At 62.6% G+C, this 57,671-nt stretch carries 19 protein-coding genes and 4 pseudogenes (1 of these 23 running past the window's edge); 10 read left to right on the top strand and 13 right to left on the bottom strand.

What is annotated here, in order from left to right; genetic code table 11:
• The 4 genes from AVCA_RS11690 to AVCA_RS11675 all read left to right on the top strand — a co-directional run.
• A protein-coding gene (locus tag AVCA_RS11690) for a non-ribosomal peptide synthase/polyketide synthase (RefSeq protein ID WP_012701129.1) crosses the window boundary here: on the top strand, positions 1 to 7,619 show its 3' portion. Its footprint begins 6,625 nt before the window's first position; only the last 7,619 of its 14,244 coding nucleotides appear in the window; the start codon falls outside the window, past its left edge; the stop codon is at positions 7,617 to 7,619.
• A gap of 1 nt (position 7,620) precedes the next feature.
• On the top strand, positions 7,621 to 23,262 hold the full coding sequence (locus AVCA_RS11685) for a non-ribosomal peptide synthetase (RefSeq protein ID WP_012701128.1): 15,642 nt from the start codon (positions 7,621 to 7,623) through the stop codon (positions 23,260 to 23,262).
• 11 nt (positions 23,263 to 23,273) lie between these two features.
• A complete protein-coding gene (locus tag AVCA_RS11680) occupies positions 23,274 to 31,910 on the top strand; it encodes a non-ribosomal peptide synthetase (protein WP_012701127.1) in 8,637 nt (2,878 codons plus the stop codon).
• A 746-nt stretch (positions 31,911 to 32,656) separates the two neighbouring features.
• A complete protein-coding gene (locus AVCA_RS11675; RefSeq protein ID WP_012701126.1) occupies positions 32,657 to 35,080 on the top strand; it encodes a TonB-dependent siderophore receptor in 2,424 nt (807 codons plus the stop codon).
• 42 nt (positions 35,081 to 35,122) lie between these two features.
• Here AVCA_RS11675 and AVCA_RS26400 read toward each other — a convergent pair.
• Positions 35,123 to 35,412, bottom strand: a pseudogene (locus AVCA_RS26400) (integrase core domain-containing protein); the annotation flags it as partial.
• 124 nt (positions 35,413 to 35,536) lie between these two features.
• Between AVCA_RS26400 and AVCA_RS11665 the strand changes: the two are divergent.
• The gene (locus tag AVCA_RS11665; protein ID WP_012701124.1) at positions 35,537 to 36,334 is read left to right on the top strand and encodes an IS481 family transposase; all 798 of its coding nucleotides are present in this window, start codon (positions 35,537 to 35,539) and stop codon (positions 36,332 to 36,334) included.
• A gap of 15 nt (positions 36,335 to 36,349) precedes the next feature.
• Here AVCA_RS11665 and AVCA_RS11660 read toward each other — a convergent pair whose 3' ends face one another.
• The 8 genes and pseudogenes from AVCA_RS11660 to AVCA_RS11620 all read right to left on the bottom strand — a co-directional run bounded on the left by AVCA_RS11660 (position 36,350) and on the right by AVCA_RS11620 (position 44,817).
• A complete protein-coding gene (locus AVCA_RS11660; RefSeq protein WP_012701123.1) occupies positions 36,350 to 37,552 on the bottom strand; it encodes an IS4 family transposase in 1,203 nt (400 codons plus the stop codon).
• A 290-nt stretch (positions 37,553 to 37,842) separates the two neighbouring features.
• Positions 37,843 to 38,578 (bottom strand): annotated as a pseudogene (locus tag AVCA_RS24875) (IS5 family transposase).
• Between the two features lie 97 nt (positions 38,579 to 38,675).
• Positions 38,676 to 39,807 (bottom strand): annotated as a pseudogene (locus AVCA_RS26025) (IS630 family transposase).
• 44 nt (positions 39,808 to 39,851) lie between these two features.
• Positions 39,852 to 40,008, bottom strand: a pseudogene (locus tag AVCA_RS24870) (transposase); the annotation flags it as partial.
• A 214-nt stretch (positions 40,009 to 40,222) separates the two neighbouring features.
• Positions 40,223 to 41,179, bottom strand: coding sequence for a GNAT family N-acetyltransferase (locus tag AVCA_RS11635; protein WP_236616385.1), 957 nt, complete (start codon positions 41,177 to 41,179; stop codon positions 40,223 to 40,225).
• A gap of 403 nt (positions 41,180 to 41,582) precedes the next feature.
• Complete coding sequence (gene pvdO / locus AVCA_RS11630) at positions 41,583 to 42,533, bottom strand: dihydropyoverdine dehydrogenase (protein WP_175555992.1); 951 nt, start codon at positions 42,531 to 42,533, stop codon at positions 41,583 to 41,585.
• Positions 42,530 to 43,378 (bottom strand): formylglycine-generating enzyme family protein, encoded by an 849-nt coding sequence (locus tag AVCA_RS24865; RefSeq protein WP_236616394.1) that lies wholly within the window; start codon positions 43,376 to 43,378, stop codon positions 42,530 to 42,532. The genes pvdO and AVCA_RS24865 overlap by 4 nt, the downstream gene beginning before the upstream one ends.
• A 38-nt stretch (positions 43,379 to 43,416) precedes the next feature.
• The gene (locus AVCA_RS11620; protein ID WP_236616384.1) at positions 43,417 to 44,817 is read right to left on the bottom strand and encodes a dipeptidase; all 1,401 of its coding nucleotides are present in this window, start codon (positions 44,815 to 44,817) and stop codon (positions 43,417 to 43,419) included.
• Positions 44,818 to 45,019: 202 nt separating this feature from the next.
• On the opposite strand from AVCA_RS11620, the gene pvdP reads away from it, so the two are divergent.
• Positions 45,020 to 46,624, top strand: coding sequence for a pyoverdine maturation tyrosinase PvdP (pvdP, locus tag AVCA_RS11615; RefSeq protein WP_175555991.1), 1,605 nt, complete (start codon positions 45,020 to 45,022; stop codon positions 46,622 to 46,624).
• A gap of 73 nt (positions 46,625 to 46,697) precedes the next feature.
• Entirely contained in the window at positions 46,698 to 47,825 is a 1,128-nt protein-coding gene (locus tag AVCA_RS11610; protein WP_012701115.1) for a cupin-like domain-containing protein, read from the top strand.
• 70 nt (positions 47,826 to 47,895) lie between these two features.
• Here the strand turns inward: AVCA_RS11610 and AVCA_RS11605 are convergent, their stop codons facing one another.
• Positions 47,896 to 48,873, bottom strand: coding sequence for a FecR family protein (locus AVCA_RS11605; protein WP_041807192.1), 978 nt, complete (start codon positions 48,871 to 48,873; stop codon positions 47,896 to 47,898).
• Positions 48,874 to 48,988: 115 nt separating this feature from the next.
• Here AVCA_RS11605 and AVCA_RS11600 point away from each other — a divergent pair, with 115 nt between their 5' ends.
• Entirely contained in the window at positions 48,989 to 49,603 is a 615-nt protein-coding gene (locus AVCA_RS11600) for a sigma-70 family RNA polymerase sigma factor (protein ID WP_309299843.1), read from the top strand.
• A 157-nt stretch (positions 49,604 to 49,760) separates the two neighbouring features.
• Here the strand turns inward: AVCA_RS11600 and AVCA_RS11595 are convergent, their stop codons facing one another.
• Entirely contained in the window at positions 49,761 to 52,238 is a 2,478-nt protein-coding gene (locus tag AVCA_RS11595) for a patatin-like protein (RefSeq protein ID WP_012701112.1), read from the bottom strand.
• Positions 52,239 to 52,402: 164 nt separating this feature from the next.
• On the opposite strand from AVCA_RS11595, the gene acuR reads away from it, so the two are divergent.
• Positions 52,403 to 53,032, top strand: a complete 630-nt coding sequence (acuR, locus tag AVCA_RS11590; protein ID WP_012701111.1) for an acrylate utilization transcriptional regulator AcuR — start codon at positions 52,403 to 52,405, stop codon at positions 53,030 to 53,032.
• Here acuR and AVCA_RS11585 read toward each other — a convergent pair.
• Both AVCA_RS11585 and pvdQ read right to left on the bottom strand, forming a co-directional pair.
• Positions 53,026 to 53,712, bottom strand: a complete 687-nt coding sequence (locus tag AVCA_RS11585; RefSeq protein ID WP_175555990.1) for a response regulator transcription factor — start codon at positions 53,710 to 53,712, stop codon at positions 53,026 to 53,028. The genes acuR and AVCA_RS11585 overlap by 7 nt on opposite strands.
• 628 nt (positions 53,713 to 54,340) lie before the next feature.
• Entirely contained in the window at positions 54,341 to 56,629 is a 2,289-nt protein-coding gene (gene pvdQ, locus AVCA_RS11580) for a bifunctional acylase PvdQ (RefSeq protein WP_175555989.1), read from the bottom strand.
• A gap of 422 nt (positions 56,630 to 57,051) precedes the next feature.
• On the opposite strand from pvdQ, the gene AVCA_RS11575 reads away from it, so the two are divergent.
• Positions 57,052 to 57,555, top strand: coding sequence for an LEA/WHy family protein (locus AVCA_RS11575; protein WP_012701108.1), 504 nt, complete (start codon positions 57,052 to 57,054; stop codon positions 57,553 to 57,555).
• The last annotated feature ends 116 nt before the right edge of the window (positions 57,556 to 57,671 follow it).

Here is a 57,671-nt window from a genome sequence, read left to right as displayed (position 1 = left end):
ACGATGCACTGCGCTTGCGTTTCATCCAGCAAGAGGGGCGATGGAGCGCCGGTTTCCGGGATAGGGAGGAAGCGGAACTGCTGTGGCAGAGCCAGGTATCCGATATCGGTGAACTGGAGGCTGTCTGCAACGAGGCCCAGGCCAGCCTGGACCTGGAACATGGGCCGTTGTTGCGAGCGGTACTGGCCAGCCTGCCGGATGGCCGGCAGCGTTTGTTGCTGGTCATCCACCACTTGGTGGTGGACGGGATCTCATGGCGGGTGCTGCTGGAAGATCTGCAGACCGCCTACCGGCAAGCCGTCCAGAGCCAGCCACTGCACCTGCCGGCCAAGAGCAGTTCGTTCAAGGCCTGGTCCGAGCGCCTGGAGCAGTACGCGGCGGAAGCGACCCTCGCCGAGGAACTGGGCTACTGGCAACGGCAGTTGCAAGAGGCTACCGATGAACTGCCTTGCGACCATCCGCAAGGCGGTCATCAACGGAAACAGGCAGCCTTCGCGACCACCCATCTGGACCGTGACTGGACACGCCGCCTGCTGCAAGAGGCACCGGCCGCCTACCGCACCCAGGTCAACGACCTGCTGCTGGCCGCCCTGGCCCGGGTGATCTGCCGCTGGAGCGGTCAGGCCTCCACCCTGGTCAGGCTGGAAGGCCACGGCCGGGAGGACCTGTTCGACGACCTCGACATCACCCGGACGGTGGGCTGGTTCACCAGCCTGTTCCCGGTGAAGCTGACGCCCCGGAGCGAAATCGCCGACTCGATCAAGACCGTCAAGGAACAGTTGCGCGCCGTGCCGAACAAGGGCATCGGCTACGGCCTGCTGCGCTATCTAGGCTCGGAAACCGCCAGGCAAACACTGCAACGCCTGCCCCGCGGCGAAATCGTCTTCAACTACCTGGGCCAGTTCGACCAGAGCTTCGAGGCCGAGGCGGCCTTGTTCGCCCCTGCCGGGGAAAGCAGCGGCCAGGGACGAAGCGAAGCAGCACCACTGGACGCTCTCCTCAGCCTCGACGGCCAGGTCTACGGCGGTGAACTGAGGCTGACCTGGACCTTCAGCCGGGAACGCTTCGCCGAGGCGACGATCCAGCGCCTGGCCGACGCCTATGCCCGGGAACTCGAGGCCCTGGTCGGGCACTGTGCGGATGAGAACAATCGCGGCATGACCCCCTCGGACGTCCCGCTGGCCGGATTGAGCCAGGAGCAACTGGACGCACTGCCGGTCCCCGCAGGGGAAATCGAGGATATCTATCCGCTGTCGCCGATGCAGCAGGGCATGCTGTTCCACAGCCTACTGGAGGGGGAGGCGGGCCACTACATCAACCAGATGCGGGTGGACGTGGAAGGGCTGGACGTCGCACGCTTCAGGGCCGCCTGGCAGGCGGTGGTCGACCGGCACGAGGTGCTCAGGGCCAGCTTCGTCGAGGTGGACGGACGTCCGCTGCAGGTGATCCGCAGGCAGGTTTCCATGCCTTGTGTCGAACTGGACTGGCGCAGCCAGCCGCAACTGCAGGACAGCCTGGACACCTGGGCGCAGACGGACCGGCAACGGGGCTTCGACCTGGAGCGCGAGCCGCTGCTGCGGCTGGCGGTGATCCGCACCGGGGAGAACCGCCACCACCTGATCTACACCAACCACCACATCCTGCTGGACGGCTGGAGCGGCTCGCAACTGCAGGGCGAGGTGCTGCAGGCCTATACGGGCAAACCCATCGGGCACCCGGGCCTCCGCTACCGCGACTACATCGCCTGGCTGGGCCGGCAGGACCGGGCCGCCAGCGAAGCCTTCTGGCGGGAGCAACTCGGCGCCCTGGAGGAGCCGACCCGGCTGGCCCAGGCCATCAAGATCGACGAAGCGGAGAAACGAGCCGGTCATGGCGACCATCAGCAGGTGTTCGACCCGCAACAGACCCGTTGCCTGAGCGAGTTCGCCCGGGCCCAGCGGGTGACGGTCAACACCCTGGTGCAGGCGGCCTGGCTGCTGTTGCTACAGCGCTACAGTGGGCAGGCGACGGTGTGCTTCGGCGCCACCGTGGCGGGACGTCCGGCCGAGCTGCAGGGCGTGGAAGGGCAACTGGGCCTGTTCATCAACACCCTGCCGGTGATCGCCAGCCCCCGGGCGGAACAGCGCGTAGGCGAGTGGCTCGGCCAGGTCCAGGCGCAGAACCTGGGCCTGCGCGAACACGAACACACGCCGCTGTACGAGATCCAGCGCTGGGCCGGGCTGGGCGGCGAGGCGCTGTTCGACAGCCTGCTGGTGTTCGAGAACTACCCGATCGCCGAGGCATTGCAGCAGGGCGCGCCCGAGGGCCTGGTGTTCGAGCGGCTAGCCGTCCGGGAACAGACCAACTACCCGCTGACCCTGGCCATCGGCCTGGGCGAAACGCTGACGGTGCGCTACGGCTACGACCGCGGGCATTTCGACGCAGCAGGCATCGAGCGGATCGCGGGGCATTTCGCCCGGCTGCTGCAAGGCCTGACCAGCGACGCCCGGGCCGCTATCGGCGAACTGCCGCTGCTGGCCCCGGAGGAATACCGCCAGATCGTTCACGACTGGAACCGGACCGAGGCCAGCTACCCGAGCGAGCGCAGCGTGCACCAGTTGATCGAGGATCAGGTGGCGAGGACCCCGGAGGCGGTGGCCCTGGTGTTCGGCGAACAGGAAATGAGCTACGGAGAGCTGAACCGCAGGGCCAACCGGTTGGCGCACCGGCTGATCGAGCTGGGCGTGGGTCCGGATGTGCTGGTGGGTATCGCGGTGGAGCGGGGCGTCGAGATGGTGGTGGGGCTGCTGGCGATCCTCAAGGCCGGCGGGGCCTATGTACCGCTGGACCCGGAGTACCCGCGGGAGCGGCTGGCCTACATGATCGGGGACAGCGGCGTCGGCTTGCTGCTGACGCATGCGTCGCTGCTCGAGCACCTGCCCCGGGAGCACCACGACAAGGCCCTGCTGCTTGATCGGTTGTCCTTGGAAGGCTATCCGCCGGAAAACCCAGTCAACCGGACGATGCCGCAGAACCTGGCCTACGTGATCTATACCTCGGGCTCCACCGGGCAGCCCAAGGGTGCGGCGGTGCGAATCGGCAGCTTCGTCAACCTGCTGCACTGGTACCGGGCCGCCTGCGAACTGACCGCGGACGACCGGGTGCTGCTGCTCAGCTCCTACAGCTTCGACCTGACCCAGAAGAACCTGTACGGCGTGCTGTGCGCGGGAGGGCAGTTGCATATCGCCCCGGCGGGCTACGACCCGGACAGCCACCGCCGGCAGATCGGAAAACACCGGCTGAGCGTGCTCAACTGCGCCCCGAGCGCCTTCTACCCCCTGCTGCAGGGCGATCGCGCCGAACTGGCCAGCCTGAAACACGTCCTCTTGGGGGGCGAGGCCATCCAGCCGGGAGAACTGGCGGAGTGGCTGGAGTCGCCCCAGGCGGCGAACGTCTCGATCCACAACACCTACGGTCCGACCGAATGCACGGACGTGGTGATCGCCCGGGCGACGCCGGGAAGCGCGGTGCCGGGGCTGAGCGCCCTGCCGATCGGGCGGCCGCTGCCCGGGGTCAGCGCCTATGTCCTCGACGGCTCGGCCGGGCCGGTCGCCCTCGGGCAGGCGGGAGAACTGCATATCGGCGGGGACTGCGTGGGCGAGGGCTACTGGCATCGCCCCAGCCTGACCGCCGAACGCTTCGTCCCCGACCCGTTCGACGACAGCGCGCAGGGCGGCGGGCGCCTGTACCGCACCGGCGACCTGGCCCGCTATCGGGCCGACGGGGTGATCGAGTATCTGGGCCGTATCGACCACCAGGTGAAGATCCGCGGCTTCCGCATCGAGCTGGGCGAGATCGAGGCCCGGCTGCAGCAGCACGGAGCCGTGCGCGAAGCGGTGGTGATCGATATCGACGGGGCGGGCGGCAAGCAACTGGCCGCCTACCTGGTGCCCAACGACCTGGCGATACTGGACGGCGACGAACGCCAGGGCGCTCTGCGTATCGAGCTGAAGGACCATCTCCGGACAACGCTACCGGACTACATGGTGCCGGCGCACCTGGTGTTCCTCGCGCGGCTGCCGCTGACCCCCAACGGCAAGCTGGACCGCAAGGCGCTGCCCCGACCGGACGCCAGTCTGCTGCAGCGGGCCTACGTGGCCCCGGCGAGCGAACTGGAGCAACGGATCGCGGCGATCTGGGCCGAGGTGCTCAAGGTCGAGCGAGTGGGCCTGACCGACAACTTCTTCGAGCTGGGCGGACATTCCCTGCTGGCCACCCAAGTGATTTCCCGAGTACGCCAGAGCCTGGGCATCGAGTTGCCCCTGCGCGCCCTGTTCGAAGCGCAGGACCTGGCCGGTTTCGCCGGGCGGGTCGGCCTAGGCCAGGTCAGCCAGGCGCCCGCCCTCGAAAAGGCCGACCGCGACCAGCCCCTGGTCGCCTCCTACGCCCAGCAGCGCCAGTGGTTCCTCTGGCAACTGGAGCCCGGGAGCGCCGCCTACCACATCCCGGCGGCGCTACGCCTGAAAGGCGCCCTGGACATCGAGGCCCTGCGGCGCAGCTTCGAGGCCCTGATTCGGCGTCATGAGTCCCTGCGCACCATCTTCCGCCAGGACGGTGAGCGGACGATCCAGGTCATCCCTCCCAGCGGTAGCCTCTGGTTCGAGCAGGAGCCGCTGCCGGCGGATGCCGCCATCGGCCTGGACGAGCGGATCCGGGTTCAGGTCGAAGCCGAGGTCCAACGCCTGTTCGACCTGGAGCAGGGCCCGCTGCTGCGGGTGAAGCTGCTGCGCCTGGACGAGGACGACCACGTGCTCGTGCTGACCCTGCACCACATCGTCTCGGACGGCTGGTCCACCCCGCTCATGGTGGACGAACTGGTCCGCCTGTACGAGGGCTACAGCCAGGGGCACGAGGTGAGGCTGCCGGAGTTGCCGGTCCAGTACGCCGACTACGCCCTCTGGCAGCGCCAGTGGATGGAGGCCGGCGAACGGGACCGGCAACTGGCCTACTGGACCGCGCAACTGGGCGGCGAACAGCCGGTGCTGGAGTTGCCCGGCGACCGGCCGCGGCCGGCCGTGCAGACCTATGCCGGAGCCCGGCTGGCCGTCGAACTCGACGGCGAACTGGCCCGCTCCCTGCGGGAACTGGCCCGGCGGGAGGGGGTGACCCTGTTCATGCTGCTGCTGGCCAGCTTCCAGAGCCTGCTGCACCGCTACAGCGGACAGGACGACATCCGGGTGGGTGTGCCGATCGCCAACCGCACCCGGGCGGAAACGGAAGGGCTGATCGGCTTCTTCGTCAACACCCAGGTGCTGAAAGCCGAATTCGGGCTGCAGACCACCTTCGTCGAGCTGCTGCGCCAGGTGAAACGGACCGCCCTGGAGGCCCAGGCGCACCAGGATCTGCCGTTCGAGCAACTGGTGGAGGCCCTGCAGCCGGAGCGCAGCCTGAGCCACAGCCCGTTGTTCCAGGTGATGTACAACCACCAGACGGCGGTGAAAGGCGAGGCGCGGACCCTGCCCGGACTCCGCGTGGAAGGGCTGGCATGGGAGAACCGTACCACCCAGTTCGACCTGACGCTGGACAGCTACGAAAGCGCGGACAGCCTGGGCGCCTCGCTGACCTATGCCACCGACCTGTTCGATGAACGGACTATCGAACGGCTTGCCCGGCACTGGTTGAACCTGCTGGCCGGCATCGTCCGCCAGCCGGAACGGCGCATCAGCGAACTGGCGCTGCTGGACCCGGAGGAATACCGGCGGATCGTCCACGCGTGGAACCAGACCGAGGCCCGCTACCCGAGCGAGCGCGGCGTGCACCAGTTGATCGAGGAGCAGGTGGCGAGGACCCCGGAGGCGGTGGCCCTGGTGTTCGGCGACGAAGCACTGACCTACGGGGAACTGAACCGCAGGGCCAACCGGTTGGCGCACCGGCTGATCGAGTTGGGCGTGGGCCCGGACGTGCTGGTGGGCATCGCGGTGGAGCGAGGCTTCGAGATGGTGGTGGGCCTGCTGGCGATCCTCAAGGCCGGCGGAGCCTATGTGCCGCTGGACCCGGAGTACCCGCGGGAGCGGCTGGCGTACATGATCGAGGACAGCGGTATCGATCTGCTGCTGACCCAGGAACACCTGGCAGACCAGCTACCAGCGGCAAGTGTGAATATCTGGCGCCTGGACAGCGATTGGAGTGAGCTGAACGGATTTCCCGCATCCAACCCGGATCTTCCGCTCCATCCAGAGCATCTGGCGTATTGCATCTACACCTCGGGCTCGACCGGCAGACCCAAGGGGGTTGCCGTTCGTCACCAGGCACTGACCAACTTTATGGCCAGCATGGCCTCGCAGCCGGGGCTGGATGCCAACGACAGGATGTTGGTCCTGACCTCGCTGTCCTTCGACATTGCCGCTTTGGAGCTCTATCTGCCCCTGCTGGTCGGAGGAACCGTGGTGTTGCTGTTCAACCATCAGAACAGGGATGCCCAGGCCTTGCTGGAAGTCATCGACCGGCAGTCGGTCAGTGTCGTCCAGGCCACGCCTTCGACCTGGCGAATGCTGCTGGATACGGCATCGCCCGGAGCTTTGCGGGACTGTAAGTTGCTGAGCGGTGGTGAGGCGTTGTCGCCGGACTTGACGGAGCGGCTGCTCCGTCAGGCCGGCCATGTCTGGAATCTGTATGGTCCGACCGAGACGACCATCTGGTCGGGGCTGTACCACATCGATGCGGAACATCCGTCTCCATGGCTGGGCAGGCCGATTGCCAACACCACCTTGCACATTCTGGAAAAAAGCTTTGCTCCAGTGCCAGAAAGGGTTGCGGGTGAGCTATTGATAGGTGGCGATGGACTCGCCAGGGGGTATCTGCATCGCCCCGACCTGACTGCCGAACGCTTCATCCCCGACCCGTTCGACGACAGCGAGCAGGGCGGCGGGCGCCTGTACCGCACCGGCGACCTGGCCCGCTACCGGGCCGACGGGGTGATCGAGTACCTGGGCCGTATCGACCATCAGGTGAAGATCCGCGGCTTCCGTATCGAGCTGGGCGAGATCGAGGCCCGGCTGCAGCAGCACGGGGCCGTGCACGAGGCGGTGGTGATCGATATCGACGGGGCGGGCGGCAGGCAACTGGCCGCCTACCTGGTGCCCGACGACCTGGCGATGCTGGACGGCGACGAACGCCAAACCGGACTGCGCCGCGAGCTGAAGGCGCACCTCGGGGCGGCGCTGCCGGACTACATGGTGCCGGCGCACCTGGTGTTCCTCGAACGGCTGCCGCTGACGCCCAACGGCAAGCTGGACCGCAAGGCGCTGCCGCGGCCGGACGCCAGTCTGCTACAGCAGCAATACGTCGAACCGCAGACCGAACTGGAGCAACGGATCGCAGCGATCTGGGCCGAGGTGCTCAAGGTCGAGCGGGTAGGGCTCACCGACAACTTCTTCGAACTGGGCGGCCACTCCCTGCTGGCCACTCAGGCGATTTCCAGCATCAACGTGCAACTCGGCATCGACTTGCCGCTTCGCCTCATCTTCGAAAAACCCATATTGAACGAATTCTCCATGACATTGGAAAACCATGGCCTGTCTCTGAGCGAGGCCGACTTGAGCGATATCGAAAAATTGATGAATGAAATGGCAGAGGTTTGAAATGGACAGGACAACAGCGGAACGTATCGCCAAGCGCTTCATCAGCCTGCCGCTGGAGCAGCGTCGCCAGATTCTCGACAAGATGATCGAAACCGGGCAGAGCTTCAGGCTCCTGCCCATCGTGCCCATCCGGCATGAGATCGGGCGCCTTCCCCTTTCCTATGCCCAGCAGCGCCTGCTTTTCCTCTGGCAACTGGAGCCGGACAATTCCTTCTACAACGTGCCCATGGCTGTCCGTCTGCACGGCCGGTTGGATGAGCAGGCCTTGCATCGTGCCTTGACGCTTCTGGTTCAGCGACACGAGAGCCTGCGTACTCGCTTCGTCTCGGCGGATGGCGAGTTCCATCAGGAGATCCTTGAGGATTCGCTGGTCGCGCTGGAGATCGTTTCCGTGGCAGGGCAGGACGAGACCTCGTTGAAGGCCCGCATCCGGGACGAATTCGCCCAGCCCTTCGACCTGCTCAATGGTCCCATGTTACGGGTCAAGTTACTGCGCCTGAGCGATACCGACCAAGTACTGACCTTGTGTCTGCACCATATCGTTTCCGATGGCTGGTCGGGCGAATTGATGGTGAAAGAGTTCGTGCAGCTTTACGAGGGGTTGCTGGAAGAGCGCACTGTCGAGTTACCGGAACTGCCGATCCAGTATGCGGATTATGCGATCTGGCAACGGGCCTGGCTGGAGGCCGGGGAGGGCGAGCGGCAACTGGCCTACTGGAAGGCGCAACTGGGTGAGGAGCAACCGGTACTGGAGCTACCCTTGGATCGTGAGCGGCCGGCCAGCCCCAGTTATCGTGGCGCGCTCGTCCAGGTCGAGATCCCCAAAGGGCTGGCCCTGGAGTTGCGAATACTGGCCCGCAAGGGGGGCCACACGCTGTTCATGCTGGTTCTGGCGGCAGTAGCCGTGGTGCTGTCACGCTACAGCGGTCAGTCGGACATCCGTATCGGTGCGCCCAACGCCGGTCGTAACCGCAAGGAGTTGGAAGGGCTGATCGGCTTTTTCATCAACACCCAGGTATTGCGCGTCCAGGTAGATGAGCGCGCCACCTTCGCCGAAATGATCGATCAGGTGAAAGACGTGGTCGCCGGTGCCCAGTCGCATCAGGACCTGCCGTTCGAGCAACTGGTGGATGCCCTGGTGCCGGAGCGGAACCTGAGCCACAACCCCCTGTTCCAGTTCAAGCTCAATCAGAATGTCGCCGGCGAAGCCAGGAAGCGCAAGCAACTGGGCGGATTGGAGGTGGAGGACTTTCCATTCGACGATGGAAGCGCACATTTCGACCTCGCTCTCGACTTCACCGACACACCGACAGGAATCGATGCGTCTTTCACCTATGCGACGGACCTGTTCGACTCCGCCACTATCGAACGCATAGCAGCCTCCTTGCGCAGGACTCTGGAAGCCCTGGTCCGGATACCGCATGCCCGACTACTGGAATGCCCCGAAAGTACCGCTCTATCTCAGGAGCAAGACAACCGGGTTTTCCCGCACGCCGATATGCTCTCGCTCTGGCAGCACGGCCTGCAACTCGGCGGGGAAGGGGCCGCATTGCGCTGTGGCGAGCAGACCCTCGGCTATATGGATCTGGAGCGTGCCTCCAATCGCCTGGCGCGCCACCTCCAGGCTCTGGGAGTAGGTAGCGGAACGACCGTGGCGCTCTGCCAGGAGCGCTCCGCCGGCTGGGTGACCGCCGTGCTGGCAGTGCTCAAGGCCGGCGGCCTGTATCTGCCGCTGGACAGCCAGCAGCCGGCCGACCGCCTGCAACAATTACTGGACGACAGCAGGGCCGCCCTGCTGATCCATGATCGCCATGATGGACGTTTCACCGATCTCCCGGGCCTGGATGTTCTTGCCTACGACCCCACCCTCTGGAGCGGATACAGCGACGAGCCGCTGTCGACGTGCATCGTCCCCGAACAACCGGCCTATGTCATCTATACCTCTGGCTCCACTGGTCAGCCCAAGGGGGTGGTAATCAGCCACCGGGCCTTGGCCAACTACGTGCAGGCTGCGCTCGACCGGTTGCAACTCCCCCTTGGGGCCAGCATGGCCATGGTTTCCACCGTTGCCGCCGACCTGGGCCATACGATGTTGTTCGGCGCCCTGGCATCAGGCAGGCCACTTCATCTGCTGCCCCAGGAGCTCGCCTTCGATCCCGACGGTTTCGCCGCTTATATGGCCACGCATCGGGTTGGCGTACTCAAGCTGGTACCGAGCCATCTTCAAGGCCTGTTGCAGGCCGCCAGGCCTGCGGATGTACTGCCCGAGCAGGCCCTGATCCTGGGCGGCGAGGCCTGCCCATGGGCTCTGGTCGAGCGGGTCGAGCAGCTCAAGCCCACCTGTCGGATCATCAACCACTACGGCCCGACCGAAACCACGGTGGGCATCCTCACCCATGAGGCAAGGCAGCGGTCAGAGGGTGGCCGCAGCGTTCCGGTCGGTCGGCCACTGGCCAACGGCCGAGCCGAGATTCTGGATGCCTATCTCAACCCCGTTCCCTTGCAGATTTCCGGCGAACTCTACCTGGGTGGGCAAGGCTTGGCGCAGGGCTACCTGGGCCGACCGGCCCTGACGGCGGAACGTTTCGTGCCTGCGGAGCAGGGGGAACGACGTTATCGAACCGGCGATCGGGCACGCCAGGGAAGTGATGGCCTGGTTGAATTCGTCGGCCGTGCCGACGATCAGGTGAAGATTCGTGGCTACCGGGTCGAGCCGGGCGAGATAACACAAATCCTGCAGAACCTTGAGGGTGTGAAGGAGGCCGTGGTTCAGGCCCTGCCACTGGAAAGCGACGCCTCCCGGCTGCAACTGGTGGCCTATTGCGTGGCGGAGGCGGGCGTAACGGTGTCCGTGCTGCAACAGGGGCTGCAGGCGCGTCTGCCGGATTACATGGTCCCCGCCCATATCCTCTTGCTGGAGCGCCTACCGCTGACGGCCAACGGCAAGCTGGACAGGCGCGCCCTGCCCAAGCCCGGTATTGTGGCCCAGGGGTACGTAGCGCCGGTGGGCGAGATCGAGGAAAAGCTGGCAGCGATCTGGACCGAGGTGCTCAAGCTGGAGCGGGTTGGCAGCCATGACAATTTCTTCGAGCTGGGCGGCGACTCGATTCTCAGCCTGCAGATCATCGCCCGGGCCAAACGCCAGGGCATCAAGCTGACGCCCAAGCAACTGTTCGAGAAGCAGACCATCGGTCAACTGGCACAGGTGGCCAAGCGGGTCGAAGACAAGAAGCAGGCCGCTACCGAGTCGGCAGAAAGAGTCGCCGGGCAGATGCCGTTGTTGCCGATCCAGTCGCGTTTCTTCGAACTGGATATTCCGCAACGCCATCATTGGAACCAGTCGGTGCTGCTCAGGCCGAACGAGCCGCTCGATCCGGAGTGCCTGAAAGCAGCCTTGAAGGTTCTGGTCGAACACCACGATGCGCTACGCCTGCGTTTCACCGGACATGATGGGAAATGGAGTGCCCGATTCCAGGATAGGGAAGAAGCGGAACTGCTGTGGCAGAAGGACCTGCTGGATATCAGCGAACTGGAAGCATCGGGCAATGAAGCGCAAGCCAGTCTGAGCCTGGATCAAGGCCCCCTGCTGCGAGCGGTGCTGGTGAACCTGCCCGATAACCGACAGCGACTGTTGTTGGTCATCCATCACCTGGTGGTGGATGGCGTGTCCTGGCGAGTTCTGCTGGAAGACCTGCAAACCACTTATCGGCAAGCCGTTCAGGGTCAGCCGTTGCGACTGCCGGCCAGGACCAGCTCGCTGAAACACTGGGCCGAACGGTTACATGCCTATGCGTCGAGCGAGGCTCTGCAGGCCGAGCAGGAATATTGGCTGCGAAGCCTGGGCGAGGCGGCGCAGGAATTGCCACGGGACAATCCCGATGGCGATGAAAGCGGACGCCAATCCCGCTCGGCCAGTACCCGTCTCGATGCGGAACTGACGCAGAAACTACTGAGACTGGCCCCGGCCGCCTACCGTACCCAGGTCAACGACCTACTGCTGGCGGCCCTGGCACGAGTGCTCTGCCTGTGGAGCGGACAGGACTCCGTACTGATCCAGTTGGAGGGTCACGGCCGTGAAGACCTGTTCGAAGACATCGACCTTACCCGGACGGTGGGCTGGTTCACCAGCTTGTTCCCGGTCCGACTGACGCCCCGTGACGATTGGGGCACGTCGATCAAGGGCATCAAGGAACAACTGCGATCGGTGCCGAACAAAGGCATCGGCTATGGAATCCTGCGCTATCTGGGGAGCGAAGATATCCGGCAAAGGTTGAGCCTGCTACCCGAAGCACGGGTGACTTTCAACTACCTGGGCCAGTTCGATGGCAGCTTCGCCCAGGATGAGGGCGCCCTGTTCGAACCGGCCAGCGAAAGCGCCGGACAAGCCCGCAGCGAAGAAGCGCCGTTGGGTAACTGGTTGTCCATCAATGGTCAGGTCTACGATGGAGAACTGCATCTGGAATGGACCTTCAGCCAGGATGTCTATCGGCCGGATGGCATCGAACGATTGGCTCGCGCCTACGAACAGGCCCTGGCAGACATCGTCGCGTACTGTGCGGATGAGAACAATCGCAGCGTGACCCCCTCGGATGTCCCGCTGGCCGGATTGAGCCAGGAGCAACTGGATGCGCTGCCATTACCCGCAGGGGAAATCGAGGATATCTACCCGCTGTCGCCGATGCAGCAGGGCATGCTGTTCCACAGCCTGCTGGAGCACGAGGCGGGCCACTACATCAACCAGATGCGGGTGGACGTGCAAGGGCTGGACGTCGAACGCTTCAGGGCCGCCTGGCAGGCGGTGGTCGACCGGCACGAGGTGCTCAGGGCTGGCTTCGTCGAGGTGGACGGACGTCCGCTGCAAGTGATCCGCAGACGGATGTCGATGCCCTGCGTCGAACTGGACTGGCGTGGCCAGCCGCAACTGCAGGACAGCCTGGATACCTGGGCGCAGGCGGACCGGCAACGGGGCTTCGACCTGGAGCGCGAGCCGCTGCTGCGGCTGGCGGTGATCCGCACCGGGGAGAACCGCCACCACCTGATCTACACCAACCACCACATCCTGCTGGACGGCTGGAGCGGCTCGCAACTGCAGGGCGAGGTGCTGCAGGCCTATACGGGCAAACCCATCGGGCACCCGGGCCTCCGCTACCGCGACTACATCGCCTGGCTGGGCCGGCAGGACCGGGCCGCCAGCGAAGCCTTCTGGCGGGAGCAACTCGGCGCCCTGGAGGAGCCGACCCGGCTGGCGGATTCGATCAGGCGAGCCGATGGCCGAACGGGGGAAGGCTATGGGGATCACGTCCAGCTCCTCGACAGCCGGCAGACCGCGGCGCTGAGCGAGTTCGCCCGGGCCCAGCGGGTGACGGTCAATACCCTGGTGCAGGCGGCCTGGCTGCTGTTGCTGCAGCGCTACAGCGGGCAGGCGACGGTGTGCTTCGGTGCCACCGTGGCGGGACGTCCGGCCGAGCTGCAGGGCGTGGAAGGGCAACTGGGCCTGTTCATCAACACCCTGCCGGTGATCGCCAGCCCTAGGTCGGAACAGCACGTGGGCGAATGGCTCGACCAGGTCCAGGCGCAGAACCTGGGCCTGCGCGAACACGAACACACGCCGCTGTACGAGATCCAGCGCTGGGCCGGGCTGGGCGGCGAGGCGCTGTTCGACAGCCTGCTGGTGTTCGAGAACTACCCGATCGCCGAGGCGCTGCAGCAGGGCGCGCCGAAGGGGCTGGTGTTCGAACGGATAGCCGTCCAGGAACAGACCAACTACCCGCTGACCCTGGCCATCGGCCTGGGCGAGACGCTGACGGTGCGCTACGGCTACGACCGCGGGCATTTCGACGCGGCGGGCATCGAGCGGATCGCCGGGCATTTCGCCCGGCTGCTGCAAGGCCTGGCCAGCGATGCCCGGGCCGCCATCGGCGAACTGCCGCTGCTGGACCCGGAGGAATACCAGCGGATCGTCCGCGACTGGAACCGGACCGAGGCCCGCTACCCGAGCGAGCACGGCGTGCACCAGTTGATCGAGGAGCAGGTGGCGAGGACCCCGGAGGCGGTGGCCCTGGTGTTCGGCGAGCGGGAGATGTCCTACGGGGAGCTGAACCGCAAGGCCAACCGGCTGGCACACCGGCTGCGCGAACTGGGCGTGGGTCCGGACGTGCTGGTGGGCATCGCGGTGGAGCGGGGCTTCGAGATGGTGGTGGGGCTGCTGGCGATCCTCAAGGCCGGCGGGGCCTATGTGCCGCTGGACCCGGAGTACCCAGGGGAGCGGCTGGCGTACATGATCGGGGACAGCGGCATCGGCCTGCTGCTGACCCAGCGGCACCTGCAGGACCGACTGCCGCCAACCGGCGGGGTGCGAAACCTGCTCCTAGAGCCGGACGACGATTGGCTGGAGGACTATCCGCAAGAAAACCCGGCCAACCGGACGGCGCCGCAAAACCTGGCCTACGTAATCTACACCTCCGGATCGACCGGCAGGCCGAAAGGGGCGGGCAATACGCATACGGCCTTGATCAACCGCCTGCACTGGATGCAGAAAGCCTACCGGCTCGATACAACGGATACGGTCCTGCAAAAGACGCCGTTCAGCTTTGATGTTTCGGTATGGGAGTTGTTCTGGCCGCTATTGAATGGGGCGCGGTTGGCGATCGCACGGCCCGGCGAGCACCGCGATCCAGAGCGCCTGATCGACACGATCGAGCGTCATGGGGTAACGACCCTGCATTTCGTGCCCTCGATGCTCCAGGCTTTCATCTCCGTCGAACACATCGAAGGCTGCCGGAGCATCCGCCGGCTCGTGTGCAGTGGCGAGGCACTCCCAGCGGAGCTTGCTCGCAAGACCCTGGAAAGAATGCCCACGGTTGGCCTGTTCAATCTGTATGGTCCGACCGAAGCGGCTATCGATGTGACCCATTGGACTTGTGATCATGTCGATCCCGAGGGCGTGCCGATCGGCCAACCGATCGATAACCTGAAGACCCACATACTGGAGGAGAGCCTTCATCCAGTAGCACCGCGTTGTTGCGGCGAGCTGTATCTGGGGGGAGTGGGGCTTGCCCGTGGTTACCACAACCGCCCGGGCTTGACCGCCGAACGCTTCGTCCCCGACCCGTTCGATAGCAGCGAACAGGGCGGCGGTCGCCTGTACCGTACCGGCGACCTGGCCCGCTACCGGGCCGACGGGGTGATCGAGTACCAGGGCCGTATCGACCACCAGGTGAAGATCCGCGGCTTCCGCATCGAGCTGGGCGAGATCGAGGCCCGCCTGCAGCAACACGAGGCGGTACGCGAGGCGGTGGTGATCGACATCGACGGGCCGGGCGGCAGGCAACTGGCCGCCTACCTGGTGCCCGACGACCTGGCGATGCTGGACGGCGACGAACGCCAAACCGGACTGCGCGGCGAATTGAAGGCGTACCTCGGGGCAGCACTGCCGGACTACATGGTGCCGGCGCACCTGGTGTTCCTCGCGCGGCTGCCGCTGACCCCCAACGGCAAGCTGGACCGCAAGGCGCTGCCCCGGCCGGACGTCAGCCTGCTGCAGCGGGCCTACGTGGCCCCGGCGAGCGAACTGGAGCAGCGGATGGCGGCGATCTGGGCCGAGGTGCTCAAGGTCGAGCGGGTAGGGCTGACGGACAACTTCTTCGAACTGGGCGGCCACTCCCTGCTGGCCACCCAGGTGATTTCCCGTGTACGCCAGAGCCTGGGCATCGAGCTGCCCCTGCGCGCCCTGTTCGAAGCGCAGGATCTGGCCAGTTTCGCCGGGCGGGTCGGTCAGGGCCAGACCAGCCGGGCGCCCGCCCTTGAAAAGGCCGACCGCGGCCAGCCCCTGGTCGCCTCCTACGCTCAGCAACGCCAGTGGTTCCTCTGGCAACTGGAGCCCGGGAGCGCCGCCTACCACATCCCGGCGGCGCTACGCCTGAAAGGCGCCCTGGACATCGAGGCCCTGCGGCGCAGCTTCGAGGCCCTGATTCGGCGTCATGAGTCCCTGCGCACCATCTTCCGCCAGGACGGTGAGCGGACGATCCAGGTCATCCCTCCCAGCGGTAGCCTCTGGTTCGAGCAGGAGCCGCTGCCGGCGGATGCGGCCATCGGCCTGGACGAGCGGATCCGGGCCCGGGTGGAAGCCGAGGTCCAACGCCTGTTCGACCTGGAGCGGGGCCCGCTGCTGCGGGTGAAGCTGCTGCGCCTGGACGAGGACGACCACGTGCTCGTGCTGACCCTGCACCACATCGTCTCGGACGGCTGGTCCAGCCCACTCATGGTGGACGAGCTGGTCCACCTGTACGAGGGCTACAGCCAGGGCCGCGAGGTGACGTTGCCGGAGTTGCCGGTCCAGTACGCCGACTACGCCCTCTGGCAGCGCCAGTGGATGGAGACCGGCGAACGGGATCGGCAACTGGACTACTGGACCGCACAACTGGGCGGCGAACAGCCGGTGCTGGAGCTGCCCGGCGACCGGCCGCGGCCGGCCGTGCAGACCCATGCCGGAGCCCGGCTGGCCGTCGAACTCGACGGCGAACTGGCTCGCTCCCTGCGGGAACTGGCCCGGCGGGAGGGCGTGACCCTGTTCATGCTGCTGCTGGCCAGCTTCCAGAGCCTGCTGCACCGCTACAGCGGGCAGGACGACATCCGGGTGGGCGTGCCGATCGCCAACCGCACCCGGGCGGAAACGGAAGGGCTGATCGGCTTCTTCGTCAACACCCAGGTGCTGAAGGCCGAATTCGAGCTGCAGACCACCTTCGTCGAGCTGCTGCGCCAGGTGAAACGGACCGCCCTGGAGGCCCAGGCGCACCAGGACCTGCCGTTCGAGCAACTGGTGGAGGCCCTGCAGCCGGAGCGCAGCCTGAGCCACAGCCCGTTGTTCCAGGTGATGTACAACCACCAGACGGCGGCGAAGGGCGCGGCGCGGACCCTGCCCGGACTCCGCGTGGAAGGGCTGGCATGGGAGAATCGTACCACCCATTTCGACCTGACGCTGGACACCTATGAAAGTGCGAACAGCCTGAGCGCCTCGCTGACCTATGCCACCGACCTGTTCGATGAACGGACTATCGAACGGCTTGCCCGGCACTGGTTGAACCTGCTGGCCGGCATCGTCCGCCAGCCGGAACGGCGCATCGGCGAACTGGCGCTGCTGGACCCGGAGGAATACCGGCGGATCGTCCAGGCGTGGAACCGGACCGAGGCCCGCTACCCGAGCGAGCGCGGCGTGCACCAGTTGATCGAGGATCAGGTGGCGAGGACACCGGAGGCGGTGGCCCTGGTGTTCGGCGAACAGGAGATGTCCTACGGGGAGCTGAACGGGAGAGCCAACCGCCTGGCGCACCGGCTGATCGAACTGGGCGTGGGCCCGGACGTGCTGGTGGGCATCGCGGTGGAGCGGGGCTTCGAGATGGTGGTGGGGCTGCTGGCAATCCTCAAGGCCGGTGGGGCCTATGTGCCGCTGGACCCGGAGTACCCGCGGGAGCGGCTGGCGTACATGATCGGGGACAGCGGTATCGATCTGCTGCTGACCCAGGAACACCTGCAAGACCGGCTACCGTCAACCGACGGGGTGCAAAACCTGCTCCTGGAGCCGGGCGACGACTGGCTGGAGGGCTATGGCGAAGAGAACCCGGCCAGCCGGACGATGCCGCAGAACCTGGCCTACGTGATCTACACCTCAGGCTCCACCGGGCAGCCCAAGGGGGTCACCATTAGCCATGGAGCCTTCTCCATGCATAGCCAAGCTGTAGGCCAATGTTATGGGCTGACGGTAAATGATCGTTTGCTGCAATTTGCTTCGATCAGCTTCGATGCGGCTGCCGAGCAGTTGTTCACACCGCTTGCCAACGGGGCCGCAGTCGTACTGGGAGATGTCAGGCAATGGTCGGCTGTGCGTTTAGCCGAGGAGGTGGAGCGTAGTGGCATCACTGCTCTCAACGTGCCACCGGCTTACATAGATCAGATCTCGGATGCTTTAGAGGAGGCGCATCGTCATATCGATGTGCGAATCTGCATCCTTGGAGGAGAGGCCTGGAAGGCAGGATTGCTGGGGAAGGCCGTACGTGCCGGACAGGTTTTCAATGCCTATGGGCCGACCGAGACCGTTATCACGCCTCTGGTCTGGCAGGTTGAATCCGATGAGTTCGTCGGCTATGCGCCCATTGGCAAGCCGGTAGGGCAGCGCCAAGCCTATCTGCTCGATGACAGTCTGAATCCTGAACCTCAGGGCAATATCGCTGAGCTTTATCTGGGAGGAGAAGGGCTCGCGCGCGGGTATCTGAACCGTCCCAGCTTGACCGCCGAACGCTTCGTCCCCGACCCGTTCGACGACAGCGAGCAGGGTGGCGGGCGCCTGTACCGCACCGGCGACCTGGCCCGCTACCGGGCCGACGGGGTGATCGAGTACCTGGGCCGCCTCGACCACCAGGTGAAGATCCGCGGTTTCCGCATCGAGCTGGGCGAGATCGAGGCCCGGCTGCAGCAGCACGAGGCGGTGCGCGAGGCGGTGGTGATCGACGTCGAGGGGCCGGGCGGCAGGCAACTGGCCGCCTACCTGGTACCCGACGACTCGGCGATGCTGGAGGGCGACGAACGCCAAACCAAACTGCGCCGCGAATTGAAGGCACACCTCGGGGCGGCGCTGCCGGACTACATGGTGCCGGCGCACCTGGTGTTCCTCGAACGGCTGCCGCTGACGCCCAACGGCAAGCTGGACCGCAAGGCGCTGCCGCGGCCGGATGCCAGTCTGCTGCAGCAGGCCTACGTGGCCCCGGCAAGCGAACTGGAACAGCGGATCGCGGCGATCTGGGCCGAGGTGCTCAAGGTCGAGCGGGTGGGCCTGACCGACAACTTCTTCGAGCTCGGCGGCGACTCGATCATTTCCCTGCAGGTGGTCAGCCGGGCCCGGCAAGCCGGTATCCGCTTCACGCCCAAGGACCTGTTCCAGCACCAGACGGTGCAGGGACTGGCTACGGTGACCCGTCTAGGCGACGAAGGCGGTGTGCATGTTGACCAGGGTCCGCTCAGCGGAGAAACCGCGCTGCTGCCGATCCAGCAGTACTTCTTCGAAGAGGCCATCCCCGAGCGGCACCACTGGAACCAGTCGCTGCTACTCAAGCCAGGCAGGGTCCTGGACGGTGCCCGGCTCGAACAGGCCGTGCAGGCCCTGATCGACCATCACGATGCCTTGCGTCTGGCGTTCGTCGAAGACCCGGCGGGCCATTGGAGCGCCCGCTACCGTCCGGCCAGCGAACGGCAGTCCGTGCTCTGGCAGGCCGAACTGCGCTCCGCGGAGGAACTGGAACGGCTGGGCAACGAAGCCCAGCGCAGTCTGAACCTGCAGGAAGGTCCCCTGTTGCGGGGGGTACTGGCCGAACTCGCCGACGGCAGCCAACGCCTGTTGCTGGCGATCCATCACCTGGTGGTGGACGGCGTGTCCTGGCGGATCCTGCTGGAAGATCTGCAGACGGCCTACGGGCAATTGGAGCAGGGGCGGCCGGTCAGCCTGCCAGGCAAGACCAGCTCGACCAGGGCCTGGGTGGAGCACCTGCAAGGCTATGCGAACAGCGAAGCCGGGCAACGGGAACTGGCCCACTGGCGGGAGCAGCTCGAAGATGTCGCCGGCGAACTGCCCTGCGACAACCCCGCTGGCGGCCAGCAGAACCGACATGCGGCGCATGCGACCACCCATCTGGCGCGCGACTGGACACGCCGCCTGCTGCAGGAGGCGCCGGCCGCCTACCGCACCCAGGTCAACGACCTGCTGCTGACCGCCCTGGCCCGGGTACTCACCCGCTGGACGGGCCAGGCCGCCGCCCTGGTGCAACTGGAAGGCCACGGACGCGAGGATCTGTTCGACGATGTCGACCTGACCCGTACGGTGGGCTGGTTCACCAGTGTATATCCGGCGAAGCTGTGTCCGTCCGAAACGCTGGACGGCTCGATCAAGGCGATCAAGGAGCAGTTGCGGGCCATCCCGAACAAGGGCATCGGCTTCGGTATCCTGCGTTACCTGGGCGACGAGCCGACCCGGCAATACCTGGCCGGATTGCCGGTGCCGCGCATCACCTTCAACTACCTGGGCCAGTTCGACGGCAGCTTCGACCGAAGTGAGGAACATGCCCTGCTGGTCCCCGCGGGCGAAAGCGCCGGCGCCGAGCAAAGCCCGGATGCCCCGCTGGGCAACTGGTTGTCGATCAACGGGCAGGTCTATGGCGGCGAACTGAGGCTGACCTGGACCTTCAGCCGGGAACGCTTCGCCGAGGCGACGATCCAGCGCCTGGCCGACGCCTACGCCCGGGAACTCGAGGCCCTGGTCGAGCACTGCGGCCAAGCGGAACACCGCGGCGTGACGCCCTCGGACGTCCCGCTGGCCGGCTTGAGCCAGGAGCAACTGGATACTACGCTGCCGGTCCCCGCTGGGGAGATCGAGGATATCTACCCGCTGTCGCCGATGCAGCAGGGCATGCTGTTCCACAGCCTGCTGGAGCACGAGGCGGGCCACTACATCAACCAGATGCGGGTGGACGTGCAAGGGCTGGACGTCGAACGCTTCAGGGCCGCCTGGCAGGCGGTGGTCGACCGGCACGAGGTGCTCAGGGCTGGCTTCGTCGAGGTGGACGGACGTCCGCTGCAAGTGATCCGCAGACGGATGTCGATGCCCTGCGTCGAACTGGACTGGCGTGGCCAGCCGCAACTGCAGGACAGCCTGGATACCTGGGCGCAGGCGGACCGGCAGCGGGGCTTCGACCTGGAGCGCGAGCCGCTGCTGCGGCTGGCGGTGATCCGCACCGGGGAGAACCGCCACCACCTGATCTACACCAACCACCACATCCTGCTGGACGGCTGGAGCGGCTCGCAACTGCAGGGCGAGGTGCTGCAGGCCTATACGGGCAAACCCATCGGGCACCCGGGCCTCCGCTACCGCGACTACATCGCCTGGCTGGGCCGGCAGGACCGGGCCGCCAGCGAAGCCTTCTGGCGGGAGCAACTCGGCGCCCTGGAGGAGCCGACCCGGCTGGCGGACTCGATCAGACGAGCTGATGGTCGGACGGGGGAAGGATACGGGGATCACGTCCAGCTCCTTGACAGCCGGCAGACCGCGGCGCTGAGCGAGTTCGCCCGGACCCAGCGGGTGACGGTCAACACCCTGGTGCAGGCGGCCTGGCTGCTGCTGCTGCAGCGTTACACTGGGCAGACGACGGTGAGCTTCGGCGCCACCGTGGCGGGACGTCCGGCCGAGCTGCAGGGCGTGGAAGGGCAACTGGGCCTGTTCATCAACACCCTGCCGGTGATCGCCAGCCCCCGGGCGGAACAGCGCGTGGTCGAGTGGCTCGGCCAGGTCCAGGCGCAGAACCTGGGCCTGCGCGAACACGAGCACACGCCGCTGTACGAAATCCAGCGCTGGGCCGGGCTGGGCGGCGAGGCGCTGTTCGACAGCCTGCTGGTGTTCGAGAACTACCCGATCGCCGAGGCGCTGCAGCAAGGCGCTCCCGAGGGCCTGGTGTTCGACCGGGTGACCACTCAGGAACAGACCAACTACCCGCTGACCCTGGCCATCGGCCTGGGCGAGACGCTGACGGTGCGCTACGGCTACGACCGCGGGCATTTCGATGCGGCGGACATCGAACGGATCGCGGGGCATTTCGCCCGGCTGCTGCAAGGGCTGGCTAGCGATGCCCAGGCAGCCATCGGCGAACTACCGCTGCTGGACCCGGAGGAATACCAGCGGATCGTCCACGACTGGAACCGGACCGAGGCCCGCTACCCGAGCGAGTGCTGCGTGCACCAGTTGATCGAAGAGCAGGTGGCGAGGACGCCGGAGGCGGTGGCCCTGGTGTTCGGCGAGCGGGAGATGTCCTACGCAGAGCTGAATCGAAGAGCCAACCGCCTGGCACACCGACTGATCGAACTGGGCGTGGGTCCGGATGTGCCGGTGGGCATCGCGGTGGAGCGGGGTGTCGAGATGGTGGTGGGCCTGCTGGCGATCCTCAAGGCCGGCGGGGCCTATGTGCCGTTGGACCCGGAGTACCCGGGGGAGCGGCTGGCCTACATGATCGGGGACAGCGGCATCGGCTTGCTGCTAACCCAGCGGCACCTGCAGGACCGGCTGCCCTCAGCCGACGGGGCGCAGAGCCTGTTCCTGGAGCCAGACGACGACTGGCTGGAGGGCTATGGCGAAGAGAACCCAGCCAACCGGACGATGCCGCAGAACCTGGCCTACGTGATCTACACCTCGGGCTCCACCGGGCGCCCCAAGGGCGCGGCGGTGCGAATCGGCAGCTTCGTCAACCTGCTGCACTGGTACCGGGCCGCCTGCGAACTGACCGCGGACGACCGGGTGCTGCTGCTCAGCTCCTACAGCTTCGACCTGACCCAGAAGAACCTGTACGGCGTGCTGTGCGCGGGAGGGCAGTTGCACATCGCCCCGGCGGGCTACGACCCGGACAGCCACCGCCGGCAGATCGGAAAACACCGGCTGAGCGTGCTCAACTGCGCTCCGAGTGCCTTCTACCCCCTGCTGCAGGGGGATCGCGCCGAACTGGCCAGCCTGAAACACGTCCTCTTGGGGGGCGAGGCTATCCAGCCGGGAGAACTGGCGGAGTGGCTGGGCTCGCCCCAGGCGGCGAACGTCTCGATCCACAACACCTACGGTCCGACCGAATGCACGGACGTGGTGATCGCCCGGGCGACGCCGGGAAGCACGGTGCCGGGGCTGAGCGCCCTGCCGATCGGGCGGCCGCTGCCCGGGGTCAGCGCCTATGTCCTCGACGGCTCGGCCGGGCCGGTCGCCCTCGGGCAGGCGGGGGAACTGCATATCGGCGGGGACTGCGTGGGCGAGGGCTACTGGCATCGTCCGGGCCTGACCGCCGAACGCTTCGTCCCCGACCCGTTCGACGACAGCGCGCAGGGCGGCGGGCGCCTGTACCGTACCGGCGACCTGGCCCGCTACCGGGCCGACGGGGTGATCGAGTACCTCGGCCGTATCGACCACCAGGTGAAGATCCGCGGCTTCCGCATCGAGCTGGGCGAGATCGAGGCCCGGCTGCGGCAGCACGGGGCGGTACGCGAAGCGGTGGTGATCGACGTCGAGGGAGCGGGCGGCAAACAACTGGCCGCCTACCTGGTGCCCGACGACCCGGCGATGCTGGAGGACGACGAACGCCAAACCGGACTGCGCGGCGAACTGAAGGCGCACCTCGGGGCGGTGCTGCCGGACTACATGGTGCCAGTGCACCTGGTGTTCCTCGCGCGGCTGCCGCTGACGCCCAACGGCAAGCTGGACCGCAAGGCGCTGCCCCAGCTCGACGCCAGCCTGCTGCAGCGGACCTACGTGGCCCCGGTGAGCGAACTGGAGCAGCGGATCGCGGCGATCTGGGCCGAGGTGCTCAAGGTCGAGCGGGTGGGCCTGAGCGACAACTTCTTCGAGCTGGGCGGCCACTCCCTGCTGGCCACCCAGGTGATTGCCCGTATCCGCGAGCAGCTTGGTATCGATATGGCTCTAAGGGAGTTGTTCGAATTGCCCGTTTTAGCTGAGTTCAGCCAAGGTGCTCAGGAAAAATTCGGTCAGATCGAACCACTTCAGGGAGAGTTGGCTAAATCTCTGGAGACCCTCAAACGTCTTACAGCGGAGGAAATTGATGAGCTGATTTCTTAGGAGATATCCCGGTGCAAGAGCTGCTCGACTCCGTAAAGTCGTTGTCCCCCAAGGAACGCAAGGCACTGGCAGCCTTGCTCAAGCGACAAGGTGTGAATCTCTACGGAGTCACTCCCATTTTCAAGAGGGAGCCTGGAGAGCAGCCTGTTCTTTCCTACGCCCAGCAACGCCAGTGGTTCCTCTGGCAACTGGAGCCCGGGAGCGCCGCCTACCACATCCCGGCGGCGCTACGCTTGAAAGGCGCCCTGGACATCGAGGCCCTGCGACGCAGCTTCGAGGCCCTGATCCGGCGCCATGAGTCCCTGCGCACCACCTTCCGCCAAGACGGCGAGCGGACGCTCCAGGTCATCCACCCCAGCGGCAGCCTCTGGTTCGAGCAGGAGCCGCTGCCGGCGGATGCCGCCACCGGCCTGGACGAGCGGATCCGGGCCCGGGTGGAGGCCGAGGTCCAACGCCTGTTCGACCTGGAGCACGGCCCGCTGCTGAGGGTGAAGCTGCTGCATCTGGACGAGAACGACCACGTGCTCGTGCTGACCCTGCACCACATCGTCTCGGACGGCTGGTCCGGCCCGCTCATGGTGGACGAGCTGGTCCGGCTGTACGAAGGCTACAGCCAGGGGCACGAGGTGAGGCTGCCGGAGTTGCCGGTCCAGTACGCCGACTACGCCCTCTGGCAGCGCCAGTGGATGGAGGCCGGCGAACGGGACCGGCAACTGGATTACTGGATCGCGCAACTGGGCGGCGAACAGCCGGTGCTGGAGCTACTAGGCGACCGGCCGCGGCCGGCCGTGCAGACCTATGCCGGAGCCCGGCTGGCCGTCGAACTCGACGGCGAACTGGCCCGCTCCCTGCGGGAACTGGCCCGGCGGGAGGGCGTGACCCTGTTCATGCTGCTGCTGGCCAGCTTCCAGAGCCTGCTGTACCGCTACAGCGGGCAGGACGACATCCGGGTGGGCGTACCGATCGCCAACCGCACCCGGGCGGAAACGGAAGGACTGATCGGCTTCTTCGTCAACACCCAGGTGCTGAAGGCCGAATTCGAGCTGCAGACCACCTTCGTCGAGCTGCTGCGCCAGGTGAAACAGAGCGCCCTGGAGGCCCAGGCGCACCAGGACCTGCCGTTCGAGCAACTGGTGGAGGCCCTGCAGCCGGAGCGCAGCCTGAGCCACAGCCCGTTGTTCCAGGTGATGTACAACCACCAGACGGCGGTGAAAGGCGAGGCGCGGACCCTGCCCGGACTCAGCGTGGAAGGGCTGGCATGGGAGAGTCATGTCACCCATTTCGATCTGACCCTGAATACTTCCGAGTCCGAAACGGGCCTCTGGGCCTCGTTGACCTATGCCACCGATCTGTTCGACGAAACGACTATCGAACGCATGGTCGGGCACTGGCTCAACCTGTTGCACGGTATCGTGGAACAGCCACAACGACGGATCGGCGAGCTTCCCCTGCTGAGCGAGGCGGAACATCGATTCATCCTGGATCGATGGGACCAGACTCAGGCCGATTATCCAGCTACCCAGTGCGTACATTTGTTGATCGAGGATAGGGCTGGAAAAACACCGGAAGCACTGGCGGTGACTTGCGACGAGCAGCGACTCACTTATCGGCAACTCGACGCCCAGGCTAACCGGCTGGCCCACTACCTGATCGAGCTGGGTGTAAAGCCTGAAACTAGAGTGGCAATAGCCATGCGCCGCTCGCCTGAAATCATGGTGGCGTTCCTGGCCGTGCTGAAGGCCGGAGGCGCCTATGTCCCACTGGATCTGAAGTATCCACAGGATCGCCAGCTGTACATGATGAAGGACTGTGCCGCTGCGCTGGTGCTGACCCAGAGCGATGTGCTGGGCCAATTGCCGCTCCCCGATGGTCTGCCGGCCCTGGCAGTGGATCGGACCGACAACTGGCAGGGATATCCCGACTCGGCACCGCAGATGGCATTGACGGCGGAGAGCCTGGCCTACGTGATCTACACCTCGGGCTCTACCGGGCAGCCCAAGGGCGTGATGGTGTCCCATGGACCACTGGCAATGCATTGCCTGGCCGCCGGCGAACGCTACGAAATGAGCATGTCGGACTGCGAACTGCAGTTCATGTCCCTGGCGTTCGACGGGGCTCATGAACGCTGGCTCACGGCATTGAGCCATGGTGCCCATCTACTGATGTGCGGCGATGAGTTGTGGACCCCGGAACAAACCTATCGAGCCATGCATCGATATGGCGTCACGGTGACGGCCCTGCCACCGGTATACCTGCAGCAGTTGGCCGAATATGCCGAGCATGATGGCAATCCTCCACCGGTACGTGTCTATTGCTTCGGCGGCGATGCGGTACCGCAGGCAACCTACGATCTGGCCTGGCGAGCCTTGCGTCCGCAATACATCTTCAATGGCTACGGGCCGACCGAAACGGTAGTGACCCCTCTGCTATGGAAAGCCCGGCAGAGTGATGCCTGCGGTGCGGCTTACGCGCCTATTGGCACACTGCTGGGCCGGCGTTGCGCCTATGTGCTGGATACCAACCTGAACCTGTTGCCGATCGGCTTTGCCGGCGAGCTCCATCTGGGAGGCGAGGGCTTGGCACGCGGCTATCTGGACCGGCCCGGGCTGACGGCAGAACGCTTCGTGCCCGACCCGCTCGGAAGCGAAGGCGAGCGGCTCTACCGGAGCGGTGACCTGACGAGGGCACGTTCCGATGGCCTGATCGACTATCTTGGCCGCCTCGACTACCAGGTGAAGATCCGCGGCTTCCGCATCGAGCTGGGCGAGATCGAAGCCCGGCTGCAGCAGCACGAGGCGGTGCGCGAGGCGGTGGTGATCGACGTCGAGGGGCCGGGCGGCAGGCAACTGGCCGCCTACCTGGTGCCCGACGACTCGGCGATGCTGGAGGGCGACGAACGCCAAACCGAACTGCGCCGCGAATTGAAGGCACACCTCGGGGCGGCGCTGCCGGACTACATGGTGCCGGCGCACCTGCTGTTCCTCGCGCGGCTGCCGCTGACCCCCAACGGCAAGCTGGACCGCAAGGCGCTGCCCCGGCCGGACGCCAGTCTGCTGCAGCAGGCCTACGTGGCCCCGGCGAGCGAACTGGAGCAGCGGATCGCGGCGATCTGGGCCGAGGTGCTCAAGGTCGAGCGGGTGGGCCTGACCGACAACTTCTTCGAGCTGGGCGGCGACTCGATCATTTCTCTGCAGGTGGTCAGTCGGGCCCGGCAAACCGGTATCCGCTTCACGCCCAAGGACCTGTTCCAGCACCAGACAGTGCAGGGACTGGCTACGGTGGCCCGCCTGGGTGACGAAGGCGGTGTGCGCATCGACCAGGGCCCGCTCAGCGGAGAAACCGCGCTGCTGCCGATCCAGCAGTACTTCTTCGAAGAGGCCATCCCCGAGCGGCACCACTGGAACCAGTCGCTGCTGCTCCGGCCGAGCAGGCCCCTGGACGGTGCCCGGCTCGAACAGGCCGTGCAGGCCCTGATCGACCATCACGATGCCCTGCGCCTGGCGTTCGTCGAAGACCCGGCGGGCCACTGGAGCGCCCGCTACCGCCCGGCCAGCGAACGGCAGTCCGTGCTCTGGCAGGCCGAACTGCGCTCCGCGGAGGAACTGGAACGGCTGGGCAACGAAGCCCAGCGTAGTCTGAACCTGCAGGAAGGCCCCCTGTTGCGGGGGGTACTGGCCGAACTCGCCGATGGCAGCCAACGCCTGTTGCTGGCGATCCATCACCTGGTGGTGGACGGCGTGTCCTGGCGGATCCTGCTGGAAGACCTGCAGACGGCCTACGGGCAACTGGAGCAGGGACAGCCGGTCAGCCTGCCAGGCAAGACCAGCTCGACCAGAGCCTGGGTGGAGCACCTGCAAGGCTATGCGAACAGTGAAGCCGGGCAACGGGAACTGGCCCACTGGCGGGAGCAGCTCGAAGATGTCGCCGGCGAACTGCCCTGCGACAACCCCACCGGCGGCCAGCAGAACCGGCATGCGGCGCATGCGAGCACCCATCTGGCGCGCGACTGGACACGCCGCCTGCTGCAGGAGGCGCCGGCCGCCTACCGCACCCAGGTCAACGACCTGTTGCTGACCGCCCTGGCCCGGGTACTCACCCGCTGGACGGGCCAGGCCGCCACCCTGGTGCAACTGGAAGGCCACGGGCGGGAGGACCTGTTCGACGATATCGACCTGACCCGTACGGTGGGCTGGTTCACCAGTGCGTATCCGGTGAAGCTGAGTCCGGCCGAAACGCTGGACGGCTCGATCAAGGTGATCAAGGAGCAGTTGCGGGCCATTCCGAACAAGGGTATCGGTTTCGGTATCCTGCGTTACCTGGGCGACGACTCGACTCGGCGACGCCTGGCCGGACTGCCGGTGCCGCGTATCACCTTCAACTACCTGGGCCAGTTCGACGGCAGCTTCGATCGAAACGAAGGAGATATCCTGCTGGTCCCCGCGGGCGAAAGTGCCGGCGCCGAGCAAAGCCCGGACGCCCCGCTGGGCAACTGGCTGTCGATCAACGGCCAGGTCTATGGGGGCGAACTGAGTCTGACCTGGACCTTCAGCCGGGAACGCTTCGCCGAGGCGACGATCCAGCGCCTGGCCGACGCGTATGCTCGGGAACTCGAAGCCCTGGTCGCGCACTGTGCAGATGAGAATAATCGCGGCGTGACGCCCTCGGATGTCCCCCTGGCCGGATTGAGCCAGGAGCAACTGGACGCACTGCCGGTCCCCGCAGGGGAAATCGAGGATATCTATCCGCTGTCGCCGATGCAGCAGGGCATGCTGTTCCACAGCCTACTGGAGGGGGAGGCGGGCCACTACATCAACCAGATGCGGGTGGACGTGGAAGGGCTGGACGTCGCACGCTTCAGGGCCGCTTGGCAGGCGGTGGTCGACCGGCACGAGGTGCTCAGGGCCAGCTTCGTCGAGGTGGACGGACGTCCGCTGCAGGTGATCCGCAGGCAGGTTTCCATGCCTTGTGTCGAACTGGACTGGCGCAGCCAGCCGCAACTGCAGGACAGCCTGGACACCTGGGCGCAGACGGACCGGCAACGGGGCTTCGACCTGGAGCGCGAGCCGCTGCTGCGGCTGGCGGTGATCCGCACCGGGGAGAACCGCCACCACCTGATCTACACCAACCACCACATCCTGCTGGACGGCTGGAGCGGCTCGCAACTGCAGGGCGAGGTGCTGCAGGCCTATACGGGCAAACCCATCGGGCACCCGGGCCTCCGCTACCGCGACTACATCGCCTGGCTGGGCCGGCAGGACCGGGCCGCCAGCGAAGCCTTCTGGCGGGAGCAACTCGGCGCCCTGGAGGAGCCGACCCGGCTGGCCCAGGCCATCAAGATCGACGAAGCGGAGAAACGAGCCGGTCATGGCGACCATCAGCAGGTGTTCGACCCGCAACAGACCCGTTGCCTGAGCGAGTTCGCCCGGGCCCAGCGGGTGACGGTCAACACCCTGGTGCAGGCGGCCTGGCTGCTGTTGCTACAGCGCTACAGTGGGCAGGCGACGGTGTGCTTCGGCGCCACCGTGGCGGGACGTCCGGCCGAGCTGCAGGGCGTGGAAGGGCAACTGGGCCTGTTCATCAACACCCTGCCGGTGATCGCCAGCCCCCGGGCGGAACAGCGCGTAGGCGAGTGGCTCGGCCAGGTCCAGGCGCAGAACCTGGGCCTGCGCGAACACGAACACACGCCGCTGTACGAGATCCAGCGCTGGGCCGGGCTGGGCGGCGAGGCGCTGTTCGACAGCCTGCTGGTGTTCGAGAACTACCCGATCGCCGAGGCATTGCAGCAGGGCGCGCCCGAGGGCCTGGTGTTCGAGCGGCTAGCCGTCCGGGAACAGACCAACTACCCGCTGACCCTGGCCATCGGCCTGGGCGAAACGCTGACGGTGCGCTACGGCTACGACCGCGGGCATTTCGACGCAGCAGGCATCGAGCGGATCGCGGGGCATTTCGCCCGGCTGCTGCAAGGCCTGACCAGCGACGCCCGGGCCGCTATCGGCGAACTGCCGCTGCTGGCCCCGGAGGAATACCGCCAGATCGTTCACGACTGGAACCGGACCGAGGCCAGCTACCCGAGCGAGCGCAGCGTGCACCAGTTGATCGAGGATCAGGTGGCGAGGACCCCGGAGGCGGTGGCCCTGGTGTTCGGCGAACAGGAAATGAGCTACGGAGAGCTGAACCGCAGGGCCAACCGGTTGGCGCACCGGCTGCGCGAACTGGGCGTGGGTCCGGACGTGCTGGTGGGCATCGCGGTGGAGCGGGGCTTCGAGATGGTGGTGGGGCTGCTGGCGATCCTCAAGGCCGGCGGGGCCTATGTGCCGCTGGACCCGGAGTACCCAGGGGAGCGGCTGGCGTACATGATCGGGGACAGCGGTGTCGGCTTGCTGCTAACCCAGCGGCACCTGCAGGACCGGCTGCCCTCAGCCGACGGGGCGCAGAGCCTGTTCCTGGAGCCAGACGACGACTGGCTGGAGGGCTATGGCGAAGAGAACCCAGCCAACCGGACGATGCCGCAGAACCTGGCCTACGTGATCTACACCTCCGGCTCCACCGGGCAGCCCAAGGGTGCGGCGGTGCGAATCGGCAGCTTCGTCAACCTGTTGCACTGGTACCGGGCCGCCTGCGAACTGACCGCGGACGACCGGGTGCTGCTGCTCAGCTCCTACAGCTTCGACCTGACCCAGAAGAACCTGTACGGCGTGCTGTGCGCGGGAGGGCAACTGCACATCGCCCCGGCGGGCTACGACCCGGACAGCCATCGCCGGCAGATCGGAAAACACCGGCTGAGCGTGCTCAACTGCGCCCCGAGCGCCTTCTACCCCCTGCTGCAGGGCGATCGCGCCGAACTGGCCAGCCTGAAACACGTCCTCCTGGGGGGCGAGGCCATCCAGCCGGGAGAACTGGCGGAGTGGCTGGACTCGCCCCAGGCGGCGAACGTCTCGATCCACAACACCTATGGTCCGACCGAATGCACGGACGTGGTGATCGCCCGGGCGACGCCGGGAAGCGCGGTGCCGGGGCTGAGCACTTTGCCGATCGGGCGGCCGCTGCCCGGGGTCAGCGCCTATGTCCTCGACGGCTCGGCCGGGCCGGTCGCCCTCGGGCAGGCGGGGGAACTGCATGTCGGCGGGGACTGCGTGGGCGAGGGCTACTGGCATCGTCCGGGCCTGACCGCCGACCGCTTCGTCCCCGACCCGTTCGACGACAGCGAGCAGGGCGGCGGGCGCCTGTACCGCACCGGCGACCTGGCCCGTTACCGGACCGACGGGGTGATCGAGTACCTGGGCCGTATCGACCATCAGGTGAAGATCCGCGGCTTCCGCATCGAGCTGGGCGAGATCGAGGCCCGGCTGCAGCAGCACGGGGCCGTGCGCGAGGCGGTGGTGATCGACATCGACGGGCCGGGCAGCAAGCAACTGGCCGCCTACCTGGTGCCCGACGCCCCGGCGATGCTGGACGGCGACGAACGCCAAACCGGCCTGCGCGGCGAACTGAAGGCGCACCTCGGGGCGGTGCTGCCGGACTACATGGTACCAGTACACCTGGTGTTCCTCGAGCGGCTGCCGCTGACGCCCAACGGCAAGCTGGACCGCAAGGCGCTGCCTAGGCCGGACGTCAGCCTGCTGCAGCGGGCCTACGTGGCCCCGGCGAGCGAACTGGAGCAACGGATCGCGGCGATCTGGGCCGAGGTGCTCAAGGTCGAGCGGGTGGGCCTGACCGACAACTTCTTCGAGCTGGGCGGCGACTCTATTATCGCTGTTCAATTAGTGTCTAAATTGAAAGCGTTGAAAGAATACGGCTTCGACTCAACCCTGCAAGACTTGATGCAGAAGCCAACTATTTCAGACTTGCTTAACAATAACAGCAATCGCTTATTGGTATTGAACAAAAAAATCTATAGTGCTCCTCCTTTGTTTTGTGTTCATGGTGGATTTGGAACTGTTTTTGATTATAAATCATTGGCTCAACGATTAAACGGTCGCCGTACTGTGATAGGCATTCAATCACGTATGTTGCTTGACTCGAACTGGATAGATAAAACACCAGGCTCAATGGTCGAAAATTATACCTCGCTTATTCGAGAGCAACAAAAGGAAGGTCCATACCATCTGTTAGGTTGGTCTTTAGGGGGAGCCTTGAGTATTCTGATAGCTCGAGAGCTAGAGCATCAAGGGCAGCAGGTTAATTTTTTAGGATTGGTAGACAGTTTTGTAACAGCCGGCAAGAAAAGCAAGAATCGAGAGTGGCAAAAAGAGCTTTATGACTTTATAAAAGCTGTCGTCATAAACAATGCCAGTAATGCCAATAACTACAATTTACTGGATGGCTTGCCGGAAACTCCACAAAATATCCTTCAGACAATACGTTTTTTGACGGACCACCATAACATTCATCTTGAATTAAATATAAAAGAGCTGACTGATGCATTTCGCGTATATAGACAAATGAGCTTACTGATGCAAGACTTTGGGGAGCTTCCCAAGATAACCACTACCCCTCACTGTTGGTGGATTAAAGGCCGGGAATTTGAAAGTCAGCAACTATATAGGATGATTCAAAGAAAACCCAAGCTGGAGTTTTTTTTGAAAACCAATCACTATCAAATTCTGCAGGAATCAAGCTTTATTTCATCTCTGTGTGATCTGCTATAGCGAGGCTGATCTTGTAGGTGGTATGAGGATAACCTATTCCATGGTTTCAGTAGCACACTGAGCTCGGTAGAACTAATTCTTTCAAACAAGAAGCGGCGGTGAAAATTTTTACTGAAGGGTAGATTCATCTCAAACAAGCTGAAGTCGAGGGTCGATGAAGGAGCGGTTTCAGTGATGCTTCGTCCTACACTTGATGCCTCACGCTCAGTGACATGACGGTGCCGGCACCAAGCGGTCGAAGAGTTTCAAACTGGAGAGCAGTTGGCTAGAGAAGCTGTTGGCCGAAGCCCGACTTGATAATATCGAAGCGCCTAAGGGTGTTATCCAGGATGAAGAGGGTAAGCCAAGCGGTATCCAGCCTCGGTGCAGGTCAGCATAGGCCATCGAGCACCGGACAGTATAGCGCGCTCACTATTGGACAGAGTGATTGATACGGCACGAAGGTCGGCCATGGCAAGCTCCTGCAACTCGAATAACTCTCTCAGCAGGATTGCTTGCTCCTGATCGGCTAATACAAATTTCTGGCTCAGATTACCAGTAGGAGGCAAGGTAAGCCTCCTTAGCGATACTGCCACGATCCATGTGCCCATTATGTAGGGAGAGCGCTGACTTATCACGGAGTACTACGACCTTCCCAGAGGCAACCTTCTAGGCACCATGGTTTGCAAAGAAATTATTCCGGATTTTATTGGTGGATACGTCTAATGGATATCTGCCACATGTCATCCCTTAAATGAGCCCAAACAATGCCCTCACAAGCTGAATTGTCTCCCTTGGCCAAAGCACTGCTGATGCGTCATTTTTTTAGACCTAGAGTCGCCGCCACACTAATAGTAGCCATAGCACTTCCAGTCTCAGTGCAAATACAGGCCCAGGAAGTAATTTTTAATGTTCCTGCACAGCCTCTATCCTCTGCCCTTCAGGCGTTTGGTACTCAATCGAACATGCAGCTACTATATAGCTATGAAATGCTTAGAGGCCTGCACAGCAATGAGGTCAAGGGGCCATTCCCCCCCTTAAGTGCTTTGGAAGAACTATTGATGGGGACAGGTATTGGTTATACCTTGCAAGGCGATGTCATTACGCTTTTCAGAAATGGAGAGTCTGGCACTATGACCTTGAATGCCATGACCGTGGAAGACAATGCTCTCGGCACCATTACAGAAAATACTAAATCCTATACGCCCGGCACTATCGCTACTGCCACCAGACTGGTGCTGACTCCTCGCGAGACACCGCAGACCGTCACAGTCGTTACTCGCCAGCATATGGACGACTTCAATCTTACCAATATCAACAAGGTGATGGATCATACCCCAGGCGTCACGCGGCGTGGCACGGATAACTATCGATCCTATTACTATGCCCGTGGCTACGAGATTCGAAACTTCCAATACGATGGTATCCCCGTCTTGTCCGATGGCATCAATTTCATGGGCGAGACCACAAGCGATATGATCCAATACGACCGCGTGGAAGTCATCAAGGGGGCTAGTGGTTTGACCACAGGAGCGGGTAGTCCTGGTGCCACTATCAACCTTGTGCGCAAGAAACCTACCCATGAGTTTTCCGGACACGCCACGGCCGAGTATGGTCGCTGGGATAACTACCGTACCGAATGGGATGTAGGTGGTCCCTTGGACGAAAGTGGGAGTATTCGCGGTCGTTTTGCTACCGCCTTCCAAGATCAACAATCCTATATGGATCATTTCAAGGAGCAGAAACGAGCCCTATATGGCATATTGGAAGTAGATCTTTCCCCCAAGACGATGCTGACATTCGGTGGTAACTACGACAAGACAATACCGACTGGTAGTAGTTCGGGAGGAACACCTTTCTTCGATAGCCATAATAATGAAGTTAATATATCCAGATCTTTCAACCCTGCTGCGAGTTGGAGTCGAGTGGAGCAATTCAGCCATGCTTTTTTTACCCAACTTGACCATGAGTTCGACAATGGCTGGAGCAGTCGAGTCTATTACACCTTCCAGAGAAACGCATACGATGCAAACTTGGGAAGTATTAAATACACTCCAAACGGTGATACTGGCAGCTCCGAATTGCTTACTAGCCAAAATAGGTACAAAACGAGAAGTCAGGCATTGGAGGCTTATGCCCGTGGTCCTTTCGAATTATTCGGCCGTACCCACGAACTGGCCGTGGGGGTCAGCGGCTATCATAACCATCTCAAGGGATCAGGGCACAATGTTATTAGAGTGCCTATTGATAATATCGGGGAATGGGATGGACGTGCAGAGCGACCGGACTGGGGCGGCATCCTCTATCGTGCCGAAGACCGTATCAACCAGCGTGCTGTATATGCCAGTGGCCGTTTTAGTCTAAGCGATGATCTTGCCGTGATTTTAGGAGGACGAGTAACTAATTATCGCCGGGGTGGCGATAGCAATATGCGTGAAACGGGTGAGGTGATTCCTTTCGCGGGCGTCACCTACGACTTGAACAACAATTTTTCGCTGTATGCCAGCTACACCAAGATCTTCCGGCCGCAAAGTGTCCGGGATGAAAGTTATGCCGTACTCGATCCGGACGAAGGCGATAGCTATGAAGGTGGACTCAAGGGCGAGTGGTTCAATGGCCGGTTGAATGCCAGCCTGGCCTATTTTGAAATCCGCCAGGATAATCGCGCTGAATCTATCGGAGGCCTAACTAATAGTAATGGAATAACCTACACTGCTTATAGAGGGACAAAGGCCAAGACCAAGGGTATTGAACTGGAGGTTAGCGGCGAATTGATGCCCGGCTGGAATATCCAGGCAGGGTTTACTCATCAGGTCATCCGAGAGGATGAAACCAACGAGAAACTGACGACCCAGGCACCGGAGAACCAGTTCAAACTCTATACGACCTACCGGCTACCTGGCAGATTGAGTAAAATAACCATCGGTGGTGGCGGCAGTTACCAAGGCACGACCTGGCGGGATGGTACGGATGCTTTAGGTAATGAGCATCAATTCAAGAATGAAGCCTTCTGGCTAGTCAATCTGATGGGTAGGTATCAAATCACTAATAATCTCTCGGCCACACTCAATGTTAATAATTTATTTGACAAGTATTACTACTCTAACTATGGAGATCGGTGGACTGGTATAGCCACCAAGATGTATGGAGAGCCTCGTAATATGATGTTGACAACACGTTGGGATTTTTAAATAAGTGGACTTGCCCCTATCAAACCGTACATCGCAACCCCGTTAAGTTGATGTTGTGGTCATCCGCCTAAACTCTCGAAGCAAGTGGTAGTTTAAGGCGCTGTGCGGATGCTCCTCGTTATAATGCTGGAAGGCAATCTCCAGGTTGCACAGCGCCCTCAGGCGAGGCAGTCCTGCTTGGCTTGGCATGTGGGCGATGTAATCGTGCCTCATCGTTTTCACGAAGCTTTCGGCCATGCCGTTGCTCTGTGGGCTGCAAACCGGCGTGGTCAACAGCAGCAAGCCAATCTCCCACGGGTCTGCTCGGCGGTGTACGCCGAGCCGTTGTCGGCATCGGCCAGTTCCGAGGTGGGCACCACGGCTTCGCCGGCACTGACCGCCGACGGGCTGCCGTCCTAGGTGTTTGGTCCCGAGAAGTACTGGTCTATGGTATAAGCCTCTATCGGAGGATGATCCATGGCTCAGATTCTTCACAAACGCGCCACGACCACGCACGCCATCCGAGCAGAAATACAGCGATCGCAAGATTCGATCGCGGCGCTGAGCAGGCGCTACCACCTCAACCCCAAGACCGTTCGCAAATGGCGTAGTCGCGACACGGTCGAGGATGCACCCATGGGGCCCAGCGCCCCGCGCTCGACCTCCCTGACACTGCTGCAGGAAGCCGCCGCACTGGTGTTCCGGCAGAAGACGCTGCTGCCGCTGGATGACTGCCTGCATGCGCTGCAACGGACTATCCCCACGCTGACCCGCTCGAGCCTGCACCGCCTTTTCCAGCGCCACGGCGTCAGCCAGTTGCCTCGTGCGAGCGAGCCGGGCCGTGAGAAAAAACCCTTCAAGCGCTATCCACTCGGCTATCTGCACATCGACATCACCGAGACTCGAACCACCGAGGGCAAGGCCTGTCTCTTCGTCGCGATCGACCGAACCAGCAAATTTGTCCATGCCGGGTTGTACGCGCAGGCCACCCGCAAGAGCGCCGTCGACTTCCTGCACGCCACCCTGAAGGCCTTGCCGTATCGCGTCCACACGGTCCTGACCGACAACGGCATCCAGTTCGCCAAAAAGGCCGAAACCGAGGCTTATCGGACGCATCCGTTCGATGCGCTCTGCCAGCGGCACGGCATCGAACACCGCCTGACCAAACCCTTCCATCCCTGGACCAACGGCCAGGTCGAGCGGATGAACCGGACGATCAAGGACGCCACGACCAAAGCGTTTCACTACACCTCGCTCGAGGAGCTCCGGTCCTGAGTGATCCCCACAAAATCACCCCAGTTCCTGCGCTTGCCGATGGACCTCCCGCCGCAGGGCCAGCTCCAGGTTGCGCAGCGTCTCCCGGGAAATGGCTCCCACCCCGGTGCGTGCATACTCCAGTCCCAGCCGCCACAGCGACAGCACGCGCTTGCACTTGAGACTGTTGCTCTGGAATCGCCGCTCGTGCCCCGCCTCCCGCGCCTGCAGGCCCAGCAGGCCCAGCAGGCACAGCGCATAGTTGGCCAGCACGGCAATCAGCAGCAGGATCTCGATGCGGCGCGGACAGCGGCTTCGATGCAGTCCCAGGCCGATCCCCAACCGATGGCTCTTCAGGTCGCGGAAGCCTTCCTCGATCTGCGTGCGCCGCCGGTAGATCGCCACGACCTGCGCGGCATTCCACTGCGCCTCGGGCAGATTGCTGGCCAGCAGCCAGGGCTCGCTTTCGCGCTGCGCGCTTTGCCGGCTGCGTTTGTCCCGGGCCAGGGTTCCGGTGATGCGCCGGTGCTGGCGTCCCCGCGGCGCATGCTTCACCACGCAGAGCTGAGTGGACCAGGGCGCCGAGCGAGTCATCTCGACGCAACCGAGCCGTTTCGGCGAAGCCGAGGCCAGGGCATACAGGCTTTTCACCGGTCCCCAAGGCTGCTCGCCGAGCCGGCACAGGTCGCGATTGCGCACGCGGCCGACGTAATGCCAGCCCCGGATTTCGACGGCTTGGAACCAGGGCCGCTGGAAGCCGGCATCGGTGACCAGGACGGGCCGGCAGTCGGCCGGCAACATCGCCGCGAGCGCCTCGAGCAGCCGCTTCTGGCAACGCGGGCAGCCCTCGCGCGGGTGGACGACTTCGCACACCGGTAGCGAGCGTCCGGCCAGCGGGAGCGCGGCCCGCAGCAGGAACAGCTTGCCGGCGGCATCGATCGGCGACCAGTCCACCAGGATCAGGGGATGCCTGAACGAGCCCAGCAGGGCGCGGAGCATGACCCAGTAGAACAACCCCCGCTCGGCCTGCAACTGCCGGTTGCCGAGCAGGCGGTCGATCCGCTTGATCGCATGCCTGGGCCAGGCCGAGCCGGGCAGGGAACGCCCCAGTGCGGTCAGGGTCAGGCAGCGGCCCTGCAGCAGGGCGGCCACCGCCGCCATCAGGGCTTCGAGACGGCGGGCATGGATCGTGGGGAGTGCCTTGGCGAAGGCGGCGTGCAAGAATTGGACGGTCTGCATGGGGCTGGGGACGCTGTTTTTGTTTGGTGACAACCAACGTGCCCGTCCATGCAGGCCTATTCAAGCCTTATCTAACTGATTTTCCGGGAAAATTTCTGGGGATTACTCAGGCTCCGGTCGCATCTCAGGGACTACCTCTGGGCCTATAACAGCGCTCGTTCGTTACGCGCGCTGAAAGGGCGTACGCCGATTGGCTTTATCCTGGAACAGTGGCATAAGGATCCGCGGTCTTTCAAAGGCGATCCTAGCCATTACTTCCCGGGACTAAACACCTAGGGCCTGTTCCCGTTTCACATGGGGAGCCATAGGAAGGCACAGGCCATGGCAACGACGCTTTCGTAATGTCTCTTGAGTTTGTCGAACCGTGATGCCACCGCCCGGTAATGCTTCAGCCGGGCAAAGGTGTTTTCCACCCGGTGCCGGTTGCGGTAAAGCCCTCTATCCAGATCCGCATTTCCTTTCACAGAGGTGCGCTTTCTTAGAATCACTGCCTGGCCGCCCTGTTGGACGATTTGCTCTCGGATCGCTTCGCTGTCATAGCCTCTGTCAGCAATGATGCTTTCGGCGTCGGGCACCTTGGCGATCAACGAGGATGCCTGAGTACAGTCGTTGATTTGACCTCCGGTAATTTCGAAGGCAATCGGCAGCCCGCAAGCATCCACGGCCAAGCGAATCTTGCTGGTGTTGCCTGCCCGGCTTTTCCCTATCGCTTCGTCCTTTCCACTGGCGGCACCTGCGCTGTGCTGGTGGGCTTTGGCATAGCTACCATCGATGGAAAACCCACTCCATATCGGGATCCGCGTCACAAGGATCCGAAGCACCTTGAGCCACTTGCCAGACGCGGACCATGCATTGAAACGCTCCCAGCTGCCGAAGGCAGAGGCAGGTCGCGCGGCACCCCACGCGCATGCGATACAGCATGCCTTCGACTGTCATGCGTAAATCACGCTTGTTGTAGATGGCCTCGCGCAACAGAATTTGCCGTAGCTTCGGCCAATGCTCATCGCTGAGCATTATTCGGGGCATTGCACGCTCGTATTGGTGTTGTGTGAGAGCTACAACGATACTAACTTGTTATTATAGATCAATGAGTTAGCGCAAAACGGGAACAGGCCCTAGTATCTCAACACACTTCAATCTGCGGATATAGGCTGCGTAGCTTGACCCTCGCATCCTGGGTGGTGAACTGCCAGTTGATCTTGGCATCGAGCTGGTTGCGGCATTGCTGCCATGCGGCGACCTCCTGGCGCATCCGCTCGAGGGAGTCGATGCGCCTGTCCAGGCACTGGCCGGCGAGTACGTTGATCTCGATTTCGGCCATGTTCAGCCAACTGCCATGCTTGGGGGTGTAGACGAACTCGAAGCGATCTCTCAGGGCCTTGGCCTGCTCGGGCATAAAGGTCTCGTACAGCGAGGCGGCACTGTGGGTGTTGAGGTTGTCCATCACCAGCGTGATGCGCTCGGCCCCGGACCAGGCTTGGGCGATGTCCTGCAGGAACAGCGCCCAGTCCTGCCTTTTCTTGTACTCGGTGACCTTGGCGATGCGCCGCCCGGCCAGCGGCTCACAGGCTACGAAGACGTTGCAGGTGCCAGCGCGCTCGTACTCGTATCGCGCCCGGGATGCCCCGGTACCGCCTCGAGGGGCTCGCGCACCTGGCGGATCAGTTGCCGCGGCGTTTCGTCCATGCAGACCACCGGATGGCCTTCGTCATAGGGTCGACTGTAGACATCCAGCACCTGCTCCATGGCCGCCACGAATTCCCCGCTGGCCTTCGGCGGGATCACCCAGCCAACCTTGCGCCACGGCTTGAGTTCGTTTTTTTTAGGGCACGTCGCACCGTCTCCGACGACAGCGAGTCTACATATTCCAACTCCACCGCACGCTCGGCCAGCAGTTTGAGCGTCCAGCGCGCATGACCTTCGGGAGCAGGTCCGCAGCTCAGGGCGATCAGGCGTGCCTCGAGTTCGCCGTCGATCTTGCGGGCGTATTCGCGCCGGGGTTTCTTTCTCACCAGCACCGACTCCAGACCTTCCTGCACGCAACGCCGCTTGAGGTTGTCGATCTTGCGTTGGCTCACGCCCAGCATCTGGGCGATCTGTGCACTGGTCTTGCGCGGCCCCTGGTCTTGCGAGCGGTCGCAGGCCAGCAGGATCAGGGCGTTGATGACTTGGCTTGCCGCGGTCCTGCCTTTGCTTGTCAGCTCTTGCAACCGCGCTCTTTCTTGAGGACTGAGGATGATTCTGTAATGTTCCATGCCGACATTATGCATGACGCAGATTTAGCTGTGTCATAACACTAGTAGAGCTTGCGCCAATGGAACAACTGGTTGGGATTGATGCCCGTTGCGCCTGGCCACCACCGAGACGCTTTGTCCAGACGCCAGGCTCTCGCGCACCATGGCAAGCTTCTCCTCGACACTCCAGCGGCGACGCCGCTCCTGGCCGAGCACTTCGATGTGTCTGTCTTTGCTGGTAGTCATAAACACGACCGTTTGCCTATCCCTTATGGTAAGAGGGAAACGGTGTCCGGTGTTTCTGGGGGGCTCGTTCACAAATATGCAACTGTAGTGCTAATGGGGACAGGTTATTCTGACGCGATCTACGGCATCTGGAGGCGGAGACAGGCCAAGCCTCTCCCGGAGCAGTAGGACTAAAAATTATTTTCTGTAACTACAAGGGCCGATAAAGACGCTCGGAAAAGAAACGTTCGCGCCAGAGCATCACCAGTAGCGCACGTTTATGGGGAAAGTCGAAATGCTTGATCTTGGCGAAGCCGCCGCGATCGAAGTTGGCGATTTGCCGGTGGTTATCGTGGCGAGGCTCGCAGACAATGCGCCGGGTACGTGGGTCGTCGAGAAACATGTAATGACAGATGGATGAGAACCAGGCTGTGTAGAAAGCCTTTCCACGGAATGCTTCTTCGCCGACAAGCAAGTGCAATCCTCTGTCGTAGTTATCTACGTCATAAAAGGGTGCGATGCGGTCCTCCTTGGCCCAGTAGATTTCGAAATAGCCAAATGAAGTACCGTCGAAACAGCCGATCACCGGCAGAGTGTGGGGATCGACCAGTTGCCGTTCCAGATAGGCGCGATGCTGTTCGAGATTTCCTTGCTCTTCCCAAAATAGGGCAACCCGTGGGTTATTCATCCAGCGGTTGAAGGAGTACAGGTCTTCGTTTATCTCGGCAATCCTGAAGCTCAGGGTCTGGCCCAGCCAAGGGATGAAACGGCGGTAGAGCTCTCTCTGATTTCTTTCAGGACGCAAGGGATGGCGTATCCCGTTGGTCATGACCAATTTGGAGGGATACGCTCCATGGGATTTTCTGGTCAACCAGAGAGGCGCGTACTGCCAGAACTGCTCGGCTTCGCAAAGCAGTGTTCCGTCGCTTTTTCTCCTGAATACACCGTCATTTAGCAGAGACTCGAGCCCTGTCAGGCTCTCTTCTTCGATTACCAGTTGCTCCAGTGCAGGGTGCTGAACGAACAGTGCTTCGCATGATGCCAGGAGCGTTTCGCCTACCCAGCCTTGATCGACCGAAAACAGTCTGCAACGAACCGACGTAGGGCTCTCACAAGAAAGGATGGTCATTTCCATCCGGAGTTGCCCATCGAGCAAGACACTGAGCATGTTGCCCTTCAGACGGACCCGCAGTTCTCCATTCCGATAAGTTCCGGCGAAAACAGGTATCTCGGTGTAGCAACTCTGATCACTCTTGGATGGGCACGGCATATTTGTATCCCAGTATGGATCCGTCTGACCTATAGAGTCGAAACGAAAAGAAGGGTGGCGGATTTACTCAAAATAAAATAAGCCATTGGCAATTCACCCAAACAGCCTTTTAAGCTACCCATTTCGAGGGGGATGATAGAATGCTGACTAGCTGCCTGTCGGAAAAGTGTTAGGGCACGAGCTATCGGTCGCAAAAACGAAGTACTTATAGTAGCAGATCGACCTGAGCTGAAGGTTATCGAACACTACAGCCCCATCAGGCGATCAAGAATCGCTTCAACCTCTGCTTCCAGGTCGTGATTTAGAGATCCCGGACTACCCTGAACCCCAAAAAGTCTCCACGTGTAGTTTTCAGTCTGTCATTTCTATTGCCCGAACGAGAAAAGATCGGTGATTCACCCCAGTCGTTGCCACGCATGTGAGCCCGCTCACAGTTTTTGTCGTCTATCCAGGCGCTACCGTCGGTTGGTGCACCGACATAATCGGGATGCTTGCAGTCGGCGACCCATTCGTAGACGTTGCCGTGCATGTCGTACACGCCGAAGGCATTGGGTGGGTAGCTGCCGACCGGGGAGCTGTAGCTGTAGCCATCCTTGGGGCCATAAGTATTAGCGTGTTTGTCGATCTGATATTCCCCTTCCTTGTCGAACGGGAACGGGAAGGGGCCCGTGGAACCGGCACGGGCAGCGTATTCGCGTTCCGCTTCGCTGACCATGCGGTAGCGCTTGCCGGTTTTCTTCGATAGCCACTCGGTATAGGTTTGGACTTCGTGGTAGTCGATGCAGACCGCCGGTTGACGGGGACCTTGCGGATAGCTGGGCTTGCTCGCCTCGCACCAGCGACCGGGGCGCTCGTCGCCACTCTTGATGACCACGCCGGTTTGCTTGATGTAGGCGTTCAGCTCTTTCGCCGTGACGTGAAAGCGGCTGATGGCGAAGGGCTTGGCGAAGGTCACCTTGTGCTGCGGGCCCTCGTCCGGTTGCCTGCCCAGTTCGTCCTCCAGGGTGCCCATGATGAAGCTGCCGGCAGGTAGCACTACCATTTCCGGGCATTCCGGACAGTCTTTGAATACGGTACCGGGCGCTGGTGCCGCAATTGCCTGGGAAGCCGTCAAGAGTGCAGTAACGCAGTAAAGGACTGGAAGTATCCTGACCGCCACTATCGATCCTGACTCAATAGACCGTGCGAGGCGTTTCGTGGTTTTGGAAATATTCTTCTCGCTTGATTCGTCTTTGGATCTGTGAATGCTCATTCCTTTCTCTCCGCCTGTTTCGCAGTGGAAAGAGGCTTGGCCACTCGAAAACCTATCCAGTCGCCTCGAGCTTCGGAGGGACGTGAATTGCGATTGGCTGAGCGGGAAAAAACAGGAATGGAAATCCAGTCATTACCCCGGATGATGTGCCTGAGGCAATCCCCCTGCATCCAAGCGCTGCCGTCTGTCGGAGCCCCCTGATAATCCGGGTTCAGGCAATCGGCGACCCATTCCCAGACATTGCCGTGGGTGTCATAAACCCCGAAGGCATTGGGTGGGAAACTGTCGACGGGAGAGGTGAACTCGAAACCGTCCGCAGAACCGATGGTGTTCGCATGACGGCTGATGTTGAAAGTTGTCTCGTCGACCGGATATGGGAATGGGCCGGTGCTACCCGCTCGGGCTGCATATTCGCGCTCGGCCTCGCTGATCATCCGGTAGGGCTGGCCTGTTTTGCGCGCCAGCCAGTCGATATAGCCTTTCGTGTCGTTGTAATCGACACAGACAGCGGGTTGTCGCAGACCTTGAGGATAGCGGGGTTTGCCCGCGAGGCATTCTCTTCCGGGGCGAGTGTCGCCATCTTTCAGCTTCACATCGGTTTCTTGGGCATAGGCGTCCCATTCGGCTGCGGTGACGTAAAAACGGCTGATGGCGAACGGGTGTTCGAATGTCACCTTGTGCTGGGGGCTTTCATCCGGTTGGTGGCCAGCCTCCACGCCGGAGGAGCCCATGATGAACTCGCCAGCGGGTAAAACGACCATTTCAGGGCAGCGCTCACAGTCTTTGAAAACCGTGCCTGCCAAGTATTCCGTTTCACTTGCGTTTGCCCCGCCCACGAAGTACAGGAAAACGGATGAGCAGGCGATCGACAGAAATGAACGACTCACTGCGTTGTACTCCTTTGAGTGGGCGTTTCTTGAGATGGAGATGTTGTGATGTCGTCGTGGCTCTGCCTGCTGGCGTTCTGCACTTGCTCCCATACCCGCAGGAAGTTGCCACCCCACAGCTTGGCGATGTCCTCGTCCGAGTAGCCACGCTGAATGAGTTCGGCGGTGACGTTACGGGCGTCGCCGACGTTCTCCCAGCCGATCACACCGCCGCCATCGTTGAAGTCGGAACTGATGCCGACGTGGTCGATGCCTATCTTCTTCACGGCATAGTCGATGGCATCGCCGAATTCCTTCAGGCCCGCCCGTGGATCGGTTTCGAGGATGGCATAGAGCTGGCTGGCGTACTCGCCGAAGCGCTTCTCAGGCCAGATCGAGAACACCGGATCGGCCGGCATGCTGGCCTGGGAGAGGTTCTCGACATCCAGCAGGCCGAAGCCTGTGCGCATGGCGTTGACCTTGGCGAGGGTTTCCTTGGAGAAGGGACGCAGGTAGGAAGAGAAGCCGGCGATATGAACCACACCGCCGGTCTTCTGGATCAGGCGCAGCTCCCGGTCGGTCAGATTGCGCTGTATGTCCACCAGACCGCGTATGCCTGAGTGCGAAGCGATGATCGGGGCGCGGCTGAGATCGGTGACCTGTTCGAGGGCGCTGCTGGACATCTGTGAGACATCGATGACCACGCCCAGGTCGTTCAGGCGTCTCACGGCCTGTCGTCCCAACTCGGAGAGGCCGCCATGCTCGTCGGGCGAGTCGCCGTAGAAGGGCATGGGGCGGGAGGAGTCCGACCAGGTGTTGTTGGCCACATAGTTGAAGCCGAAGATGCGCATGCCACGTGCGGCCCAGTCGTCCAGCCGCGAGACCTCGTCGCCCAGCGGATAGGCATTGAGCATGCTGATGACGATGGCGAACTTGCCCTCGTGGGCCAGACGGCGGAAATCGGCAGGGCTATAAGCGATGCCGGCCCGTTCAGGATAGTCGCGGGCGATGCCGGTGATGATCCGGTAGCGGGCCTCTTGTTCATGTCGCGCCGCCTCGACGAAACCGGGTGTCGGCCGGTGCGGAGCATTGGGGCCGATCCAGAACTCCGGCCAGGCCCAGATGGTGAGCGCCGCTCCGCTCAGGCGGCCACGAGCGGCCTTGACCAGATCGAACTGCGTGCGACCGTCGCGGTCGGCTTCCATACCCCCGCTTCCGTATTCCAGGGGAAGATCGATATGGGCGTCGAAGGACAGGATCCTTTCCTGCAAGTCATTGGCCTTGCGCATGACATCGCGCGAGTAGGGCAAGGACTGACGAATGAAAAGCCACCAGACCAGCGAGGCGACCGCCGCCACGGCGATCAGCGACAGGATGCTCAGGAGTAGCCATTTCCGAACGGTACGACGAGTGCTCATGGGGCTCCCAGAATTGATGGTGTTGGCCGGCCGGATACCCGGCCGATTTCGTTGGGAAGACGAGCAGGCGAGGGGAGGATTTAGCGTTGAGGGGGCGCAGCTCCGAGCTGGTCTGGTTAGAGGGCTGCGCAGAGTGGGGCATGCATAAATTCGGGTCCCCGGCATTCGTTCTCGCAGGAATAGCTGGTATAGCGAGCGAAGAATGAAGTTTTCTCGTAGGGGATTCGTGGCGGGGTTGGCAGCGGCAGCGACCTTGTCGGCAGGGGTGTACACCCATCGTAAATGGAAAGAGTCGGAAGCTGCCGAGCTGTCGTCCGACGAGCCGGATACACCCGTACCCGTGTTGCAGGACGCTTTGCTGGCCAATCGGCTGGTGGGTGTATGGGACATGCGTTTCATCGCCGGGCGCCAGGACTTTCCTGAGATCCCGGCCGGGGAGTTGCAACTGCTTCTGGATATCGGTCCTGGTGGGCGGGCGTTGCGCGGTTACCTGGGAGCACCGCCCTATGCCGGAGACATCCTGCAGGTCTTTGGACGCCTCAGTGGCGACAAGGCGCCATTCCTGAATTTGCGGATGCTGGACAACCAGGGACGCTCGCTGGAGTGCAGGGCGATCTTCGACGAGATCTGGGGCGCATGGAGTACCGGCGGCGGCAAGGCGACACTGAGCGGCCGCCTGCACAGGTCGGGCGTCCAGGCTGGGCTTTCGACGCAGGAAGCCTCGTTCGTCGCCGTTCGACGACCATTCACGGCATCCCGCGAACGGCTGTCCTATGTCCCGGAGCTGAAAGCCTGGCTGGTATCGCCCGGGCATCGCCTGTTCCATCAGGTGTGGCACGCCTGCCGCGATCGCTGGCATCGACTCGAATCGACGCAACGCCAGGGGTTGCGGGCGCTCGGTTGGCAGGCCGGTCCGCTCGGCAAGGAGCGCGATGCGCGGGGCAAGCATCGGCACCGTAACGGCTCGGGAGAGGATTTCCTGTTCATGCACCGGGACATGCTGATACGTGCGCGCGCCATGCAGGATCTGCGCTCCTGGACAAGCCTGCCGCCCCCCAGGCCCTACATCGGCCACGGGATCCAGGCCTTCGTGGATTACATGGCCAACCTCGATGGTTTTTCCGTGCCGCCGGCGTGGGAAGTCCAGGGAGACGAGAGCTTCAACCGGTGGCTGTACTACATCAAGAGCAGCGAAGGCTATTACGGTGACTTCCAGGCCTGGGAGGCACAATACCGGGATCCGGAGTACCTCAGCACCCTGTGTCTGGGCGAACTGGGATCGCGCATCGAACTGGGCATCCACGACTGGCTGCACATGCGTTGGGCATCGATACCACGCGATCCCAACAGCGGGTTGCCGATGCCCTTTGGACGTGGTTCGGCGGATTTCGCCGAGCATTGGTACCGTCCTGGCAACGATTACCTGGGCGATCCGTTCTCTTCCCATGTCGATCCGGTGTTCTGGTCCTTCCATGGCTGGATCGACGATCGCATCGAGGACTGGTTCCTGGCCCACGAACAGACACATCCCGGCCAGGTGGTTCGCAAGACGATCGATGGCGTGCCCTGGTTCGCGCCGGGCCCCTGGGTGCGCGTCGCCGAGCCCTGGCTGGGACCGGCGCGGGCCGGCTGTGGTGCCTGGGGACGCAGCAACCGGGGCGATGGCGGCGAGTTGGACATGGAAACCATGAAGCTCGCCTTGCGCATCGTGTTCGCCGACGAAGAGGAGGCCGAACGCCTTGAGGACCGGGTGCCGCGCCGGCCCTGGTATGGGCGACACCTGACCCGGGGCGATCCGCATGATTGACGTAAATAATTCCGGCCCCGTGCCGTTCGTTCATGAATCACTGTCCACGACCCAGACTTAGGGGAGCCCGATCATGGATTTATCCGCTGTATTGTCTAGTTTGTTCACCGGCGCGCAGGCGGTGGGAGTCAATGGGGTCTTCCAGTTCGTCTTCCCTCCGGAAAAGGCGGTCTGGGCGGAGGTAGGCGAACAGGTGACCATTCGTTCCGGACACCATCCGACCGCCGACGTGACCATCGAACTTGACGAACGGGACTTCACCGGCATTCTCCAGGGTACTCAGGATGTCGAGGAACTGTTCGCCAACGGCCGGCTCAGGATCGGTGGGCAGATGGGGCTCGCTACCCTGTTGCCACAGATCATCGGCGCGGCTCGCCGAGGTGTCGCACCGCCCGAGCAGGTACGCGGTATGAACCAGCGTTATCCCGCACCGGAGCGCGCCAGCGACAAGGTCTCGGCAGGCCAGCCGCCACTGAAGGCGGTGGAGCGACGGCCGCGTAGTGGCCTGTCGGTGGAGGAATTTCGCCAGCATTACGTTCCGCAAGGTTTGCCGGTAATCATCAGCGATGCCCTGCAGGATTGGCCGCTGTTCAACATGAGTCGCGAGGAGTCGTTGGTGCATTTCGCCAAGCTGCAGGGCATCACTCGGCATGGTGACTATGCACAGAAGACTTTTTCCACCGAGCGCGATTTCCGTTCCACCTCGATGGCCGAGTTCATCGCCGGGCTGGACCAGGAGCTGGAGGAGGGTGTCCCGTCACCTTATATGGGCAACAATGTAGTACCCGAACAGTTGTTGGAACTGATCCGCTTTCCGGATTACTTCGACCGATCCCTGTTCATAAAGCCGCGCATCTGGATCGGCCCCAAGGGAACGCTCACTCCTCTGCATAGGGACGACTCGGACAACTTGTACGCCCAGGTCTGGGGGCGCAAGTCCTTCATCCTGGCGGCGCCACATCATTGCGAGGCGCTGAGCACTTGGTCGACCTCACCGCAAGGCGGGCTGGAAGGCTGCGAGGTAAATCCGAAAGCTCCCGACTACGCACGCTTTCCCCGCGCCCGCGAGGTAGATTTCTTACACATCGTGCTGGAAGCGGGCGATCTGTTCTTCCTGCCGGATGGCTGGTTCCACCAGGTGGAATCCGTCTCCACTTCACTGTCCGTCAATTTCTGGGTCAATTCCGGACGGGGTTGGTAAGTCACGTCGGGGCGCTATGTACGCCCCATGGCCGGTTGATAAAGCCCATGCGGAACGGCTTATTTAGAGGTTAACGCGGCCGGCTACCGATGACCGTGGCATCGTCACTGTTCCGGCTCAGGTAGATCGGTAGAACCTTGGGCAGGACCTGGACCAGTTGTCCGATGTTGCGGGTGTCATAGATGCCGCCGATGCGCAGGTCAGCGGTGGCCTGATCGGCAAGCAGAATGGGCTTGTCCAGGTAACGATTGATATAGGGGAGGGCCTCGGCGAGCGTAAGGTCGTCGAGGACCAGCTTGCCTTCACGCCAAGCCAGGGCCTCGGCTTTGGCGGTCGATATCTGCGGCAGTTCGCCATCGTTTCCGTAACGAGCCTGCAAGCCAGGAGATAGGTAAGTCACCTGGTCGGGCTGTTCCGTATCGCCATGTACCTTGACCGAACCTTCGGTCAGGGTGACGACCACCTGGTCCGCATATTTCCATACGTTGAAGCGGGTGCCGGTGACGGTAACGCTGCCCTTGCCGGCATACACCACGAATGGGTGGCGGGCATCGTGCTGAACCTCGAAGAAGGCTTCGCCCTCACTGAGTTTCACACTGCGGCGATCACGGAAATTGACGAACCATAGCGTGGTATCCAGATTCAAGTGCACGCGCGATCCATCCGCCAGGATCACTTCGCGAGTACTGTCCTCGGCATGGAAGCGCTGAATGTGGTTGGGAAGCCATCCTTGCTGCCAGCCCAGCAGACTACCCAGCGAAAGAAGCAACAAAGCCGCGGCCGCCAAGGCAGGCCTGCGCGAGCGCCGCCGAGGCGAGGTCCGAACCGAATCTCCAGCTATCGCCTGGACAGGCAGGTGCTCGCTGACCAGCCATATGTCGAGCATTGCCTGGTACTCGCGCATGTGGGCCGGGCTGATTTTCAGCCAGCGTTCGAACGCCGTGCGTTCCTCATTCGTGCAGTCTTCCGCATGCATTCGCATGCACCAGTAGGCCGCCTCATCGAGGAGGTTATCGCTTGCAAGAGGGGAGGAGGCATGGTCGGTCATCAGGCGCTACCGGTTCGGCTCAACGTTGGATTGGAAAGGAGCAAGACGCCCGAAGAAGCTTCCATTAAAAATGAGAATAATTATAATTTGGCCGTTCGCCAGTATAAAATGCGACATGTGCCGGCTCAAGGCGGTAGACGATAGCCTCCCGACCGACGTGTTCACCGGCAAAACGGTCGCATGCTTCAAGCTCGGGGGGATCATGGAAAAATATTACCAGCAGTTGGTCCGTTACTTGACGACCCGGTTGAGGGATCGCCATCTGGCGGCGGACGTTGTCCATGATGCCTATGTACGGATCCTCGAAGGCGGCCATGGAAGCCTCGTGAAGTATCCACAAGCCTACCTATATCGCACAGCGATCAATATTGCCATCGATACCCACCGGCGTGAAACCGTACGGCGCAGCGAATCGCTCGAGGATATCGAACCGCATGCGGCGGAACAGTTCCTGAGCCCGCAGGACTCCCTATACCTTCGGCAACGCGCCACACTGGTGGAGCGCGCTCTGAACGAATTGTCCGAAAATTGCCGGAAAGCATTCCTGATGCGCAAGCTGGACGGCCTGGGACACACGGAGATCGCGGCCCGCATGGGCATTTCCAAGGATATGGTGGAAAAGCACATCGTCAATGCCATGCGACATTGCCGCATCCGAGTCAGGGAAATGGAGTATTCCAAGGTTGATTTCAACAACGCAACGCGCCGCCATTCCACGATTACAAGATAAGCAAAGCGGGGTTCAGCGTGGAGCTCTAGCTGTGATCTCTTGGCAAAAAGGAGTTCACAGCGCCATACCAATACTTCGCATAATGTATATTATGTTAAATTACGTATTGTGCAGCGAACCACATCTCGACCATCCCTCCCACCCGAGAGCCAGCTCGCTAAAGACGCCCAACAGCCTCCCTGAGCTGGGCGATCAGCGTGGGAATCGCATGCAACTGCTGCTCCTCTTCGGCAAGCACTCGCTCGAAGGCGCACTTCTTCAACGCCACGATATCGAAATTGCCGCGTACGCTCGCCGGAGCTGTGCTGAGGAGGATGTCGAAGAGCCGGTCCACGGCGTGCAAACGCCCCCACAGATAGTCGTTCTCGCGGATCGAGCGACCGAGAAAGCCGCCGAAGCTGGCGAACGACCGCCCGAGCAGCACGCTCTTCCGGCCGTCGAGCCGGAGGCTGGTCGCATCCTCGGGACTGATGCGATCGACCAGAATCTCCTCGATGGGACCCGCATCGGTATCCAGCGACAGTGCACTCACGGTCGGACGCAGGATGATGTCCCAGAAGAAATACCCCAGGTAGCCGATGAGGATGGCGTCGCGGCTCGCCGGCTCCAGGCCCAGCACCAGGGGCGAAGCCAGTACCGCATCGGCGTTATCCGTGGTCCTGGCAAGATCGCACTCCTGCGCCAGTCGTTCGACCAGCCGGGATATCTCCTCGAAGGAGGCCGGCTCGGGCGGAAGCGCGGTGCCGCAAACACCGGCCTTGGCGCCCTCCTCCAGAAAGATATCCCGGCAGGCGGCGATGGCCTGCCGGCTGAGAAAATCGATGTCGTCGTAGATCGACAGCTCGTCGATGCACTTGTGGATCTTGATTTTCAGCAGATCGAGGGATTCCGGATCGACGACGCCGGGCGGATTGTCGGAAACCTCGGGATAGCGATCATTGATTTCATGCAAAACGAAATTTAACCGTCGTCTTTTGTAGATCACGCCGAAATCCAGAATCATCTTCCCATAAGGCGGCAAATCGACATTCTGGTAAAGGTTGTCCGGCATGACATAGGAATCGGCGATGATTCCCTGCCGTCTGGCCCAGATTTCGATGATTTCCTGGACCCAGCACGCCTCCGGCGAATTGGCGGCGTACTGGCAGGCACTGGCGACGATCTGCACGATGAAGTCCAGGGCTTCGAGAACCAGCGAACGCATCCACACGTCATAGACGACTGTGGTGCCGGCCAGCAGGCTGATCGACGAAAGCCTCCAGTGCCGTAGATCGTCGGCTGTGAAGCGCCCTCGCAGTCCGCCCGCCGTCGCCTGCTCGATCAGGTTCGCGACCAGGGGCCTGGCGCTGGAAATCGATGCCTTCAGACGCCTGGCCTGTACGTTGTAGCGGCTGATGGCCGCCAGTTCGTTATACACCGGGTCGTGCCGCGGAAGGTCCGAGAGTGCTCCCCGCAGGGTGGCGAAAAAGCCGGGCACGCCGGCTCCGGGCGCCGCCTTGCCAATCCCGGGATGGGGATCGACGAAGACTAGGCGCCGGTCCACTTCCCGGAACGCGGAGTGCGTACGGATAGCTTCGACGCAGGCCGTGATCGGTTTGTTGTCGAGCACGCTGCCGTCGAGCAGGATCGCCTCCTCGGGGTTCTCGCCCCGCTCGCGATAATGACGGAAATTCCGCTCCAGAAAGTGCGCCCGGGCCGGCCACGGCATATGGCGCTCGGCCAGGACCTCGTCGATCTCTCGGATCCGCACGGGCGGAAACGCCCCGGGATAGGAGGCCGTGGCCCGTCCGGCATAGGCCAGGGAAGGAAAATTGTCGATGTCGAAATCGCTGAGCAGATGTCCGGTTCGCCGATGATCGAGACTGAAGCGCAAGAGATGACGATGTTCCCGCTCGTAGGCAACCGGTGGGTCATGGATGAAGATCGGCCGCTCGATCCCGCGGAAATCCGTGACCGTCACCAGTAAATCCAGCCTGGCCCCCTGGGGCAGCAACGACTCCCACGGCGAGCTGGAGGTTTTCATCGCCGTCAGCGCATCGAGGATGAGCATGGTCAGGCGCCGGCCATCCAGGGGCGGCTTGAACCAGCGAGAGCGCAGGAAAACCGAAACCCGCTTTTCGATTTCGGTATCAGTCTCCCGCGGCAGCAGGCCCTCACGATCGAGCCGGGCGAGCAAGGGGCGCACCAGCGGCCAGAAATACCACTTGCTCCAGAGGCGCGCTCTGGCTTCGGGGGCCAGCAGGCTCAGCATGTCGGCCTCCTCGAGCCACATGCGGGTGACCGGTATCAGGCTGCGGTCGTGAGCCAGGGCTGTGGCCAGGGTCACGCCGTTGATGCCTCCAGCCGAAGAGCCGGCGATGACATCGACGATCACCCGCAGGTACATGTCCTTTCCCAAAATCTCCAGGAATTCGCGATAGATGTCGCCGGTGGAGTGTTCCGGCTCGTCCGGGTAATTGTCGTGAAGGCTGCGCAGAGGCTTTTCAGGCCTCTCAGCGCCGCCCGTTCTGTCACTGTGGTAGAGCTTCGAGGCACGAACCAGATTGAGAATTTCCCGATTGATACCGTGCTGATAGATTGCCAGTGACACGCCGCCGAACAGGACGACCGCCAGCCGAAGTTCTTTTTCTTTCATCTCAGTCTGCAATAGCCCATCGGAACCGATGAGCCCGCCGTCCTCCCATGACTCGCCCCCATGAGTATGGCGCGTCGGCGAGCACGGGAAGATAAAAGCGGTGCCGCCCCCTTCTCATGCGACCAGATGGTTGACTTGGCCGGCTATCCCTCCAGAATCGCCCCATGACTATCACGACGCCTAAACCTCGCCGCGGCCGCCCCCCCAGAATTTCTCGGGATTTCCCCGACACCCGCGAGGCGCTGAGTGGAATGGAAATCCTCACCGAACAGGGCTTCATGTCCACTGGCATCGAGGCGGTGCTCAAGCGCATAGGCGTGCCCAAGGGCTCCTTCTATCACTACTTCGACAGCAAGGAGGCCTTCGGCCAGGCGGTGTTGGAAAACTATGGCGCCTACTTCGCCCGCAAGCTGGACCGCTGGCTGCTGCAAGATGACGTGCCACCGCTGCAGCGTCTGCGCGATTTCGTCGAGGATTCCAAGGTCGGCATGGCGAAATACGAATTCCGGCGCGGCTGCCTGGTAGGCAACCTCGGCCAGGAGGTGGCCATCCTGCCGGAAAGCTTCCGCACACTGCTGGAAGCCACCCTGTGCGACTGGCAGCGACGCCTGGCTGCCTGCCTGCGGCTCGCCCGGGAGCATGGCCAACTGGCTGCCGACGCAGCCTGCGAGGAACTTGCCGCCTTCTTCTGGATCGGCTGGGAAGGTGCCGTGCAACGCGCTCGGATGGTCCGTAACTCGACGCCGCTGGACATCTTTCTCGAAGGCTTTCTCGCCGGATTACCGCGTCAGTGACCGGCCTCGTCGAGCGAGAGCCGCGCCCTCCCCGGCTGGCAGCTCACGGTCGCCGATGCTCGCAGGTTCAACGGATCGACCAGTCCAGCGGCGATGGCCATGCCGACCAGATCGGCATGGCGCTCAGCCTGCATGCGCTTCATCACCCGCATCCGGTACAGATCGACCGTCTTTACGCTGATTTCCAGTTGCTCGGCGATCTCTCGGTTGGTGTAACCCTGCACCAGCGGTAGCAGCACATCGCGTTCGCGCGGGGTCAGCGCATCCAGCCGCGCCTGTACCGCCTCCTGCCCTCTACTGCCGGAGCGGCGCTCACCATGGCGGCCGAGCGCCTGTTGCACGCTGTCGAGGAGCATCTGTTCGTTGTAGGGTTTCTCTATGAAGTCGCAGGCGCCGGCCTTGAAAGCCCGCACCACGATGGGCACGTCGGCATGTCCGCTGACGAAGATCACCGGCAGGTCGATGCCCCGAGCGCGCATCGCCTCCTGCACGTTCAGGCCGCCCATGCCCGGCATCCGCACATCCAGCAGCACGCAGGCGTTGAGGTTGGGGTCGCAGGCATCGAGAAACGCCCGACCACTGATGAACGGCAGGGCCTTGAGCCCTACCGATTCGAGCAGCCAGACAGTCGAGTCCAGCATGCCTTGGTCGTCGTCCACGACGTACACCACCTGCTCCATCGAGATTCTCCTGTTGTTGTCGTTGCACGCCGACTTTCCGGGAAATCCAGGCATCGCCCAGTCTCGGAAAGTCGGCCACAAGCATGGAGAAGAGTTCGCCCCTGAGCAATCCGTACTGTGATTTCCATCGTCCTCGGCATCCGTCATGGGCGATCTCTCAGTTGTTAACTGAATGTTTTCGTACTGTGAGGGTTATTTGGTGGATATTTTTCTTAATCTTGATTTCCGATTACAGGAAAATAAAGCCCTCTGTCGTTTTCCTTTCATCAGGAGGCCACTTGCATGATGGTGGATCGATAATTAACTTCCGATTTCAGGAATAAATCACATCAACAGGCGGATTCGATCACCGCGTAGATGTATTACTCGCGGTGATGGTCAGATTTGGAATCTGCTCTCTGGCTACTTCGGAAGAAGGTGAGGACCGGGGCCCCTTTCACGCCGGGCACGGCTGTCGTGCTCGAGGCCTGACCGCCAATGCCGGCTGAGGAAAACGGTGGATTCAGAAGGCTACCTCTTCCACCTCCTTCCCGGCTCTGCGGTGCCGGAATGGACAACCGACGGCGTCAACGAAACGGCTCGTCAAAGCCGGTCAAAAGCAAAGGAAGCAAGGGCTGCCTTGCTGTACTCACTCGACCAATCGGAGCACCTCGGATGGCGAGCTGGCTTCTATCTGCGCCTCGCTGAATGGAATCGTTTGCCATGTCTGACGGGAAAACAGCCGAGTCTGGTCCCGGTAATGCGGCGAAGCCGGATCGGTGGACTGGGAAAATGCCAGGAGCCCGCGAGCCTGGGGGCCCTCTTCCGTGAAACGCACCAACTGTATGTAGCTACTGCCTCCTACCACTTCCAAGCCGCGGCCAACCGAGGCCGGTCGCGCCTGGATCGCGTTGTAGATTCCAAGCCGACCATCACCGCCGGGAATGGGTATCCGCTCGGCACCACAACTCGTCTTCTGGAGTTCCCCCCAGACTGTCTTCGCACCGACCCCATCCGCAGCCACTTCGTCGCGGGCAACCAGCAAGGCCTTGACGACCTTTTCCCTGACCTGTGGATCGTCCAGAGCGATGCCGCGCGGGGTGTGCACAGGGTCCTGCGGATCGAAGGGTATGCGCCAGGCATCCGGAATCGCTCTGAAATGCTCGGCGAAGCGCTGGAAATACAGGAGACCTGGGCCATCCTCCAAACCTGCCCGGCGGCTCCAGAGACGCAGCCCCGTACAGACTTCCACCAGTTCCCGGCTTTCGGGACACAGAGTCAGCAGATCGTCCACCAACAGATCGGCCAGGTAGACCTGGTTGTCCGTCACCAGGCGCTCTAGCCGCTGTGCGTCCAGATGCTCCCGGCCGGTCCGGGTCAACTGGTCGAGGGCGAAACGGGCCCGGGGACTCAGGAGCTGGCCGTCGCGGCTGACCAGCGGCGAGAAGCCCGTCAGACGCGCAGCCGGATTGGTCATCCAGGCACTGTCATTGGAGTTCTGCACGAAGTCCTCGCGCTCGAGCACAGGCAATTTGCCCGGAGGCACTATCCCGGGCTGAGCGGCGCCTTCGTCGTGGCGCCAGTCGCAGGTGCTGCGCGAACCATCGAGCACCGGCAACCCTTTTCCGGCCAGCGACGCATCGAGGCAATTCGCCAATTGATCGGCTTCCAGGTTCGGAATGACCGAAGCGTTCATGTAGAGTACCCTGCCCTGTTCGTCGCTGGCCAGGGTATTGACCCAGGGAATGCCCTGGGTCCGTTCGATCGATGCGCGGAACTCGGCAAGGCTGGTGGCCCGGTTCATTTCGGTCCACTGCTGGAGAGCACGCGTGTTCTCCAGGTTGGCGTCGTGCAACGCATAGGCCGTTCCATCGGTCCAGTCGAGCAGACCTGGCCACTTCACCAGCGGTCCGTACTTCGACAGATAGAGACTGTGTTCCAGCGTCGACAGATTGCCTTGCGCATCGCGCACCTCGACGCTCAACGTCCGCTTCTCCAGGGGATAGTCGATGCCATCCACGCGATAATGCCCAGGAGCCTGCGGGTTCAGTTCCAGGCGATGCAGGGTGAAATGGCTGGAACTGTCGACCGTATGGGTCCAGGCGAGATGCTGGTTGAAGCCGATGTTCACCAGCGGCAGCCCGGGCAGGGCAGCGCCCATGACATCGAGCCGCCCGGGGATGCTCAAGTGCAATTGATAGAAGCGCAGCGCGCCGAACCAGGGGAAATGCGGGTTCGCCAGCAGCAAGCCCTTGCCGTTATCCGACAGTTGCCGGCCGATGGCGATGCCGTTGCTGCCCGTGTGCCGAGCGAACGCCTCGCGCCGGCGGGCCGCCTGCTCGAAATCCATGGGTCGCCCGAGGGCTGCCCTGCCCTGCTCACCGAGTGGCGCCGCGTTCAGCACCGCTTCGACGAACTGCCCGAGCCCGCCCTCGATCATGAGCCGCCGGGTGAAGCGCAGCAAATCGCCGCTCGAGATCGGCCGCAACCATTCACGCCCGGCGCAGGCCACAGGCCGTCGCTCTTCCGGCGTATCCCGCAGGTAACGGTTGAAGCCCGCCGCATAGCCCTCGAGTAGTTGGCGAACCGGCTCTGGCTGTGCCTGCCACAGGGTGGCCACGGATGAGTCGTCGTTCAACCAGCGGAAGAAGAAGTCCGAGGAAACATTGTCGATCCGGGACGAGGACTGGCCATCGGCGCCGAAAAACCGGGCTCGCTCGCCGCGTGCGGTGACTATCTCCTCGGCTAGCAGGCATAGGTTGTCCCGCGCATAGGCGTAGCCGATGCCATAACCGAGTCCAGCCTCATTCTCGGCGCGGATATGTGGCACACCGAAGGCAGTCCAGCGGATCTCCGCCACCATCGATGGACCGGCTGGCGCCGGCAAGGCCAAGCAGGCCAACGAAGCCCCGACCATGCCCGCAAGGAATCGACGCATGCATATCTCCCCTGTCCGCACCGAATGGTGAGTGCATCCGCAAGGACGAGAGGCGCGCCAGGAAATTTAGCGGCCCGGCTCCCGACACCGTCACAATGTGTTCGTCATGCAGATCTGATATCAGTGAATGCACCGGCAAAACTGTCGCGTCGAGCCAATCCGTCAGACTTAGCGCGCCCATGGGGGCTACGCGTTTTCCGATTTTCCGGCTCCGGCATAACGGCAGTCTGGCTCGCACGGGATAGCAAGGCTCGCCTGCAAACGGAAATCAGGCCCATGGCCATATTTCTACCGCAATAGCCACCTAAAGTATGACCCGGGTCATTAATCGACAGATGCTTTCTTGCCAAGCTGAATTCGGTAGCGGCGTTTTGCAATAATGATTATCATTTATGCTTAGCGATAAGGGAGAGCAACCCCCCATGTGTTCACGGGTATCCAAACCAAGGATCTTCGGCCTTTGGCTCATGACTTTCCTTGCCAGTACGGCTGCTTCCACAAGCTGGGCGGATGAAGCATTCCAGCCTCCGGTCCTGGAGCTGACCCAAGTCGAAATCAGCAAGGCCGGTCTGCTGGAGCAGGACTTCGTCCTGCATTTCCGTATCAGCAACCCCAACGAAAGCAAGCTCCCGGTTCGTGGCTTGGCCTACAAAGTGCATCTGGAAGATATCGAGTTGGTGAACGATGGCGAGTCGAGACAATCGTTCACCGTTCCGGCTCACGGCCACCAGGAATTCGAGGTGCCGGTCACGACCAATCTCTGGCGACGCATGAAACCCCTCGTCAAGTTGTTGAAGAAAGCCGAAGAGCCCATTTCTTATCAGGTGAGCGGAGAGGTCAAGACCGGGCGCCTGTTCGGACGCAAAGTACCGTTCTTCCACAATGGCGAACTGGCGCGTGGCGAAATGGTCGCCAGCAATCATTAAGCAAGGAATGGCCATTACCCACTGGACCGCACCTTGCGTGGATCTCCTGCCAGGCGATAACGCAAGCAGGAAATAACCGTACCCCCTGGTCGTCCGAGGAGTGTTGCAAGTACCGC

It is taken from the genome of Azotobacter vinelandii CA (genome assembly GCF_000380335.1).
Classification (GTDB): Bacteria; Pseudomonadota; Gammaproteobacteria; order Pseudomonadales; family Pseudomonadaceae; genus Azotobacter; species Azotobacter vinelandii.
Note: the sequence above shows the minus strand (reverse complement) of the source record. Positions and strands in the feature narration are given on the sequence as shown.

Bases quoted from the DNA above. Each gene is read 5' to 3' on its own strand.
- AVCA_RS11595 (WP_012701112.1), bottom strand. From the start codon at position 52,238: ATGAAAGAAAAAGAACTTCGGCTGGCGGTCGTCCTGTTCGGCGGCGTG.
- AVCA_RS11665 (WP_012701124.1), top strand. From the start codon at position 35,537: ATGGCTCAGATTCTTCACAAACGCGCCACGACCACGCACGCCATCCGA.
- AVCA_RS11610 (WP_012701115.1), top strand. From the start codon at position 46,698: ATGGATTTATCCGCTGTATTGTCTAGTTTGTTCACCGGCGCGCAGGCG.
- AVCA_RS11685 (WP_012701128.1), top strand. From the start codon at position 7,621: ATGGACAGGACAACAGCGGAACGTATCGCCAAGCGCTTCATCAGCCTG.
- acuR (WP_012701111.1), top strand. From the start codon at position 52,403: ATGACTATCACGACGCCTAAACCTCGCCGCGGCCGCCCCCCCAGAATT.
- AVCA_RS11585 (WP_175555990.1), bottom strand. From the start codon at position 53,712: ATGGAGCAGGTGGTGTACGTCGTGGACGACGACCAAGGCATGCTGGAC.
- AVCA_RS11660 (WP_012701123.1), bottom strand. From the start codon at position 37,552: ATGCAGACCGTCCAATTCTTGCACGCCGCCTTCGCCAAGGCACTCCCC.
- AVCA_RS11635 (WP_236616385.1), bottom strand. From the start codon at position 41,179: ATGCTCAGTGTCTTGCTCGATGGGCAACTCCGGATGGAAATGACCATC.
- AVCA_RS11600 (WP_309299843.1), top strand. From the start codon at position 48,989: ATGTGCCGGCTCAAGGCGGTAGACGATAGCCTCCCGACCGACGTGTTC.
- AVCA_RS11675 (WP_012701126.1), top strand. From the start codon at position 32,657: ATGCCCTCACAAGCTGAATTGTCTCCCTTGGCCAAAGCACTGCTGATG.
- pvdO (WP_175555992.1), bottom strand. From the start codon at position 42,533: ATGAGCATTCACAGATCCAAAGACGAATCAAGCGAGAAGAATATTTCC.
- AVCA_RS11575 (WP_012701108.1), top strand. From the start codon at position 57,052: ATGTGTTCACGGGTATCCAAACCAAGGATCTTCGGCCTTTGGCTCATG.
- AVCA_RS11605 (WP_041807192.1), bottom strand. From the start codon at position 48,873: ATGACCGACCATGCCTCCTCCCCTCTTGCAAGCGATAACCTCCTCGAT.
- pvdQ (WP_175555989.1), bottom strand. From the start codon at position 56,629: ATGCGTCGATTCCTTGCGGGCATGGTCGGGGCTTCGTTGGCCTGCTTG.
- pvdP (WP_175555991.1), top strand. From the start codon at position 45,020: ATGAAGTTTTCTCGTAGGGGATTCGTGGCGGGGTTGGCAGCGGCAGCG.
- AVCA_RS11620 (WP_236616384.1), bottom strand. From the start codon at position 44,817: ATGAGCACTCGTCGTACCGTTCGGAAATGGCTACTCCTGAGCATCCTG.